The following is a 57,671-nucleotide window of genomic DNA, read 5'->3' as shown; positions in this document are numbered from 1 at the left end:
TTCACATAAAGGGGCAACGCTCGTGCGTCGAAAATTAAATTATCTTAATTACCGAATCTTTATTCCTTACTTGATTTTGGTAGTAGTTGGAATAATTTTGGTATATTCAGCTAGTTCTGATATTTTGTTAGTTAATGGTTTTAAGCCAGATGTTTATGGAATAAGACAGGCGATTTATGCTGCAGTGGCATTTTTGGGCTTTGGTATCCCGTTTTTTGCAGTAAAACTAAAAGTAATTAAAAATCCTAAATTTGTAGCAGGCTTTTTAATACTTTGTATTTTAATGCTGTTTTGGTTGGTAATACTGAAGTTTGCCCATGTTAGTTCTGCAGAAGTTAATGGTGCCGTTGGTTGGATTAACTTAGGTTTTATTAATTTGCAGCCACTGGAAGTAACTAAACTAGCTTTGGTTATTTATTTGGCTTATGTCTTAGACCGAAGAGACGGGAAGTTTGTCAAAGGTAAGATTAAAGCTAATCTTTCTCACCCAGCTATTCTATCTGCATTCTTAATGTGTTTAGTTATTGTTGAACCTGACTTTGGTGGTACGGCTATTTTGTTCATGATCACTTTAGTTATGTTCTCAGTATCTGGTGTGCCAACTAGATTGGCTTTGACTTGGCTAATAGGAATTGCAATTTTTGTCGGCTTAGTATTTATACTTGTAGTTACTTGGAATCCTGAATTCCTGCGAAAGAGCTATCAATTCCAACGATTAATGTCATTTTTGCATCCCTTTGAGCTTGAACGAAAAGGTGGGGCTCAGTTAGTTAACTCCTACTATGCAATTCATAATGGTGGGTTGTTCGGTGTAGGACTAGGAAATAGTATGCAAAAGCGTGGTTACTTGCCAGAACCTTACACAGACTTTATTTTGTCAATTACTGCCGAAGAGGTCGGTGTTATAATGACTATTCTTTTAGTTGGCCTCTTATTTTACTTAATGTGGGAAATCATGGAAGTCGGTATTAACGCTAGTTCACAATTTGACGCTTTAATTTGCTTTGGTGTTGCCACGATTCTTTTTACAGAAGCTTTATTCAATATTGGTGCGGTATTGGGCTTATTGCCAATTACTGGTGTAACGCTGCCGTTTATTTCATATGGTGGTTCATCAATGATCGTTTTAACTGCCGCAATTGGTTTGGTTTTAAATGTTTCTGCAAACGAAAAAATGTTACAAGAAAAGGATGAAACGGTCGCATGAGTATAAATAAAGAAATCGAAGGTACGCATTTAATTAAACGCGTTGCATTGATTATTTATTTAAAATCGGTAAGTGATCAATACAAACTGCGTCGCTACGGTGATATAGTTTATTTTTCTAAAAAGATGAAATATTGCATGCTCTATGTTAACCGTAGAGAAGCTAAAGAAATGCAAAAGCAAATCTCAAATCTGGATTTTGTTACTTATGTAGAAATATCAGCTGAAGACGAAGTTAATTTAGACAGTGAATATATTGAAAAACAAATAACCGATATGGCTAAAGCTGCTGAAGAAAAGTTGCAGTTAGAGCAAGAAAAAAATGAGGATCAGATGCAATGAGAATTATTTCAGGAAAATATGCTAAGAGAAATTTATTTACTTTAAAAAGCAATCGTACTAGACCAACTAGCGATAAAGTAAAAGAATCCTTGTTTAACTCGTTAGGACAATTTTTTGATGGTGGTAATGTCCTTGATTTGTACGCTGGTAGTGGTGCATTAGGAATTGAAGCCGTCTCAAGAGGCTACGATCATGCTAGTTTAGTTGATATTAATCACGCAGCTTGTTCAATTATTAAAAAGAATGTTGCTCTTACTAAAGAAGAAAACCGCTTTGAAATTTATAATATGCGCAGTTCAGCTGCATTGAAATTATTTGCGGAAAATGGGCAAAGCTTTGATTTAGTATTTTTGGATCCACCTTATGCTAAAGAAAAAATTGCGAAAGATATGCAACAAATGAACAAGTTAGGCTTGTTAAATGATGGTGCAATTATCGTTGCAGAAACTGATGATCATACCGAATTGGGATCAATTGAAGGCTTTTCTTTAGTAAAGGAACACCATTTAGGCAAAACTATTGTGAGAATTTATCGAAAGGATAAATAATGACTATCGCACTTTTTCCAGGAAGTTTTGATCCAATTACTAATGGGCATGTGGAAACTGCTAAAAAAGCTGCACAAATCTTTGATAAGGTGTATGTAGTAGCGATGACGAATACGTCTAAACATTATTTGTTTACAGCAGAGCAGCGGGCTGATTTTATTAGGGATGCATTGAAAGATATTCCTAATATTGAGGTGCTAGAAAAGCCGGATATGATAACTGTTAATCTGGCTCATGAGTTACATGCTAAGGCAATAGTTCGTGGTGTACGCAATAGCGCAGACTTTCGCTACGAGCAAGAAATTGCAGGGATCAATAAAAGATTAGCTCCTGATATCAATACAATTTTATTATTTAGTAGTCCAGAAAATTCTTTTGTTGCTTCAAGTATGATCAAAGAATTGGCTCGTTTTAATGAAGATGTGCGTCAGTTTTTGCCAGAGAAAGCGGCTGAAGCATTAAGAAAGAAATTAAATCATGAACAATCAGAATAAATCACATAAATTACGCAATTGGCTTATTGCAATTATCGCAATAATAGCAGTTGCGTTTTTAGCCTTTTGGCCGACTGACTATTATATTGAGGCACCTGGTGAGGCAGTACCGGTAGGTCAGTTTATTAAATCTAAGAATAAAAAGCCAAATAACTTTTATTTGGTAACAGTAAGCGTCACAAATAGGCCTGCCTCGATATTGCAGTATTTGTGGAGTTACACCAGACCGTATAACGATCGTATTTCTAGCAAGGAACTGTTAGGTGGGCAAACCAGTGCACAGTATAATGAATTGCAAAATTGGTACATGGAAACAAGTCAGCAGAATGCAATTTATTATGCGGCAAAAAAGGCTGGTAAAAAGCATAGCTTTAAATATCTTGGCGTTTACGTCATGGAAGTGCAAAAAGGTTCTAGTTTTAGAAAGAAACTTCAAATAGGCGATACAGTTTTAGGCGCCAATGGTCATCGATTCCATTCAACTGAAGAAATGATGTCTTATTTGTGTAAACAAAAGATAGGCAGTCCTGTGAAGATTTCTGTCTTAAGGGGTAAGAAGAAGAAACAATTTACTGGCAAGATCGTTAAAGTAAAAGGCACTAATAAACCAGGTATTGGTATTCAACTGGTTGAACATGTGGAAGTTAAAACCAAACCAAAATTATCTATTAATGCTGGTGAAATTGGCGGACCTTCTGCCGGTTTGATGTTTACACTAGAAAGTTACGAAGTCTTTACTAAGCAAAATTTGAGTCATGGTCATAGGATTGCAGGTACAGGAACGATTTCACCAAATGGTAAGGTTGGTATTATCGGTGGTGTTGACAAAAAAGTAGTTGCGGCTAGCCGAGAGGGAGCAGAAGTCTTCTTTGCTCCAACTGATTCAACTGAGGTTAAGAAGAGTCAGACAAATTATGCAGTGGCTAAGCGAACGGCAAAAAGAATTCATACTAAGATGAAGATTGTTCCAGTCGGCAATTTTGATGATGCCCTCAACTATTTAAAAGCACATTATTAGAAAAAGATAAAAAATAAAAGTCCAGAAAAAATTCTGGGCTTTTTTTGCGTAATAAATAGTAGAGGTGAATTATATGAATTTTGAGAAAATAAAGGAATTTGCAATTGAAAAGAAAGTGTATTTGATTGCGGCAGGGATTATTTTGATGGGTTTCTTTTATTTCAAGAAAGGAGATAGTCAGGATAAAAATACTGAGGTAGAAAATACACAATTAATGCAAAAAAGCAGGTCTTCATCAAGTACCACGATGGAAAACACGGCGAGTAGTTCATCTGTGAGTGAATCAAAAACCGTAACTTGTGATATTTCGGGAGCTGTAAAGCATGAAGGCGTATATACGCTTAAAAATGGTGCAAGATTGCAGGAATTAATTGAAGCGGCTGGTGGCACGACTAGTAGGCTCAGTTAAAGGCAATTAATCGTGCAATTTTATTGAAGGATCAAGATAAAATTCATATTCCTTATAAAGGTGAGAAGGTAGAAAATGCCGCAACGACCGGGACGGGTACAGGAAGTCCGGCAAGTTCTACTAGCAGTGAATCAGGTTCATCAGAACAAGGCAGTGGTGAGAAAATCAATTTAAATACAGCGAATATAGCTGATCTACAAAAATTAACAGGAATTGGCGAAAAGAAGGCTGAGCAAATCATTGCCTATCGTGAACAAAAAGGATCATTTAAAAAGATTGAAGATTTAATGCAGGTATCTGGAATAGGAGAAAAGACCTTTGCAAGTCTTAAAGATCAATTGGCTGTTTAAAAATAATGCCGGTTTTTATTTGATTTTGGCATTGTTGTTGATTGCTCTATCTTTTTGGATATTTGTTGGTAATACTTTTCTTCAAAAAATTGTTTGTAGTTTGTTTAGTCTATATTTTCTAATTTTATTGGTTGAAAAATATAGCGCTAATACTCAAATTATTGTATTGATTTTGGTGTTATTTAGTTTAGTCGCATTTTTAAATAAAAAGACAATTAATTTTGAATTGAATGAGCAAAGCAAAATTAAAATTTATCCTGATCAGGTTCATATTAAAGATGATTTTTTATCAGGAACTGGACATTTTGAAGGCGGAGATATCTTGATCGCTGGAAAGGTTTCTGATGAACAAAAAAAGATATTAAAAATAGGTCAGCCCATTATAATGAACCAAATTGAAGGTAAATGTGAACCGATTGAATCAGCAACAAATATCGGTGAATTTAATTATCAAAATTATTATGCTACTAAAAAAATTTTTCAGAGAATTAAATTTACCAATATACAACTGGCGCCTGTTCAGCCTGATTTGGTTGGAAAACTCCACCAATTGCGTTATAGCCTGCAAAAATATTTCAAAAAGATGCCACAATTATTGAACTTTTTTGCGAGTGAACTAATTTTAGGTGAAAACAATGCCCAGGAAAATCAAGAAATATTGAATAATTATCGTGATTTAGGCGTAATCCATTTATTAAGTATTTCGGGTTTGCACGTTGGCATCTACGTGTTAATCATTAGCACCATCTGTTATAGCTTAAAAATGACGGATGAAGAGACGTTTTTATTTTGTGTATTGATTCTACTACTCGGCATCTTTTTAAGTAGTGGGCAGGCCGGATTTGTACGTGCTAGTTTAACTTATTTTTTAGGCAAAATTTGTAAATGTAAAGGTTATCATATTGCACAGGTTGATTTGCTAGGACTGACCTGCGTTATTCATATGCTATTTGTGCCACGATTATTCATGGGTGCAGGTGCACTTTTAAGTTACATTTTGGCTTTAGGATTGCAGCTAACTGATTCTTTTAATGAACTAAAGCAGTCAATTTTGCTCAATTTATTATTGACGCCACCTTTACTTTTGTTCTTTTATCAGATTAATTTCTTAACGGTTTTATTTAATATGCTGGTTGTACCATATTTTAACTGGGTAGTAATGCCGTTAGCATTTATCAATGTGTTAACATTTGGTTTTACAAAGCAACTGGCACCACTTTTTGAAAAAATACTGGAATTCGGAGAACAACTTATTGGCAGGCTGTCCCAAACGCAATTTGGCCTGATTAACTTTGGTCAGATTAATTGGTGGCAATGCTTGCTTTTACTTGTCGTGTCAATCGGTTTAATTGTTGCTTTAAGAGAAAAGCCGGAGTGGCAGTTTAACTTTAAAAAGATTAGCGCAACTTTAATTATGCTATATACTGTTTTCTTTAGCATGATTCATTTTCCGTTGCGAGGGCAAGTAACCTTTATTGACGTTGGACAAGGCGATAGCATTTTGGTTACTACTCCTTTTCCGCGCAAAGCTTACCTCATTGATACAGGAGGCAAGCTTAATTTTAGTGGTAAAAAAGTTACACCTCAGATTAATCGAATCACGATACCGTTTTTAAAAAGCCAAGGAATTAATACTCTAGATGGTGTGTTTGTCTCTCACCAAGATGCGGATCACGTGGGAGATTTAGGCCCGCTGTTAGAGCAAGTTAAAGTTAAAAAGTTGTTTATGGCTCAGGGATTAATTAAAAATCCATCTTTTCAAAAAAGACTGGATGGACGGATTAAGCATACAAAGTTGGTAGAATTATTAGCAGGAATGCAGGTAAAAGAGCCTCAAATTACCTTCAATGTGGTTTATCCTTACCAACCAGGTGAAGGGAAAAATGAAGATTCATTAAGTTTGTTTTTCAGATTGGCAAATAAAAATTGGCTTTTTACAGGAGATTTAGGGCAAGAAGGAGAGAATGAAATAATGCAAAAGACTGCTTTAAATATTGATTATTTTAAGCTAGGACATCATGGCAGTAAAACTTCTTCAAAGCCAGAATTCTTGCAAGCTATTCATCCTAAGCGAGTTTTTATTTCAGCTGGACGCAATAATCGTTTTGGTCATCCGCATCAAGAAACTTTGACAACACTAACCAATCAACAAATACCGTGGGTTTCAACCCAAGACTGTGGTATGATTAGCTGGTATTATGGTGGAATGAAAGAACCAGAATTTAATTACTTTTTGAAGCGGGGTAAAAAATGACCTTACTTTCCTTATTTAAAAATACAAACAATAATAATCCGCACACTTTAATTTGGAGTGAGGACGATTTTGTCAATGACTATCTCGCTAAATCCTATGCCAAAGAAGAAAAGTTTAAGGATCTTGAGCATGTAATTGTTGACTGTGAGACTGATGGGCTAGATGAATTGATTGCCAGTTTGACCGAGTCTAGTTTGTTTAGTGAGCAAAAATTGATTATGGTCAAAAATCCATTCTTTTTGACAGCTAAAGTGCCTAAAAAGTATCAAAAGCAGATTAATGATTTAGTGAAGATATTTGAAAATTTGGCAGATTTAGAAGATGTAATCGTGATTGTGGCTTCATATGATAAGCTTGATCGACGCAAAAAGCTTACTAAAACTGTACTGAAACAATTCAACGTTGTTGAACCTAAGATTCGTTCTTATGAAGTTGGTGCAATTACTAAGGCTCTTATTAAAGCAGAGGGTTATACCATTACACAATCAGCTTTACAGCTTTTAATTGAACGAAGCGACCAAGTGATGGATACCGTTTTAAGCAATTATCAAAAGCTGAAGATGGCGGCAACAGATAATAAGATTACAGAAAAATCCGTCATGCAAAATGTCGATTTGTCGCTTGCACAAAATATTTTTGCAATTTTGGAATCTGCTCTAAATCGAAACTATCAAGAAGCGGTAGATCGATTGGAAAACCAATTAAGGGAGGGCACTTCTCCAATTCAGTTGTTAGCTGTTTTTGAAAATCAGCTAGAATTATTACTAGTAGTTAAAATCCTAGCTCAAAGAGGTCGCAGTGAGCCGCAGATAGTTAAAGATCTTGGTGTTCACCCATATCGAGTAAAATTAGCCTTAAAAAATAGGGTAAAGATCAGTAAACTTGAACAATTGTTGCGGGATGCAATTGAACTAGAATTTAATTATAAAAATGGTACTTATCATGAAGATAATTTCCTAAAACTATTTGTTTTGAATGTATAAAACAAAAAAAGAGAGAAGAACATAATTATGATCTTCTCTCTTTTTTGATTAGTAATAAGTATTAATTACTTGTTTGCTAATTTGTTTAAACGGCTCTTATCACGAGCAGCCTTGTTCTTGTGGATTAAGCCTTTTGAAGCAGCCTTGTCCAAAGCACGAACAGCTTCTAAATGCAATTTGGAGACGTCTTCTTTACTATCAGTTTCGACAGCGTTCTTAAACTTCTTAACAGCAGTTCTTAATTTGCTTAATTCAGAAGCGTTACGTTCTCTAGCAGCGTTTTGCGTCTTAACACGTTTAATAGCTGATTTGATTTGTGGCATGAAATTCACCTCCAATGATTTAGAAATTTACTTCATACATTATACTTAAGAAGCATCTTAGATGCAAGGCAATTTATGCTTGCTTTTTGAAAAAATAATGTGTATCATAATTTTTGTGAACCATTAACGCTGTCTATTTGCTCACGCCGACGATAAACGTTGTTAATGGCAATTATTTATATGAAAGGTGAAATTTTTATGGCAATTTCAAAGACCGAAAAAGACAACATTATTAAAGAATACGCAACTCACGAAGGTGACACTGGTTCTGTTGAAGTACAAGTTGCTCTCTTAACTGCAGACATCAACAACTTGACTGAACACATGAAGAACCACAAGCACGACCACCACTCATACGTTGGTTTGCTTAAGAAGATTGGTCACCGTCGTAACTTACTTCGTTACTTAGAAAATAACGACATTAACCGTTACCGTGAATTGATCAAGAAGTTAGGTCTTCGTCGTTAATTTTAACGATAAAAAGAACAAGTCAGCCATTTGGCTGGCTTTTTTTGTGTCCTTGTTTATGCTAAAATTAAAACAGATTATTTTTACGTTGTGATCAATTGATCCATAAGAAAATTGAATATTTAAATAGAAAAGGAAATATAATGGCTAATCAACTTAAGATTATGATCTTGAGCGGTGTGCGTGAACAGGGGAAAGACATGTTTGCCGTTCAAGTTAATGATGAAATTTTTGTCCTTGATGCCGGATTGAAGTATCCTGATAGTTCTTTATTTGGTATCGATGTTGTTATTCCTGATATGGATTTCTTTGAACAATATGGAGATCGAGTAGCAGGTATTTTTATTACCCATGGACATGCTGACTCAATTGGTGCTTTGCCTTACATCTTGAGAAAGTATGATATTCCAGTATTTGGTTCACAATTAAGTATTGAACTTGCTAAGATTGAAGTTCAACGTGAGAACAAGCATCGGAAGAATAGTTTGTTCCATGTAATCGATGTTGATACTGAGATCGACTTTAAGAATGCAAGTATCTCTTTCTTCCATACTACGCACTCAATTCCAGATTCACTTGGTATCGATGTTCATACTCCAGAAGGTGAAATCGTTTATACTGGTGACTTTAAATTCGATCCAACTGCAGCTAAGAATTACCATACAGATATGGATCGCTTGGCAGAAATTGAACATAGGGGCGTACTAGCACTTTTAAGTGATTCTTCTAATGCAGAAGCTTCATTCCCTAATGCTTCTGAACAAGATATTGGTAAGCTTGTTACTAACGTATTTAGAAATGCAAAGGGTAGAATTATCGTTGCTGCCAAAGCCTCAAACTTGAACCGTGTTCAAGAAGTTTTAAACGCTGCTAAAGCAACAGGCAAGCGAGTGTTGCTTACTGGTCGTGATTTAGCTAAGATTGTAAGAACTTCTATGAAGTTAGGCTATTTAGACGTACCAGATGGCCTTTTGATGCGTGTTAAAGATTTGAGGACTATTCCTGACAACAAGACCGTTATTTTGGAAACCGGTCGAATGGGTGAGCCTTTGAATTCATTGCAAAAGATGGCTAAGAAACGTCACAGCATGATTACTATTCACAAGGGTGATTTGGTCTTTATTGCGACTACACCATCTCACTCTGTTGAAACAATGGTAGCTGAAACTAGTGACTTAGTTTATAAGGCGGGCGGTACTGTCATTCAACTTGGCCGCAACATTCACACCAGTGGTCACGCTACTGGACGTGATATTCAATTATTGATTGATACTTTGAAGCCTAAGTTCTTAATCCCAGTAATTGGTGAATATCGTTTACTTGAAATCGTACGCGATTTGGCTGTTAAGGCTGGTATGAATCCAAAGAACGTTTATATTACCAAAAATGGTGATTGCTTGGACTATGACTTTAAGAAGAAACGTTTTTATCTTTCTGATCCTGTTCCAGGCGAAGATACTATGATTGATGGTTCAGGTGTTGGTGACGTTGGTAACATCGTTTTGCGTGATCGTGAAGTATTATCCGATGATGGTATCTTCATTGCAGTTGTAACTATTGACCGTAAGAAGAAAAAGATTATTGCTGAACCTAAAGTTACTAGCCGTGGCTTTGTTTACATTAAGGCTAACCGTCAGTTGATGAATGATTCAATTGAAGTAATCAAGAAGGCAATCAACAATAACTTTGAACATAAGAAATTTGATTGGACTGAATTAAAGCAAGATATTCGTGGAGACTTGGAGAAGTTCTTATATAAGAGAACTAACCGTCGTCCAGTAATTTTGCCAGTTGTCATGGAAGTAAATCAAAATCGTCATCGTGCAATGCAAAAGCGCAATGAAAAGACGCAAAATGACAACAAGTCAAATAATACGAAGAAGTCTAACTTAAAACGTCAAGCAAATAATAAAAAGAAAGAAAATATTAAAAGCAAGGAAAAATAAGAATTATGACATCAATTAGTCAAAAGAACTTATTGAAGCTTGCTGAAGAAAATAAGCGTAAAGGTGATATTGAAGCTGCTATTCAAAATCTAGAGGAAGCACTTCGAGGAGAGCACTCTATAGATGTAATTTTGCAGCTGTGTGAACTGTATTGCGCTAATAAACAAGAAGATCAGGCATATGCTTTAATTAAAGAAGAGCCTGATCTTTTTTCTGATCAGCGAGTTTATCAAACCTATTGTAAAGTTTTACAAAAGAATAATTTTTTAATAGAAGCTTTGCAGCTTAAACATATTACAGGATTTGAGTTACCAGTTAAGGTAGAGCCAGTTTCTGAGGAAAAACAGCAAAGCATTATGCAAGAATTTAAGCAGAAAAAGCAAGTTAACCAGGCTGATTTTGAAAGCTTGCATAAATTAAACCTGATTAATTTTAAGGCTTTTACTCAAAGCGTATTACTAGATCCAACACCAGATTTTGCATTACGTTTAGCACTTTGTGAGGATTTGGTGCGTTTAGGATTAAAAGATAAATTTAAGATTTGGGTAATAGATAACTTAGAAGATTTTGTTCCTGCAGATACACCTTTGCTAGAAAAAGAACCAGCATATCTCGAAATAATTGCGGCTGTTGGTTCACGTTTTGCACATAATCCTAGTCAACTACCATTAATGATTGGAGAAACTAATTTAGTTGTTGGTAGTTTATACCCTGAAATAAAAAAATATGTTGATGAATCCGATAGCTTTGCTAGTGACTTGGTATCTTTTTTACAAACTAAAGACGGTCGCAGCCACCAAAAATTGTTTGAAAAGATTTATCAGCATTTACCTAAATAAAAATAAGCCAAAAAGGTTTACTTTTTCCAACTATTTAGTATAATTAGCAAAGGATATTTTCGTTAGGCAAGTTCGCTTAAGCTTTTTTACTAGGCATTTGCCGAAGAAAGTAGTACAATATTCAACAGAGAATTATCCGTTAGCTTATCTCAACGGACTTCTTGCAAATTTACAGGAGGGTCATTTTAATGGCAGAAAAAGAACATTACGTTAGAACTAAGCCACACGTAAACATTGGTACTATCGGTCACGTTGACCACGGTAAGACCACTTTAACTGCGGCTATTACTACTGTTTTAGCTGACAAAGGTTTAGCTAAGGCTGAAGATTACTCACAAATCGATGCTGCACCAGAAGAAAAGGAACGTGGTATCACTATTAACACCGCCCACGTAGAATACGAAACTGAAAATCGTCACTACGCTCACATGGACGCTCCAGGCCACGCCGACTACATCAAGAACATGATTACCGGTGCTGCACAAATGGATGGTGCTATCTTAGTTGTTGCTGCAACTGATGGTCCTATGCCACAAACTCGTGAACACATTTTGCTTGCTCGTCAAGTTGGTGTTAACTACATCGTAGTATTCTTGAACAAGTGCGATTTGGTTGACGACCCAGAATTGATTGACTTGGTTGAAATGGAAGTTCGTGACTTGTTAACTGAATACGATTACCCTGGTGACGATATTCCAGTTGTTCGTGGTTCAGCTTTGAAAGCTTTACAAGGCGACAAGGAAGCTCAAGAACAAATCTTGAAGTTGATGGACGTCGTTGATGAATACATTCCAACTCCAGAACGTCAAACTGACAAGCCATTCTTAATGCCAGTTGAAGACGTATTCACTATCACTGGTCGTGGTACTGTTGCTTCAGGTCGTATCGACCGTGGTACTGTTAAGATCGGTGACGAAGTTGAAATTGTTGGTTTGGTAGACAAGGTTCTTAAGTCAGTTGTTACTGGTTTGGAAATGTTCCACAAGACTTTGGACTTAGGTGAAGCCGGCGATAACGTTGGTGTATTGCTTCGTGGTATCGACCGTGACCAAGTTGTTCGTGGTCAAGTATTGGCTGCTCCAGGCTCAATCCAAACCCACAAGAAGTTTAAGGGTCAAGTTTATGTTTTGAAGAAGGACGAAGGTGGTCGTCACACCCCATTCTTCTCAGACTACCGTCCACAATTCTACTTCCACACCACTGATATTACTGGTGAAATTGAATTGCCAGAAGGTACTGAAATGGTTATGCCTGGTGATAACACTGAATTCACTGTTACCTTGATTAAGCCAGCTGCCATCGAAAAGGGTACTAAGTTCACCATCCGTGAAGGTGGTCGTACCGTTGGTGCCGGTCAGGTTACTGAAATCCTTGACTAATTTCTAACGATATAGTAAAAAAGATGCACTTCTTCACTGGAGCGCATCTTTTTTTCTTTTAGATATTTGTTTTTTGTGCGAGTTTAAGGTAAGATAACTTAGTATGCAAGAAGCAAACTCAAACTTGACATTGGAGGTATTTTATTAATGTCTGTAAAATGGGAAAAGACCGGTAAAACAACCGGTGAACTTACTTTTGATATTTCACAAGATGAAATTAAATTAGGTTTAGACCAAGCATTTAGAAGAGTAAAGAAAAACTTGCGTGTTCCTGGCTTTAGAAAAGGCCACGTTTCTCGTGTAATTTTTGATCAATACTACGGTGAAGAAGCATTATATGAGGATGCTTTAAACATCGTATTACCAAATGCATATTCTGCTGCTGTTAAGGAAGCAGGTATTGCTGCAGTTGGCCAACCACAAATTACTCCTGTATCAATGGACAAGGGTAAGGACTGGACTATGAAGCTACTGTTACTGTAGAGCCAGAAGTTAAGTTAGGTGACTACAAGGGTATCGAAGTTCCTAAGCAAAACACTCGTGTTTACCAAAAGGACGTTGATGCTGAACTTGACAAGCGTCGTGAACAAAATGCTGAACTTGTTCTTAAGAAGGGTAAGGCAGAAAAAAGCGATACTGTAACCATCGACTACAAGGGTACTATCGACGGTAAGGAATTTGAAGGCGGCTCAGCTGAAAACTACTCACTTGAATTAGGTTCAGGTGCATTTATCCCAGGCTTTGAAGATCAACTTATTGGTCACGAAGCAGGTGACGACGTTGATGTTGTTGTAACTTTCCCTAAGGATTACGGCGCAAAGGATTTAGCTGGTAAAGAAGCTCACTTTGCAACTAAGATCCACGAAGTTAAGTCAAAGCAACTTCCTAAGTTAGATGATGAATTTGCTAAGGATGTTGATGACTCAGTAGATACTCTTGACGAATTAAAGGACAAGATTAAGAAGGACTTGAAGGCACAAAAGGAAGAAGCTGCTAAGGATGCTATCCAAGAAGCTGCTATCGAAGGTGCTGTAAATAATGCTACTGTTGACGAAATTCCTGATGCAATGATTCAAGAAGATGTTGACACCCAATTGAACCAATACTTGGGCAACATGCAACGTCAAGGTATCGATCCTCAAACTTACTACAAGTTGACTAACACTAACGAACAACAATTACGTTCACAATTTGCTAAGAACGCTGCTGAAAGAGTTAAGACTAACTTAGTTCTTGAAGCTGTTGTTGATGCAGAAGGTCTTAAGGCAACTAAGGACGAAATTGACAAGGAAATCAAGGATCTTGCTGCTGAATACAATATGGATGAAAAGACTGTACGTAACACCTTAACTGATGATATGTTAAGCCACGACATCACTGTACGTAAGGCTATGGATCTTATTACTGATAATGCTAAGCAAGTTGCTAAGGCAAAGCTTGAAACAAAAGATTCAGACGATAAGAAGGAAGACAAGTAATATAATTTGTTGCTGATTCCTCAAAAAAGGCGGCTTTAGGCCGCTTTTTTGATTTATAAGCCTAATATTTATCAATCTTAGTTAAAGTATGATAATCTAATTTTTGGTAGATATAGGAGGAAAAAGTTAATGGCAAATCAGTTTACAGAACAAGAAGAGATTAAATGCGCTTTTTGTGGTAAAACTCAAGATCAAGTCAAAAAAATGATCGCCGGTAATGGCGTTTATATTTGTAATGAATGTGTTGACTTGGCTAAAAAAATTATTGACGATGAATTACGAGCAGATTCTCTTAAAACAGCTCGTGAATTACCTAAACCAGTTGAAATTAAAAAACAACTTGATCAATATGTAATCGGTCAAGATCGTGCTAAAAAAGTTTTGTCCGTTGCTGTATATAATCACTACAAGAGAATTAGTCAAATGGATGTTGATTCATCCACTGAATTGCAAAAGTCCAACATTGCTATGATTGGGCCTACCGGTTCAGGTAAAACATATTTGGCACAAACTCTTGCTAGAATTTTAAATGTACCTTTTGCAATTGCCGATGCAACTACTTTAACTGAAGCAGGTTATGTTGGCGAAGACGTAGAAAACATTTTGCTTAAGTTATTGCAAAATGCAGACTATGATATTGAACGTGCTCAACGTGGCATTATTTACATCGACGAAATTGATAAAATTTCTAAGAAGTCAGAAAATGTTTCAATTACTCGTGATGTATCAGGTGAGGGTGTACAACAATCTCTTTTGAAGATTTTGGAAGGTACTATTGCATCCGTTCCACCACAAGGTGGTCGTAAGCACCCACAACAAGAAATGATCAAGATGGATACTACTAACATTTTATTTATTGTTGGTGGTGCCTTTGATGGAATTGAACAAATCGTAAAGAATCGTCTTGGTAAAAAGACGATTGGTTTTGGTGCTGAAAACGAAGCTGATAAAGTTGATGCAGATGACTGGACTCGCCATTTGACTACAGCTGATTTAGTTAAGTTTGGTATGATTCCAGAATTCATCGGTAGAATTCCAATCATTACTACTTTAGACAAGCTTAACAGTGAAGACTTAGTAAGAGTATTGACTGAGCCTAAGAATGCCTTAGTAAAACAATACAAGAAGCTTCTTTCACTTGATGATGTTGATCTTAAATTTACTGATGGTGCTTTAAAGGCAATTGCCGACTTGGCTATTCAAAGAAACATGGGTGCCCGTGGTTTGAGAACAATTATTGAAAACTCAATCATGGATATCATGTATGAAACTCCAAGTGAAGACGACATTGTATCAGTTGAAGTTACTAAAGATGTAATAACCAAACATGCTAAGCCACGTGTTGTTCGTAAAGATTCAAACGACGTTGAAAAATCCCAGGTAAGTGCTAATGATAATTAAAAGCAGCAGTTATGCAATCAGTGCTGTAAAAGAGAGTCAGTATCCTAAAGATAATTTACCTGAGATCGCATTAGCAGGCCGCTCAAACGTAGGAAAATCTAGTTTGATCAATACCCTGCTCAAGCGTAAAAACTTAGCTAGAACGTCATCACAGCCTGGTAAGACTCAAACTCTTAACTTCTATCTAGTAAATGATGAATTTTACTTAGTGGATGTTCCAGGATATGGCTATGCTAAAGTTTCGCAAAAAAGACGACAAGAATTTGGCGAAATGATTCAAGACTATTTGGAAACAAGACCTAATTTAAAGGGTTTAATTATCCTAATTGATAGCCGCCATCAACCAACAAAGGATGATATTGCCATGTATGAATATGCGCAATATTTAAATATTCCTATTCTGGTTGTCTGCACGAAGATGGATAAAATTAAAAAGAGCCAAACTAATAAAGTGATGTCGGGACTAAAAAAGCATTTGGATCTTAGTTATGATCACGTTACAGTTTTGACTTTTAGTTCAGTCACTAAGTTGCATGTAGCCGAATTAGGAGACTGGATTGAAGATAAGATTAATCAATAAAAGCGTTGCATAAAAAGCAACGCTTTTTTTGTATCATGAGACAAAAATTAGAATGAATACGCTTAAAAATAACAATGATAGAATAGGGAGGTAAACAGAAAGTAGAGGTTTTGTTTTGGATGATGAAAATACTCAAACGAAAAAGACAATAACGACTATGAGCCTTGTCTTGATGATTATCACGACAGTTTATGGCTTTGGTAATGTATCTGTTTCGTACCGGCAAATGACTTATGCTGGAATTATTTGGTTTATTTTAGCTGGGATTTGTTTCTTCTTCCCAGCTGGATTGATGATGTCGGAATATGGTTCTGCCTTTCATGATGCCAAAGGTGGTATTTATTCTTGGTTAGCTGGTTCAATTGGCGAAAAATGGGCCTTTATTGGTACTTTCGTTTGGCTTGCTAACTGGGTACTTTGGTTAGTTTCAAGCGCTTCTAGACTGTGGATTTCAATTTCTGCGCTTATTTTTGGTAAAGATATCACGCAAAGTTGGGATTTCTTTGGTCTACATGGTACAGAGTTAATTGGTGTTTTAGCTATTTTATTCATGATTGTATCCACTTATCTTTCTTCAAGAGGGATGACGGGAATTAAAATCATGTCTTCTATTGGTGGCTGGTTCATGATCGGAATGAATTTGGTATTCATTCTATCTAGTTTAATAGTAATTATCATGAATCATGGTCAATTGGCACAACCAATCAATGGTTTGCAAAGCTTTATTGTTTCACCAAATAAGGATTTCCAAACGCCAATCACAATTATTTCATTTGTCGTATATGCTGTCTTTGCATATGGTGGTATGGAAACCGTTGGTGGTGTGATCGATAGTATGAAGCACCCTGAAAAAGACTTCCCTAAGGGGTTGATTATTGGTAGTTTGTTTACCATTATTTCATATGTTTTGATGATCTTTATGACTGGTTTTTCAGTCAACTATCAAAAAGATATCGTTGAAACAGGAGCCAATACCGGTAATATCACTTACGTGGTTTATGGAACCTTGGGTAAAGCGTTTGGCTATGCTTTAAATCTTGATCCTCATACCAGTTTAATGATCGGTAAAATTTTTACTAGAGCCATTGCTTTATCTGGCTTGATGGGAATGATGGGTGCATTCTTTGTTTTACTTTACTCACCAGTTAAGTCATTTATTATGGGTTCTGACCCAAGACTCTGGCCCAAGGCCGCTACTAAGTTAAATAAGCATGGTATTCCTGCTAATGCAATGTGGGCACAAACTATCTTTGTATGTCTATTAATTGCGGTTGTTTCATTTGGTGGTAGTGCAGCAACCAGCTTTTATCAGATTCTGACTGATATGGGCAATGTCGCAGCTACTGCACCATATATTTTCTTGATTGGTGCATTTCCATTCTTCCTTAAGAAGGATTATCCACGTAAATTTAGAGTATTTACCAATTACCAATGGACTGTAGCTTTGGTTGTCTTTGTTGAAATCATTGTCTGCACCGGTATTATCTTTACGGTTTTGCAGCCAGTTCTTGAAGGCAGATATGCGACAGCCTTCTGGACAGGCTTTGGTCCTATTTTCTTTGGTTTAGTAGCTTATATTTTCTACCGAGTTTCTAAAAAGAAGCATGGATTGAAAGATCTGGATTAATAGTAAAGTTTAAAAACTAAACAAAAATAAAAAAGCTTGCGCAAGCAAGCTTTTTTATGCCAGAGTGGCAATATCATTGAATTTAGGTAAGTTGTCTACGAAATGCTCGTAGGCTTGTTGTTCGTTAGTTTCTGAAATTTGCACATTAGCAAAATTGCCATTTTGTAGATCACCTTCAGAAATATTAATTTGATGAGTAAATGTTGCATTACCTGTCAATTCAATCCAATAGTCGTTATCGTCGTAATGGACCTTAGTTTTGACCATGCCACCAGGGTTGAAGACATCAATTTGTGAATCAGTATCAACCATTTCAGGATGAGTTAACCAAAGGGCTAATGAAGTAGCCGACATACCGGTACCACATGCATTGGTAAAGCCAACGCCTCTTTCATAGGTACGAACAAACAGTTTGTTTTTGTCTAAAATTTGGGCAAAGTTAACATTAACGCCATCAGTGAAATAAGGATTTTCACTATTTAATCTTTTACCGACGATTCCCAAAATTGGGCTAGAAATTTGTTCTTGGTTAACAAAACTAATTAGGTGAGGGTTAGGTACGGCAATAGAAGTAAAGCGCAGACCAGGATAAAGTTCCGGTACAAAATTATCAATTATGCGGTCATGTCCTAAATTAGTGAAGGGCAAGGCCTCTTTGTTAAATCTGACTGGCGAGATTTCAACTGAATAAGCTGGTACGTCTTTAGCAAAGTCATTTTCTTTATGAACACGCAAGCTAGCATTCATTGTATCGACTAAGAAGTGATCTTGTTGGTATTTTTCACTCAAATAACGAGCCACGGTTCTAAGACCATTACCACACATTGAAGCTTCGCTACCGTCTTCGTTGATAACTCGCATCTGTGCTAAAGCGCCTTTACGGACGGGTTTATTAATAGCTAAGACGCCGTCTGCACCATTTAAAATACCAGTTTGAGCATTGGTGATTTTTTTAGTAAAGTCTCTTAATTCTTCGTCAGTTAGTGGCTTATCTAATTCGGTTTGGTCTAGAATAAAGAAATGATTTTGAGAGCCGTGTACTTTTAATAACTTAACCATGTTGCACCTTCTTAATTAAAAAATTGCTGATAAATAATTTTGACTGCTTCGTCGGCTTTTTCTTTCTTAGTCCCAATCATCATTGAGATTTGGGATGCACCTTGATTGATCATGCGTGGAGAAATTCCTTGTTCATCTAAAGAGTCTAGAATTTGACGGCTTACGCCATGCGTTTTTTTCATCCCTTCGCCGACAATCATGATGATAGCATAATCGTCAATCCATTCGAGTTGATCAGGATTGATCGTTGCTTGAATTTCGTTGCAAATTTGATCGATTAATTGATCATTTAGAAAATCATTATTGAAAATAATTGTAATATCGTCAATACCGGATGGCATGTGTTCGTAAGGAACATTATGTCTGTATAAAATTTGCAAAATTCGAAGAGTGAAACCAGCCTCTTTGTTAAGCAAGTATTTGTGTAAATATAAGGCAGAAAAGTGTTTTTGACTAGTTACGCCTGTAATGGTGTTATCTGGCTCAAAATTCTTTTCTGGTACAATCATCGTTCCTGGATTTTCAGGTTCATGCGTATTTTTAACATTAATCGGAATTTGCCCATGAATTGCCGGGATTAAAGCTTCGTCATGAAAAACTGAGAAACCAGCATAAGATAATTCACGCATTTCACGGTAGGTCATTTTTCTAATTGATTCTGGATGATCTACGATGTTAGGATTTGCGGCGAAAATTCCATTAACATCAGTAAAGTTTTCATATAAATCAGCGTGAAAGCCACGAGCTAAAATTGCTCCTGTAATATCAGAACCACCACGTGAAAATGTAGCAATATGACCTGATGGAGTAATTCCGAAAAAGCCAGGGAAAATAATGCGTTCATCTTTGGCAATTTTAACTTGGTCAAGATTTAAATAGCTTTCTGGATTAACCAAAGCATCATTTGGCTTACCGGTTACGATCAAACCAGCTTCGGTTGGATCTAAAAATCTGCTCTTGATACCTTTATGTTGCAAGATAAGGGCAATTAAGCGAGCGTTCAGTCGTTCGCCGTGCGCTTTAAATGCGGCCATTAAATAGTCGGAATTAGGATATTTCTGCTTAGGCAGAGCAATTAAAATGTCTTTGATTATTTGTAAATCTTGGTCACTTAAGCCAAAGTAATAACCGATTTCTTGATAACGAGCAAAAATTTTAGTAACTATTTCATTTGTCTCTTCGCTATTTAAAACTTGATTCGCGTATTTGATTAAAAGATCGGTGACTTTAATATCATTACTTTCTCTTTTACCTGGTGCGGAAACGACAATTACTTGTCTTTGAGGGTCACTTAAAATAATATTTAATGCTTGTTCAACACTAGAGCCACTTGCTAAAGAACTGCCTCCAAATTTTACGACTTTCATAAGATTAACTCCTTAGTAATGATTTTCAGAAATCATTAATTTGAAATAATAAAGCTAGACTAAATTCAGTTGAATTTTAACATTATTTTTTAATCATGCAACTAAAAGGCAATAATATCAAGTGCAAAAATGATGTGCATAATAATGTAAATATAAATTAAATTAATTTTTTATAATAAAACTGTTGACTATATTTTCATAAAACTGTAGACTACAGTTAAATCATAGAGGTGCAGCTGACAAGAGTAGCAATTACGAGTTAGGCATAACGAAGACTAACTGTGAAAGGGGAGGTTGCCGAAGTTTATTCATGCCAAAGAATTAAGCTGGGTCGCAGTTGAATAAGTTGCGAACTGTCGCGAATAAATCGCGGAGCGCTATCGACCATAAGATTAAGCAAAAACTAATCCATTGTTTGTTTGGCGCAGACAATGGATTTTTTGATTAGCGTTTCGGCAAAATAAGAATGGAGCAGAAACATGAATCCTCAAATTTTAGCAAATCAAATTAATGAAAAAGGTCATTTAACTATTGGTGGTGTTGATACAGTTGATTTAGCCAAAGAGTACGGCACACCACTAGTGGTTTATGATGTTGAACAGATTCGCAATCAAATTAGAGCTTTTAAAAAAGTATTTGAAGAAGAAAAAGTTGCTTATGCAGTTAGTTACGCTAGCAAAGCCTTTGCTTGTATTGCGATGTATCAAGTAGCTAATGAAGAGGGAGCTTACACTGATGTCGTTTCAGCAGGAGAACTTTATACAGCATTAAAGGCACACTTTCCAACAGAACGTATCAGTTTTCACGGTAACAACAAAACATTATTTGAAATCGAAATGGCCGTTAAGAATCACGTAGGCAAAATTATTATTGATAATTTCCATGAAATTAAATTGCTTGATAAGGTGCTGCGTGAACAAAATGCAAAAATCAATGTGATGTTGAGAATTACGCCAGGTATTTCAGCCCATACCCATGAATATGATCAAACCGGACAAGTTGATAGTAAGTTTGGTTTTGATCTTGAATCCGGTCAAGCTGATTTGGCGCTAGAACAAGTTTTAGCTAATTCGAGAATGAATATGGTTGGTATCCATGCTCACATCGGTTCACAAATCTTTGAACTAAATGGTTTTGAAATGGCTGCTAAGAAATTGATGGAAGTAGCCGAAAATTGGCGCAGTCGTTATGGTTATACAGCTAAAGTAATCAATGTAGGCGGTGGCTTCGGAATTAAATATACTTCTGAAGATAACCCACTAAAGCCTGAAGAATTTGTTAAGGCAATAGTTGAAACAATTAAGCGAGAAGCTAAGGAAGCTGCTTTTCCGGTACCAGAAATTGATATCGAGCCAGGACGTTCAATTGTAGGCCCCGCTGGTTATAACTTATATACAACAGGTAGCCGCAAGGTTGTTCCAGGATATCGTCCATATGTCACTGTTGACGGCGGCATGGGAGATAACATTCGCCCAGCTTTATATGATGCCAAATATGAAACAGTTTTGGCTACTGATCCTAAAGCACCACTTACCGAACATGTCAGAATTGCTGGTAAGTATTGTGAAAGTGGCGATATCTTAGCGGAAGATCAAGCATTACCGGCAACGAAGTCAGGTTCACTTTTAGCAATGCTTGATACAGGAGCATATGGCTATTCGATGGCTTCAAATTATAACCGTAATCCTCGTCCAGCGGTTGTCTTTGTGGAAAATGGTAAAGCTAAACTAGTCATTAAGAGAGAAAGCTTAGAGGATTTAGTCCACCTAGATCAATCATATGAAGGTTAATAGAAACAAATAATATAGGAAGGTAAAGTTATGGCAGAATTAGACGCAAAAAGCATTATTGAATACATCGGTAATGCACCAAAGAAGACTCCAGTAAAAGTTTTCATTAAAGGGCAAATCGATCAACTTAATTTTCCAAAAGAAATTGAGAATTTTACTGAAAAAAGTTTCGGCGTAATTTTTGGTGACTGGAAATACGTTGAACCATTCCTTAAAGAAAATAAAGCCTTAATTACTGATTACCACATTGAAAATGATGCCAGAAATTCAGCTGTTCCATTAGTTGACTTGAAGAAATTCGATGCTCGAATTGAACCAGGTGCGATTATTCGCGATCGCGTAGCCATTGGTAAAAATGCCGTTATCATGATGGGTGCCATTATCAATATCGGTGCAGAAATTGGTGATGATACCATGATCGACATGGGAACAGTCTTAGGCGGTCGTGCAATCGTAGGCAAGCATTGTCACATCGGTGCGGGTAGTGTTTTAGCCGGTGTTATCGAACCAGCTTCAGCAAAACCTGTTGTGATTGAAGATAATGTGGTTATGGGTGCCACTGCCGTAGTAATCGAGGGTGTTCATGTTGGTGAAGGTGCTGTAATTGCGGCTGGTGCTGTAGTTACCAAAGATGTTGCTCCGCACACCATGGTTGCTGGTGTTCCTGCGAGAGTAATTAAGAAAGTTGACGAAAAGACCGAAAGCAAGACAGGTCTTGAGGATGATCTAAGAAAGATTTAAAATGGCAGTTTTAATTGAAGACGAACTAATTAAGATAAGAAGACATTTACATGAGATTCCTGAACTTGCACTTCAAGAAAAAGAAACGCATGCATATTTATTAGAAGTAATTCAAGATTTTAAGCAAGATTATTTAACAATTAAAACGCCAGCGAGCTTGCCTACTGCAATTTTGGTTTTAGTCAAAGGTTCGGATCCAAAAAGGACGATCGGTTATCGAACAGATATTGATGCTTTACCAGTGACTGAAAAAACAAATTTGCCATTTTCTTCAAAAAATGCAGGTGTAATGCATGCGTGTGGTCATGATATTCATATGAGTGTGGCCATCGGATTGCTTAGCTATTTTAGTGAATATCAACCAAAAGATAATTTGTTGTTCTTCTTTCAACCCGCTGAAGAAAGTGAGAGTGGCGGCAAACAAGCTTATGAAAAAGGAATCTTTCAAGGTGAATTTAAACCGGATGAATTCTATGGTTTGCACGATAATCCAGCTTTACCGGCTGGCAGCATTGGCTGCAGAATGGGTACCTTGTTTGCTGGAACGACAGAGATCAATATCGATCTTTATGGTAAAGACGGACACGCCGCTTTCCCACAAAATGCAAATGATACAGTTGTGGCTGCAGCTAATTTAATCATGCAGATCCAAACAATTATTTCACGTAGTATTGATCCAATTCAAAGTGGGGTAATTACCTTAGGTAAAGTTGAGGCCGGTACGATTAGAAACGTGATTGCAGGTCACACAAGAATTGAAGGAACTCTGCGTGGTTTAACGCAAGAAATGATTTTGCATATTGATCAAAGATTGAAAGACCTTTGTGAGGGGATTGCCCGTAGCTACAATATGCAAGTTAAATTGAACTTGAATCAGGGTGGCTACTGGCCAGTTGAGAATGATCCAAAATTAACGAAAAACTTTATTTCTTATATGAAAGAAAATAAAGATGTTAATTATATTGAAACTGAACCAAAAATGACCGGAGAAGATTTCGGTTTATTGCTTGCCAAGTTTCCAGGAACCATGTTTTGGTTAGGAGTAGGTGATCCTGATTCTGAGCTTCATTCAGCTACGCTTAATCCAAATGAAAAGAGCATTCAGCGCGGCGTTGATGCAATTAAGGGATTTTTAATTAGTAGAATGGAGAGATAAGATGGCTACATTAATTGATTCTGATTTATTAACGGCGATTGCAACGCCTTTTAATGAAAATAATGAAATTGATTTTGATGTTTTAGAAAAGTTAGTTAACCGTTTAATCAATTTGGGATGCAACGGCTTTGTTGTAGGAGGAACAACAGGTGAAACTCCTACACTCAGTCATGATGAGAAAATTTCTTTATATAAGCATTTTGGTCAAATTGTTAATGGTCGTGTACCTGTAATCGCTGGTACAGGAAGCAATAACACTGCAGAGACAATTAAGTTTACCAATGAAGTAGCAAAAATTGATGGTATTGATTATGCCTTGGTAGTTGTTCCACCTTACAATAAGCCAAATCAACGCAGCATGATCGCTCACTTTACTGCAGTAAATGAAAAGACACAAATTCCAGTTATAATTTACAACATTCCAGGTAGAACTGGCGTCAAGATGGAAAAAGAAACCATCGTTCAATTGTCGCACTTGAAGAATATTAAAGGAATTAAGCAATGTGCCTCTTTGGAAGAATTAGAGTATATCATTGAAAATAAAGATGATGACTTCCAAGTCTTTACAGGTGAAGATACGCAAGCTTTAACAGCACGTCTTCTTGGAGCTAACGGTGTTATTTCAGTCGCAAGTCATATTTATACTAAAGAAATGCGTCAAATGTATAACTCATTATATGAAGGCAATTATCCAAAGACTGCCAAGATCCAACGCTGGTTAACACCAAAGATGCAAGCATTATTTATGTATCCATCTCCTTCACCAGTTAAGGCAGTGCTTAATGCACAAGGCTTTAATATGGCGACTGCCGCTTGCCACTAGTAAGTCTAAATGATGAAGAAAAGACGAATTTGGCTAAGCATTTAGGTTTAGCTGATAATGCATTGATGCACAAGTTGCCACTTGATTTAGGAAAGGAATTGGAAGATGACTAAAAAAGTGTTAGTTGCTGGTTTTACTGGTGCAATGGGACAAAAAGCCGTTAATCTAGTAAACAATTTAGATAATTTTGAGCTAGTTGCAGGGATGTCACCTACAGCTACAGACGATCCAGAAAAGTATCATTTACCAGCAGGAGCTAAGATCTATAAGAATTTAGCTGAAATTCCTGATCGAGCAGCAGACATTTGGATTGACTTCACCACACCCAAAGCAGTCTATGGCAATGTGAGGTTTGCTTTGGAACACCATATTTCTCCAGTAGTTGGTACCACTGGGATGAGCGATGAACAAGAAGCTGAATTAATCAAAATTTCGCAAAAAGAAAAAGTCGGAGGATTGATTGCACCAAACTTTGGTATGTCAGCTGTACTTTTAATGAAATTTGCTAAAGAAGCTGCTAAATATTTCCCTGATGCAGAAATTATTGAAATGCACCACGCAGATAAGAAAGATGCTCCATCTGGTACTGCTTTAGCTACTGCTAAGATGATTGCAGAAAACAGGCCAGAACATGAAACTGCACCAGATGAAGTGGAAACTTTGAAAAATGTTCGTGGTGGCGATTATCAAGGAATTAAGATTCACTCAGTTCGTTTGCCAGGCTATATTGCTCATGAGCAAGTTTTGTTCGGTGGACCTGGTGAGGCATTAACTATCAGACAAGACTCTTTTGACCGTGAAAGCTTTATGGGTGGTGTCAAAGTAGCCTTAGAAAAGGTCGATCAACTCGATGAGTTGGTAGTTGGATTAGAAAATATTTTATAAAGGAGAAAACCTATGCCAGAATTAGCTAATGATTTAGGATTAAGCAAAAAGATCACTGATGTAAAAGCTTCAGGAATTAGAATCTTTGATAACAAAGTTTCAGCTATTCCTGGCATTATCAAATTGACTTTGGGTGAACCAGATATGAATACTCCTGAGCACGTTAAGCAAGCGGCTATTAAGAGTATCGCAGATAATGATTCACACTATGCTCCACAAAAGGGAAAGCTTGAATTAAGAAAAGCTATCAGTAAATATTTGAAAAAGATTACTGGAATTGAATATGATCCAGAAACAGAAATCGTAGTAACAGTTGGTGCAACTGAAGCAATTAACGCTACCTTGTTTGCTATTACTAATCCTGGTGACAAGGTTGCAATTCCTACGCCAGTCTTTTCTCTATATTGGCCCGTGGCTACACTTGCTGATGCCGATTATGTTTTGATGAATACTGCAGAAGATGGTTTTAAGTTAACACCTAAGAAGTTAGAAGAAACTATCAAAGAAAATCCAACAATTAAAGCAGTAATTTTGAATTATCCAACTAACCCAACAGGTGTTGAATATAGCGAAGATGAAATTAAAGCTTTGGCTAAGGTAATTAAAGATAATCATCTGTACGTAATTACCGATGAAATTTACAGTACTTTGACTTACGGTGTAAAACACTTTTCAATTGCCAGCTTAATTCCAGAAAGAGCAATTTATATCTCTGGTTTATCTAAATCACATGCGATGACTGGTTATCGTTTAGGCTATGTTGCCGGACCGGCAAAAATTATGGCAGAAATTGGTAAAGTTCATGGCCTTATGGTCACGACTACGACGGATTCATCACAAGCTGCCGCAATTGAAGCACTTGAACACGGACTTGATGACCCTGAGAAATATAGGGAAGTTTATGAAAAGCGTCGTGACTATGTTTTAAAGGAATTAGCCGAGATGGGGATGCAAGCAGTTAAGCCAGAAGGTGCATTTTATATCTTTGCTAAAATTCCAGCTAAGTATGGCAAAGACGATATGAAATTTGCCTTGGATTTAGCTTTTAAAGAAAAAGTGGGTATCACTCCAGGTAGTGCATTTGGTCCTGGTGGTGAAGGTCATATTAGATTATCTTATGCATCAAGTGATGAAAACTTGCATGAAGCAATGAAGCGAATGAAGAAATTTTTACAAGAGGACGAATAATGGTTAAGGAATATAATGTCGCAATTTTAGGTGCTACTGGTGCTGTTGGTAGAAGAATGATTGATCAATTAGCAAAGTCAACCATTCCTGTAAAAAGCGTTAAGTTACTAGCTTCTAGTCGTTCAGCAGGCACAGTTTTAAAATTTAGAGATCAAGACTTAACAGTTGAAGAAACTACGCCAGATTCTTTTGACGGTATCGATTTAGTTTTATCTTCAGCAGGTGGTTCTGTTTCAAAGAAGTTCTTGCCAGAAGCTGTTAAAAGAGGTGCAGTTTGTGTCGACAACACCAGTGCTTTCAGAATGGAAGAGGATGTGCCACTAGTTGTACCAGAAGTTAATCCTGATGCATTGAAGAATCACCACGGTATCATTGCCAATCCAAATTGTTCTACTATTCAAATGGTCATGGCCCTTGAACCAATCAGAAGAAAGTTTGGTTTAAAACAAATTATTGTTTCAACTTATCAAGCTGCTTCTGGTGCAGGTCAAGCCGCAATTAATGAATTAAAGAAGGAAGCTCAAGATTACTTAGATGGAAAAGATATGCAAGCAGATGCCAAAATTTTGCCAACTAAGGGTGATAAGAAACATTATCCATTAGCGTTTAACTTATTGCCGCAAATCGATGTCTTGGAAGATAGTGGTTACTCACACGAAGAATGGAAGATGATCCACGAAACTAAGAAGATTATGTTAGGTGACATAAATGCTAAGGATATTAAAGTAACTGCAACTTGTGTTAGAGTGCCAGTTCCAATTGCTCACGGTGAAAGTGTTTACTTCACTGTTGAAGATGAAAGTGCAACAGCACAAGACATTATGGATGCTGTAGCTAACTTCCCAGGCGACGTTTTGCAAGATGATATTAAACATCAAATTTATCCTCAACCAATCAATGCAGAGGGCAGGCGTGAAACTTTTGTAGGCCGTATCCGTCCAGATTATGAAAACAAGGGCGCATTCAATATGTGGGTCGTAGCTGATAACTTGCTTAAGGGTGCAGCTTGGAACACTGTTGAAAATGCGGAATACTTAGTTAAGATGAACTTGATTTAATCAAATTACTGAAAAAAGCACTTAGGTGCTTTTTTTCTTTGTGGTAAAATAATCCAGGACTGAAGTTGAAGAGGGCACTTATTTTGAAACATAAGGAACAATTCTGGTTATTTTTGACCGCATTATTGATTGTCTTTTGCGGTTTATTTAGTGCGCAATCGGTAAAAGCAGCTTATAGTAATAAGCAATTGCGTAGCTATGCTCAGAAAACAATGAAGAAAAATCATTTACGTGGCTCAATCGTAATCGTAAAAAACGGTCATCGTCAGACAGTTAATATGGGGTACGGTTATTACAAGCGTCATTTAAAAAATGGTAGCAGCAAACTAGTTTATCCAGTGGGATCATTGCAAAAGATGGTTACTGCAGCCATGATCACGCAACTTATTTATAAAGGTAAGCTTTCACAAAATACCAAGATTTCTCGTTGGTATCCATTATTAAAGAATTCTTCTAAGATTACAGTAGGTCAATTGATGACTCATACTTCAGGCATTAATGTGAGCGGTACAGAATCAAATCACGGCATTAGATTCTCTGAAAATGGGGCAATTAATTGGACTGTCGCTAGAGCAAATTTGTCAGGTAATACCGGATTGAACAATTTTAACTACAATAATGCTAATTATGTTTTATTAGCAGGAATTATTTGTAAGGTTACCGGTAAATCATATGCAGCTAATTTGAAGAGTAGAATTGTTAAACCATTGCATTTGCGTCATACCTATATTTATAGTAGTATTCCACGTTCAAAAACAGATGCTATTTCCTATTTGTATCGTCATGGCAAGAATTATCGCAGTGCTGCATATGCCAATGCTAATGTGGTATCTCAGCTGCCTGGTGCTGGTAATATGTTCTCTACTGCAGGCGACTATTATAAGATTCAACAAGGGATGTACAACGGCAAGATTTTATCAGCCAATCAATTCAGTTATATGTCACATTTAAATTCGAAGGTAAATACTTATTCAGGCGGTTTTTACCTTAAAAATGCTGGTAAATTGAAACTTGCATATGGTAATTTTGGTAGCACACACTTTGTAAACTGGATGCAGCTGACTAAGGACAATAAGAACGGCATTGTGATGTTCTTAAACCAACCATATTACAGCAAGAATCATATTAAGAGTGTAGGCTATGGCATTTTAAAGCGAATTAAATCCGGTACATTTATTAAAAGATAGCAAGCAAAAAGCTCAGTTCAATTGAAACTGAGCTTTTTTGATTATTTTTTAAATTGATTCTTTACATATTCTGCGTAAAGTGGAGTAGATTTGACTAAATCTTCATGCTTTCCTGATCCAGAGACGGTACCATGGTCGATGAAATAGATTGTATCAGCATCAACGATTGTACTTAAACGGTGGGCAATAACTAAAGTTGTTCTATCTTTCATCAAACTGCTTAAAGCCTTTTGCACCATTGCCTCAGATTCTGAATCGAGACTAGCCGTTGCTTCATCAAGCATTAAGATTTTTGGATTGCGTAAGAAGGCACGAGCGATTGCAATGCGCTGTCTTTGACCGCCGGAAAGCTTAATTCCGCGTTCACCGATTTGCGTATCTAGTTGATCATCCATTTCTTGAACAAAGTTTTTGGCGTAGGCCATTTCTAGCGCATGCCATAATTCATCATCACTTACTTCGCGCTCTAAACCATAAAGCAAGTTTTCACGAATTGTACCTGGCATTACGGCAGAGTTTTGACCAACTAAACCAATTTGTTTGCGCCAATTTTCTAGACTAATTTGATCAATATTTTGTCCGCCAATAGTAATTTCACCAGTAGTTGGTTTGTAAAAACGTTCGATTAATGAAAAGATGGTTGATTTGCCACCACCGGAAGGGCCAGCAAAGGCAACGACCGTATTAGGTTTAGCTTGAACGTTGATGTCATGCAGAATTTGTTTACCATCTTCGTAGGAAAAGTTGACGTGTTCTAATTTAAGTTCTTTGTTGGTGATGTCTACATTTTGCTCATCTTGGGCAATTTCTTCTGGTTCATTGAGCATTTCATTAATGCGCTGAGTTGATCCACTTGTCTTGGATAATTCATTAAAGAATTGACTAATGATGATTACCGGACTCATGATTTGGAAAAGGTACATTAAAAATGAGACTAAAGCACCCATTGTAAGAGAACCGTTCATTACGCGGATGGCACCATAACCAAGAATGCCTAAGAAAAGAAGCATCATCATCATATTAATAATCGGCTGGGTTAAAGAATTAATGAATGCTTCTTTTACACCAATATTGTAGAGGCTAGAAATCCGATTGCTTCCAACATTTAATTCTTTTGGTTCACCATTAGAGGACTTAACTAATCTGATTTCGCTTAAAACGCTGGTGGATTCACTTGAAAAGTTAGCTAATTCGTCTTGGCGTCTGCGACCGATTTTACGTGATTGTTGCATAATTGGGAGAAGCGCTACGACTACTAGTGGAACGGCGATAAACATAATTAAGGTCATTTGCCAATCCATCGCCATCATAATTACTAATGCACCGAAAAATTGGAGTAGGGAAGTGACGGCATTAGGTAAAGTGTTGGCCAGCAGATTTTTAACTTGAGACGTATCATTGACTAGACGTGAACTAATCTCACCTGTCTTGGTATTATCAAAATATTTTACCGGCAAATGAAGCAGTTTTTGCCAAAGCGTTTTTCTCAGCTTAGCAACTACGTCTTCACCAAAAATGCCAAGAATTAAGCCGGAAAGAGCACCAACGATTAAGCCGCCGATAAAAATGATGCCAGTAATAACCACGAGATTAGTGCTGATGTGTTTGAAATTATTGATTAATCTTTGTGCAAGCTGTGGCACAAAAAGGCTGGCTCCGGTTGAGATAAAGCCAAGGATTATCCCGACAATGAGCTGCCAATATTTAGGATGAATCTGATTAATCAGACTGAAGAAGTCTTTAAAGCTAAAATTATTTTGTTTTCTATCCATAACAATCTCCTAGTCAAATGGGTGATGTAATAGACCACCAAATGGCATTTCACGACTGTGACGCATCATTTTTTTGAAATCTTTACTGCCCATTTTGTTACGCATGTTGAGTATCCGCTCGTGAAATTCATCAAAACGTGCTTCATCTTCGGGACTAGCAATAGTTTTAATTTGTTGATCACAGGCATTACACAAGCGATCGATATAACTTGTAAATTGCTTTAATTCCTCATCAGAAAACTCGTCAAGTACATCTAGACAATCATGTTGTACAGGCTTTATTTCTTTACCTTTTTCAGTAAGACTAATTAGCATGACACGCCGATCTTTAGGGGATGGGGTACGTACGATGTAGCCTTCTTTTTCTAACTTTTGCAGTGTTTCATTTAAGGATTGCTGTCTGATGCCTAAAATATAACTTAAATCCTTAGCTGTTATCTTGGATTTGAGTCTAAGCATCGCCAGAATTCGTCCTTGACCACGGCTAGTGTCTTGCAAAGGACTGATATTTTTGTGAGATAGCATGTGAAATTTTCTAATGGAATAGAGTAATTCCATAAATTTCTCGTTAAATTCTCTTTTTTCTTGATCCATATTTAACCCCTGTATTTATATCAGGTACCTGTTAATAATTTATGCAATGATTATACAGGTACCTGTTTTATTTTGTCAATGTTAATTATTTAAAAAATACTATGCTAAATAATTAAAATATGGTAAATTGATACAAAATTAAATTGGAGTTGAGAGAATGGAATCATTACTGCACATTGATCCCAACGTCTTCTTTCCTTGTTTTTTGGCTTTTTTTCGTTTGTTTTGAGAACCAGTTTAAGAAAATTTCTTGGAAGTGGTATGTAGTGGACTTATCAGCAACTATCATATTGGCTTTGCTTTTTCTTTTAGTAGGCCTGAAACGGTATCTTATTTGGATTTTGACTTTCTCACAGATACTGATTTGGGCTGTTACTTATGTTCTTATGGCTAAAAAGATAAATAAAACTGTAGCCTTTTTCTTAGCTTTATTTATAGGATTTATCTGGGCTTTATCTTTAGCTAGTTTAGTAGGGGTTATTTATAATATTTGATCAATAAAAAAAGAAGAGTTGTTAAACTCTTCTTTTTGTCTATCTATGACTTTTTGGCATCTTAGGCCGTTGGCTGAATAACTCACCAATCAACTTAAAGAAGCCGTACGCAATTAACAAAATACCAATTACAATAATTGATCTTCGATCAAATGCTCTTGGATTTACAATGACGATAATACCTAATGCAAAGGCAATGATCGCTTCAATACCTACAATGATTTTACGAAAAATTCCGGCTACTCGACGCAAGATGATGCTCCTAAGTCTAATGTATGAATAGATGATCAAAAATAGTCCTAGGAAGTAGTGGGCTAAAAAGATTAAAAGTCGATTATTAGAAATCAGCGCTGTCGATAGTGCAAATACAACTAAGTAGGAGATAATAAAGAAATTTTTCTGCCTATCTTTTAACTTAGATTTAGCAGTATCTAGTATTTGGTGCACGCTAAAGGCGATTCCCGCAAAGGCAACTAACGCACCAAACGCACGAACTGCGTATTGCGGCAAAGCTAAACTGATAATTCCTAGGATAACCAATATCCAGCCAACAATCGTATCTGTAGAAAACAACGTTTTAATGATTTGGCGACTTTTAATTGTTTGCCAAATCGATGAGAATAGTGAACCAAAAACGAATCTTGTTCTTCTGGATGAATCGGTTAGCGAAATCAGTATCGCACCGAATCCGCCAAAACCGTTGTTGGCTAATTCGTTAATTTTAGTAGCACCACCAGCACCTAAAGCAGAGAAAAGATCGTTGGTTAATGATTCACGTTCTTTCAAAGTGGCATTACCAATCCATTGATTAATCAGTTGGTTATAAACACGTGACTGAGGATTACGGTGTCTTTTAGTATCAAAATTAGAACCGATAACTTGCCAGCTGTAGGCATCATGCTGACTCAAGTTCTTTCTTGTACTATTAACTATCGTAGGATTGATGCCTTCTGGCTCAAACAAACGACCAATAACACTGAATTCCGGCACAAAACGACGTAATGTGTTTTGCAGATACTTTCTTGGAAGTTGTGCACCAACTTCTTCAGCGATACCAGGTGAGTCAAAAGTGTAGATTCGTTTGATTCGCTTACGCAATTTAGGCTCAATATTGATTGCAGCATATTCGGCTAAGTTACCACCCTTTGAGTGGCCACATAAATAGTAGTCTTCATTGTCAGCGTTCAAAATCCTTTCTAGCAATTTAACGGCTTGCTTTTGTGCAATCGTAACTTTAAAACTAATTTCAAAGTCTTCTTTCCAACCGATTAATGAATCATCGGTTCCACGGAAAGCGATGAAATTGGTACCGCCAGTCAGTGAAATTTTAATAGCACTGAACTGTGTGTGTTCAGTTAAGGTGCTGACAAAATAGGATAATTCGGCATCCTTAAATCTGTCGGCCTCAGCATTAATCTAAATAGATCTTGATATTGCTTAGCATCATTGTGTTCATGATCCGCCGCAAAGTATATTTTAGCTGCTTTTTCTAGAGTAATTGTTCTACTACCGCTATCAACGATATCCGGTAATTCTATGTATGAAAAAATTGATAGGACAAGGGCATCAATATCATTAAAAGGTGATGTACTAAAATCAACGTCGCCCCGCCATTTTAAGTATGTAAGAATATTATTGTCTGGATACATTTCTTTCATCTTCAATTGGAAAAATAATTTCTATATCAATTTTAACTTAACTGTTTAAAGATAGTGTAATAAAAAAGGTGGAAGAGGATTCTTACTACCTGTAAATGGGTCATAAAATAATGATATACCTAATTGTAACTTTTTTCTTTTATATCCTTTACAAAAATGCTTTCATAGATTTATGGAAGCATTTTTTGTTTGGAAAAGAGGATACCAAGTATGTGGAAAGATGGAATTTATTTATCTCAAGCTAGAGGAATGGCAGGTTTTGTCAAAACAGAATTAGAAATAAGTAATAATAAAATAACTTCAGTCAATCTTGACCTGTCTACTGAAACACCACAGTATGCTCAAAAGGCAAAATCTAAACTAGAAAACGAGGTATTGGCTAAGCAATCAGCAGATGTCGATGCAGTTAGTGGAGCTACATTTACCTCAAATGGGGTTAAAGAAGCAGTAAAAGATGCTCTGAAAAAAGCAGAAAAATAACAATATTATATTTTTAAATAGAATAAGTAGTGGTAGAATAAGTTTGTAATTTTTGTAGTTATCATTTGGAGGAAAAATGAAAAAGACAATCAAGGGTGTTATTATCACTAGTGCTCTTCTTGCAGGCTTATTTGTAGGAGCAGCACATGGCCAAGAAGTTAGTGCCAAAAGTTTTGGTAAAGCTGTAACTAAGATCGCTGGTAATGGAAACTATGCTATCTACCACAATGTTTCTAAAGGCGGTCCTAGCGGTAAGTTTACTTCTACCAAGTACTTCAAGCATGGTCAAATTCAATCTAAGGAATATGTTTCAACTAAGAAGGGTAACTTCTGGAACATTATCGTTGATGGTCGTAAAGTTGGTTGGGTTAGCGAAAAATTCTTTGCTAAAAACCAAATTTCTCTTGCTGGTAGCGTATCTGTAGTTAAGAACTCAGACTACTCATTCCCAACTAGAGATGCAATCAACTATGCTACTGACAGCCAAGGTACTGCTGTAAACCCAAGCAAGGTTAATGTATCTAAGGCTTACGTAAGTACTAATGATACAACTGTAAATTACAGCTATGGCAAGGCAAAGGCATCCCTTCACATCGACGTACGTGATGGCGATGGTGAAATGGGTCAACCTGATAAAGATGCTAAGTCAGGCTTTAAGTCAGTAACTACCTGGAATGGTGGCTCAAAGAGCTCATCAAGAAACTGGAATGCTGCTCACCACTACACTTCAGAAACTAGCAGTAACACTTTCAAGAGCAATGGTTTAACTTTAAGAACTAGATTATTCCAACCTCGTTTTGTCAGCTTAAGCTATGGTCAAGCAGGGGATGCAATGGGTCAAGTGGGTGTTATTCCTGAAGGTATCACTGTAAATAGCGGTGTATTTACCACTTCAATGTTCACTAGCAGCAATGATCAACATGGTCACCTTGTTTCATACAACTTGAACGCTATCAAGAGTAAATATGCTGCTCAAAACTTGACTACTATGGGTTGGTCAACCTTTAAGTCATATGCTAACAACATTAAGGTTAGTCCTTACATTAAGTTGGGTCATGGTCAATCACTTGGCTCATCATCAAACTACATTTATGTTTTAGCTAATGATAATAACTACACGAATGGTCCTCGTTCAGAAGAAGTTCTTCAAATCCGTAAGAGCGATATGAAGATCAACAAGATCTGGACTGTTAGAATTTCTGACGACCGTTACATTCACAATGCAACCTTCGTTGGCGATAACACCATGTATGCATTATTCCACAACGGTGGTTACAACAACTACGAATACTGGAGATTAACTAGAGACGGTGACAGTTGGAAGGCTAAAGAAGTTGGTGCAACTAAGTAGATTCGTTTCTAACTCACCAGTACAAGGCTTTGCTTACGATGGTAGCAACTTCTACATCGGCTTTAACGACAACATCTTTAAGGTTGGCGAAGATGGTACTGCTAAGAAGCACTACAAGTTCAACGTTAGAAGAGAAATTGAAGGTATGTCGGCTACCGGTTCAAACCTCTACGTTCAATTTGCACAACGTGCCGAATTAACTCAAGGTCGTATTTAAATAAATCAGATTTAATAGACAAAAAAATACAAGGAATGTACAAAATTTGCATTCCTTGTATTTTTTATGTTTTTTATTTTACTTAGTTCTTTCAAGAATTTCGTCCATTCTCTTAAAGAACAAATCTTTATTAGCCTTAGTAACCAAAGTTACTTCACGACCCTTAGGATCACGAACAAAGCTGCCGGCACCGAGTCCATCAGTGATTACTCTGGCATGAGCTGTTTCTGTTTTAACAACTTCGGGATAAAGGGCACTAACAGTAGTTAAAACATCCCATAAGTATAATTCAGCTGCTGGGATAGAAACGATCAAACTGTATCCTTGTCCCACTAAATCCATTGCAGGGTATTTACGCAAACTTGCCCAATGTTGTCTTAATTCATCATTTAAAGGCAACTCTTCAGTGCTTTCTAGACCTACCATTTGAATCTTAATGTTTGAATCAAAGACGCGCTTAACAGCATAAGGATCCCAGAAAGCATTCCATTCCTGACTGCCATCTGCGTTGATCATAGCAACATTTCCATGACCATCAAGTGAACCACCCATCCAGTAGAGCATCTTTATGTTTTTCTCAATCTCTGGATCTGCATCAAGAGCGCGAGCTAGGTCAGTTAAAGGACCAGTCATAACTAAGGTTACAGGTTCTTTGGCATTCTTAATTTTTTCTACCATATCAAGGTGAGCAGGTAACTCGGCTTGTTTAGTATCGATGTGACCTTTTTCATTTAAAATTGGCAAATAATTAAATGAGTAAGTAGCCATACGCCATTCATGAGGGAATTGGTTAACTGCTCTAGAATTAGAACGAGCTACAGCGAGTTTATCGCCACGCAAATTAAATAAATCAGTCATTTTACGACAAGCTTCTACAGAAGGATCGATATAGCCATCAGCGTCAATTGCACCAACGCCTAATAATTTAATGTCAGGAGCTTGTAATAGTAATAAATAAGAAACTAAATCGTCAATGTTACCATCGTGATTAAAATAAATAGTCTTCATATATTCTACCTTTCTAACTATATATCTTTATTTTAGCAAGAGATTAGAGAAAATGATCACTCAAATAGCTCTTTTTTCGATAGTCGTTAGGCATCATGTGGTATTGCTTTTTAAATTTGGTATAAAAAGAGTTTAGATTACGAATGCCAACTAAGTTGCAGATTTCTGCGATGGAGTAGTCGCTTGAAGCTAATAAGTATTTAGCTTGTTCCATTCTTTTTCTGGTTCGCAATTCAATAAAGGTTTGGCCGGAGATCTTTTTAATTAAACTGCTCAAATACTGTTTAGTATAACCATAGCGATTCGCAAGCTGATCTAAAGAAATTGTCTGATAATGACTAGAAATTTCGGTCAGTAGGTCAACTAATATTTTTTGATGATTATCGTAGATTGTTTTTTCAATCATTGGGTAATTGCGGATGATTTTGGCTAATAAAATGTTAAAAAATTGTCGATAATGACACCGCTATAACTGTAGCCAGAAAAATATTAATTAATAATATCATCCATCGTGCCATTGATGTCATCATTTTTAGGAAAAAAGATGAATTTTTGTACATTATGGTTTTTCATAGAAATATTGAAGAGATACTGGTAAATAAAACTATCTTTTTTATGGGTTTCGTCTAAGAATTGAAAAGAAATATTCCTATTATTAAAAATAAAATTAATCATCAAATCGTCTTTGTTAAGTTTGACGATACTGTGATGACAACAAATATCCATCGTTAAGACATTGCCTTCTTTTAAATGGATCGGTTCACCCTCTACCAACTCATAGCGTTCACCTTTTAGCATGTAGTTGATTCTACAAATTGATGATTGTGAAGAGGATATGGGGCAAAACGATTGTGCTTGCTTAGGTAAATAGAATGGTGACTTAAAAGATGTTTGTTAGCAATTAGCTTATCGGCAGTTTGAATTAGCGTATAAGGTGAAGTTCTTTGACTTTGAAGACATTAATGAAGCAAACCAAGCTTCAGTTTCAGGTAAAGTTATCATGCCAGTTTTGATTATCGATAAGAATTACAAACCTGGTGAATAAAATAGTTAAAAAGAGATAAATATCCATTTAAAAGGCCCTTAATTGGGTCTTTTTTAGTACAATGATTTTATGAATATTGAAGACTTAAAAAAGAATTTTGAAAAGAGAGCAAACGAAGATAATGCAATTCAGATGGCTAAATATTTGCGCAATCAATTTGTCTTTTATGGGTTGAAATCACCTGTGCGTAGGGATGCATATCACCAAATTTTAAAAGATGAAAAAAAGAAAAAGCAAATCGATTGGGATTTACTTGATCAAGCGTGGAATGATAAGCATCGTGAAATGCAATATTTTGTTTGTGATTATTTGCTTGCAATGGAGAAATATGTCAGCTATGATGATTTATTTAAAATAGAGCATTACGTTCGAACTAAGCAGTGGTGGGACACAATTGATAGTTTAATGAAGCTCTATGGTTATGTAGGATTAAAGGATCAACGAGTAGATCAATTAATGCTTGATTGGTCAAAGGATCCTGACAAGTGGGTAAGACGAGTTGCGATTGAACATCAATTGCTTAGAAAAGATAAGATGAATACTGCTTTACTTAGTCAAATCCTTGAAAATAATCTTGAAAGTGACGAATTTTTCATTAATAAAGCAATTGGTTGAGCACTAAGAGATTATTCTAAAACTAATCCAGAATGGGTAAGTGACTTTATTGATGAAAATTATAATCATTTGGCCAAGTTAAGTATTACGGAAGGTAGTAAATATTTAAAAACAAACGATCTTTAGAAAAGACCGTTTGTTTTTTTGCTTTTGATATTCGTTTAAGAATGTTTGTGGTTAAGTTTACTTAAAAATAGAGAAACAATTAATACTAAGATAACTGCTCCTACAATAGATGGAATAATCGCCATTCCAGCTACTTGTGGTCCCCAGTTACCAAGTAATAATTCGCCAAGTGATGAACCGATCAGACCAGCTAAAATATTAGCAATCCATCCCATTGATTTGCCCTTACCGGTAATAGCACCAGCAATTAAACCAATCACACCACCAACAATTAATGCCCATAGCCAATGTAACATTTCAGGTCACCTCAGTCCTTTTCTTGTATGTCTTTTTTAACTTTAGCGGCTTTGTCCTTAAGCTTGCCTTTAGCTTGTTGGGCTTTGCCTTCGGCTTTACGAAGTTTGTCGTCAGTAATTTTACCTTCAACTTCTTTGGCCTTGCCGATAATCTTGTCTTTTAGGCCACTTTTTGCTTTAGTCATCATATAAGTCCTTTCTATACAATTAATTAAATTGACAAGTATATTATACATTTTTAGTGACACTGTGTCAAAGTATTAAAAGATGACTTAAGAAATAGTTTATAAACCAGCACTTTTAATGCACAATAAGTAACTAGCTATAACTGAGCCTTTTTACCAAAATAAAAGAGTTAGAGTAAAATCTAACTCTTTGTGTATTCGTGATAGACTTTTAGTCTAAATCTTTACCGTTTGATTCAATGACCTTCTTGTACCAGAAGAATGAATCCTTGCGTGAACGCTTCAAAGTACCTTCACCAGCGTCGTTCTTATCAACGTAGATGAAGCCGTAACGTTTGTCCATTTGACCGGTACCAGCGGAAACAAGGTCGATGCATCCCCATGGAAGGTAGCCCATTAAGTCAACACCATCAAGTTCAACGGCCTTTTCCATTTCTGAAATGTGGTTTCTCAAGTAATCGATTCTGTAATCGTCATGGATTGAACCGTCTTTTTCAACCTTGTCGTAAGCACCAAGACCATTTTCAACGATGAACAATGGCTTGTGGTAGCGATCTTGTAATTGGTTCAAAGCAATTCTAAGACCTTCAGGGTCAATTTCCCAGCCCCAGTCACTGCGCTTTAAAGTAGGGTTCTTAGCAACTGCTTTAGCTAAATCAGTTAAATCATCAGGCTTTACTTTTTCGCTTGAAACAGTAGTGGTTTGGTAGTATGAAAAGCCTACGTAATCAACAGTACCTTCCTTTAACACGATTCTGTCTTCATCGGTAATGTCAGGACGGTAGCCATTTCTTTCAATGTAAGCTTCAACAGCTTTTGGATATTCACCAAATACGTGAACGTCTGAGAACCAGTCACGACGTTGTTCCCACTTGTCGGCAAGCAATACATCGTCACTTGATGGAGTAAGTGGACGAACAGGTGAGTAGTTGATCATACAACCGATCTTGAAGTTAGGGTTAATCTTGTGGCCAATCTTGACTGCTAATGCGGAAGCAACAAGTTCATAGTGACCAGCTTGGTACATAGCAGCTTCTTTATCTTTGTCAGTCATACCATCTTTAAATAAGATACCTGAGTTGGTAGCCATTAAGAAGTCATTGTTAAAGGCTGATTGGTTATCAATTTCGTTGAAAGTCATCCAGTACTTAACCTTGTTCTTGTAACGTTTGAAGCAAACTTCAGCGAAACGAACGAAGAAATCGATAACTTTACGATTAGTAAAACCACCGTAATTCTTAGCTAAGTTGAATGGCATTTCGAAATGGGAGAGGGTAATTACAGGTTCAATGCCGTATTCATGACAGGTATCAAATAAATCGTCATAGAACTTTAAACCTTCTTCATTTGGTTCTTTTTCATCACCATTAGGGAAAATTCTAGTCCAAGCAATGGAAGTTCTGAAGCCTTAAAGCCCATTTCAGCCATCAACTTGATATCTTCCTTATAGTGGTGGTAGAAATCAATTGCTGAGTGGTTAGGGTAGTTCTTGCCAGGAAGTACGCCATCGGTGATTTCACGTGGCTTAGTTGCAGAACCGACAGTCATAACATCGGCAACAGAAGTACCTTTGCCGCCTTCTTTCCAAGCACCTTCAAGTTGGTGAGCGGCTACAGCACCGCCCCATAAAAAGTTCTTTGGCATTTTTGCTGAATACATTAATAAATTCCTCTCTTTCTTGTATGTAACTGGAAACGTTTACAACGCAATTTTTACATACTTACTTATTAAAATCAAGTGTTTTAGTCACCGTTAACGGTTAAGGCCCCGCGGTCGTACCGATTACGAGTTTCTGATAATTCGAATGGTCGGCCATCTTCTAAGAATGCTTTTTGATGAATGCAGAGAACAGGGTCATCGCGCAAGCAATCTAAATATTTCATATCATAGGCATCGGATTTCTCAGCGGTGATAACTCGATTATCTTTGCCGATTTTAAGGCCAAGGTCATTTTGAATGTACGAATAAACAGATTTATGCAAGATATCTAGCGTAATGCCAGGGATGCGTTTTACTGGCATTACTGTGTACTCAAGTTTAGCAGGCTTTCCGTTTAAAACACGCTGACGAATAATATCGTAGACATCATCGTTTTTGTCTAAGTTTAAAGCTTTGCGTTCATCAGCACTTGGCTTTCTGATGTTGAAGGCAATGACATGGCTGATTAAATGAAAAGCAGCACTGTTAACGTGTCTGGTAAAACCATTATGTTCATTTACACCAGAGTTTAAGAAAATATCCGGAATAGATTTGGTAGTAATAAATGTTCCGTGCCCCTTAACGGTCTTGATTAATTTTTTATCTTGTAAAATCTTAAGTGCGTGCACAATCGTCACTCGACTAGTATCGTATTTTTTAGCAAGCTCAAATTGTTCGGGTAATTGCTTGGTATATTTTTTCTCGATAATGTCTTTTTCTATATCACTCGCGATTTCTTGATAGCGGCTCACAATTGTGTCTCCTTTCTATTGTAAAGAAATATATTACATATATATTCTAACAGGTTTTTCTTATAATATGAAAGCGGTTTCCATAAAACGCTGATTTTTTTGTAAGCAATTTCATATGTAAAGTGGTATGCTTTACATGTAGCATATATGTATTTGAAAATGCTTACAAATGATGCATAATATTATTTGGCAAGAGCAAAAAGTATATATTTATGCTCGAAAGCGATTATATAAGTGTTAAAAATTTTTTAGCGCATGTATAATTTTTTATTTACAAACCAATGAAAGCGTTTTATAATAATTGGTGTAGATCAATATAAAACTAATTAAACTATAAAACGTAATAATTAGGAGGAAATATTATTATGGCTGAACAAACTATCATGTTAAACTGTGCTGCTGGTATGAGTACATCACTTTTAGTAACTAAGATGCAAGCTGCTGCTAAAGAAGAAGGCATTGACGCAGAAATCTTTGCATGTCCTGCTTCAGAAGCTGACGAAAAGATGGAACAACAACAAATTGACTGTGTTCTTCTTGGACCTCAAGTAAGTTACATGAAGGCTGACTTTGAAAACAAAGTTAAAGGCAAGGGTAAAGACGGCAAGGACATTCCTTTGGACGTTATTAACATGCAAGACTACGGCATGATGAACGGTAAGAACGTTTTGGCTCAAGCTGAAAAATTAATTAAGGGCTAATTTTAATTAATCAATAAAAAGGAGAGACTGATTATATGGCAGAAGAAAAGCAAACTCCAGAGCAAAAAGAACAAGAAACTTTGATGGCTGCTATGGGCCTTATTGCTAACGGGGGAAACGCAAAAAGCTTAGCATTTGAAGCAATTCGTCTTGCAAAGAAGGGCGATATTGACGGAGCACGCGAGAAACTTAAGGAAAGTGACAAGTCACTTCTTGAAGCACATAACTCACAAACTAATATGCTTACTAAAGAAGCTCAAGGTGACCACATGCACGTTACTTTGCTTGTAGTTCACTCACAAGACCACTTAATGAACGCAATCACCTTTAGAGATTTGGCTGGAGAAATGGTTGATCTTTATGAAAAGCTATATAAGTCTGGTTCTCTTAAAAAAGAAGATTAAGTAATCGCTGAAAAAATAACCTCTGCTTTTTGGCAGAGGCTATTTTTTATACCAAAGAATGTTAGACTAACAATATCGGAGAATTGATTGGAGAGAAAAATGAATAAAGAAGAAGTCGAAAAGACAAAAATTGAAGTGGCTTGTAAAAAACATCAAGATAGTATCAAGTACATGTATTTCAGTCGCTATTTAATGATTAGGTATGTAGTGACTATCTTTTTCTTTACTAACTTGATGTGGCTAATTATCAGTGCTTCATATGGTAGCGTAGTGGGCATGATTTTAGCTCTAGCAATGGGAATTTATTCAGCGGTTGCTAGTTTTGAACAATTATCTAAGATGCATAATCGTAAAAGAGATATTCCGATTACTAGGATTTATCTCTATGTGCAGATGGCATTCAATGTTGTTTTAGCTGTTTTAATATTTACACCTGTTTGCAAAACAATTTTTCCATTTGCAATTAATAATGATGTGCAATACTTCTTATTAGCATTATTACTAGTTGGAATTTTATTGGTTGCTTTATGTGAATACCGCATTCGTCAAATTATAAAAAATAAAGATCGCTATTATCGTGTGATTGAGACCTTTAAAAAGCATCAGCAATAGCTTATACGAAAAAATTTATGAAATATCATAAGTTTTTTTATAATGCTCTAAACTGCGTCAGAACGGCAAAAGTCTATATTTAATGGTCAAAAAGTATACCGTATGTTAGCAAAAAACGTTTACATATGAAATCGCTTTCGATATAATGAACTTGTTCAGATTTAATGAGTGTTTCAGAATATTGGGGGGAAAGAAATATGGCTGATTCAAACTCTGCACCTTTCAAAGATAGAATGGCTGCGGCTGCTGGTAAGTTTGCAGGCTCTCGCTTTGTTAGAGCTATCATGGACGCTGGTTATAGCGTTATTTCATTTTCAATTATCGGGGCAATCTTCTTAATTTTGACTATTTTGCCTCAAGCATTTCCAATTCCTGGATTTGCTGCATTTTATGCTAATACCTTGGGTCGTTTTACTAACTTGTTCCAAGTTGTTTACAACTCAACTATGGGTATTTTAGCTTTGGTATTTGCCGGTACTTTTGCATATTCATACACGAATATCTACCGTCAAGAAGAAAAGCTGGACCTAGTTCCAATGAACGCTTTATTGATGTTTTTAATGGCTTTCTTCATCACTGTACCAGAACTTGTTTGGAAGAATGGTTCAATTCAATTCGTAACTATTCTTACCAAGGCTAAGATGGTTGCTGGTGGTTACGAAGCTTCAACTGGTGGTATCACTAGAATTGCTTCTGTAGGTATCTTCACCGGTTTGGTAGTTGCTTGGCTAACGGTTCAAATTTACCGTTACACTGTAAAGCACAACTGGAGAATTAAGATGCCAGCATCTGTTCCAGCTGGTGTTTCAAACTCATTCAGTGCTTTGATTCCAGGCTTCTGTGTTGCTGTAGTAGTTGCTGTTATTGAATTGATTTTGGTAACTATGGGAACTGATATTTTCCAAGTTCTTTACATTCCATTCTCATTCATTAGTAACATTGCTGATACTTGGTGGGGCTTCCTCATCATTATCTTCTTGATCCACTTCTTATGGTGGTTCGGTATCCATGGTGCCACAATTATGAGTTCATTCTATACTCCAATTGTTTTGGCTAACATGGCTGCTAACGTAAAGGGTGCTTCACACTTCTTCGCTGGTGACCCAATGAACTCATTCGTAATCATTGGTGGTTCTGGTGCTACCTTGGGTATGGCTATTTGGTTAGCCTTTGGCTCACGTTCAGCCCAATTGAAGGAAATTGGTAAGGTTGAATTGGTTCCAGCCATCTTCAACATTAACGAACCACTTTTGTTCGGTTTGCCAATCGTTTATAACATTAACTTGTTAGTTCCATTCATTTGTGCTCCACTTGCTTCAGGTATTGTTGGTTACATTGCCGTAACTTCACACCTTGTTCCTAAGATCATTGTGCAACAACCTTGGCCAACACCAATTGGTTTGAGTGGTTTCATTGCCACTGCTAGTTGGCAAGGTGCCGTGCTTTCAGTTGTTTGTGCTATTGTCGCATTTGTTATTTGGTTCCCATTCATTAAGCACTACGACAATGTCCTTCTTAAGAAGGAACAAGCAGATGCTGCTAAGAACTAAGAGAGAAAATATAATTAATTATTAAACTTTGAACTAGAAAAAGCCGCAACTCGATTGAGTTACGGCTTTTTTGATGCTGAGAGAACGATTCTAAGCAGCCATATTGGCATAAACGTTGTCAGCCATTCGTTTTAATTCCTTATTGGCGCCCATTTTAAGTTGCCAGTTATAGAACATGGTTTGCAGTTTACCATGCTTGTCGCGTTCGAAGTGAAGCATTTCTTCACTAAAGGTGATCTTAACGCCTTGGTCATTGTCTTCAGTTACATACTTAATAATGATATCAAAACGGTCGGAAACAAAGTGGGCAGCGTATACTTTGCCTCGTTCATATTCAGTGATCTTTACTTTAGCTCCTGATTGCTCATATTCGGTACCAGCTTGTAAAGTAACAGGCATATTATTATTACGAGCTTGTTTAATACTGGTAATCAATTGTTGGTCAAGGTAATCAAAGAAATCTTTAGCTTTAAAACTAAATTGTTTAGAAATAGTAATCAATAAATTTCCTTCTCTCTATGTCACTTATAGTTTAATCTTATCTTTTTATAAAAATAGAGTCTAGCTTTTTCGCCAGACTCTATTGTCTCTTTATGGTTAATCTAGATCTTCACCATTAGAAGCGATGACTTTCTTGTACCAATAGAATGAGTCTTTAGGGTAGCGTTTAAGAGAGCCATGACCACGGTCGTCACGATCAACATAGACAAAGCCATAACGTTTCTTCATTTCACCAGTACCATTTGATACTAAGTCAATTGCTGACCAAGTAGTGTAACCCATTAAATCTACGCCATCGATAGTAACTGCATCGTGCATTGATTTAATTTGATCACGTAAGTAGTTGATACGGTAATCATCATGTACTGAACCATCTTTTTCAAGTGTATCAGCTGAGCCAAGGCCATTTTCAACAACCCATAATGGCTTGTGGTAGCGGTCCCAGAGATCGTTTAGAGCGATTCTTAAGACATCTGGGTCAGTTGCCCAGCCCCAAGCATTACTCTCAAGATATGGGTTCTTAACGCCACCAGCAGTAACGTTACCAGATGCCTTAGCGTCAGCTTCATGTGTAGTTAAAACATTAGAAGTGTAACAAGAGAAGCTTAAGAAGTCAGCAGGGTATTTAGCAATTAGTTCATAATCTTCTGGAGTATCATCAAGTTTAATGCCGTCTCGTTCATATTGCTTGAGACGATAGTCAGGGTAGCGCCCGCCAGTTTGAACGTCGCTGAAGAAGAGCATTTCTTGTTTAGCCTCCATTACTTTGATTTGATCTTTAGGATCGCAGGTGTATGGGTAGTAAGCGGAGTAGGCCAGCATTTGTCCTACACGGTTGTTAGGGTCGATTTCATGAGCTAATTTAACTACTTTAGCACTTGCTATAAATTGGTTGTGTGCACCTTGAGCACGGTTTTGTTCGCTACCATCGATTAAGCCACCACCCATATATGGAGCCATATCCATGGCGTTAATTTCATTAAAGGTAAGCCAATATCTAACTTTACCCTTGTAATGATTCATTACAATATCTGAGTAATGAACGAAGGCATCAATTAAGTGACGATCTTTCCAACCACCGAAGCGAGTAATCAAGGAAAGGGGAGTTTCATAGTGAGAAAGAGTAACTAATGGTTCGATCCCATATTTAGCACATTCATCGAAAACTTTGTCATAGAATGCTAATCCTTCTTCATTAGGCTTTTCATCATCACCATTTGGCAAAATTCTTGACCAGTTCATTGAAAGTCTGAATACGTCAAAGCCCATTTCTGCCATTAATTTGATATCTTCTCTGTAATGGTGGTAAAAGTCGGTTCCTTGGTGACTAGGGTAATAGTAACCATCAAGCATAGTTGGTACTGCACCATCTGGTAATTTGAAGTCTTGACCCCAGACAAGTGGAGTAGCACCAGTTTCTCCATTAAGCTTCTTCCAAGTAACCTTACGCGCTTCAGTTGCTGAACCGTTAGTTAAAACATCAACAGCGTTTAAACCTTTGCCGCCTTCATCGTAGCCGCCTTCGTATTGGTTAGCGGCAGTAGCACCGCCCCAAGTAAATTCTTTATTAAATGCCATATAAATACCTCTAAAATCTATTGTTGTCTAATAATACATAGTCACGAGTATCGTAACGATTGCGACTAGTTGAATATTCAATCGGTTGACCATTAGTTAGCCAAATAATCTGTTCAAGCTCTAGCATCGGATCATCATCTTTAGCACCTAGATACTTTTTATCGTATTTGTTAGGTTTAGCAGCACGAATTTTACGATAAGCGTGACCAAATTTTAGTTTTAGCTTTTTATGAATGAAATCATAAATGGATGCGTGGAGAATTTTGTCATCTAAATCAGGAACTAATTTGATAGGCATATAAGTATGCTCAATGATAAATGGTTTATCATCATAAAGTCTTAAACGAACGATATTATAAACTGGTTCATTCTTTTTTAGTTCTAGATTCTTTTGCATTTGTTCATCGGGAAACTCTACAGAGAAGTGAAGAACCTGACTTTTGATATTCTTTTTTCCTAGCAGATTTCTTAAACCTGTAAAAGCACTAGCAGGAGAATCATGAGCTGATTTAATTGGAATATCCCCAGAAACGAAAGTACCTAGTCCAGATTGTTTGTAAACTATACCTTGTCTTTCCAAACCATCAAAAGCTTTTTTAACAGTTAATCTGCTGACGTTGAATTCTTCAGCAAAGGCCTCTTGATCGGGAAGGGGCTCTTGTCTACTATAAACGCCATTTTCTATTCTTTTCTTTAATTCACTTGCGACCTCTAAATATTTTGCCTTTGCCATGTTTTATCATCTGATTTCTAATTATATTTTATACTTATACATTCATTTTACAATAAAAATATATACTTTATCAAAAAAGAGATGTAATTTAACTATTTCTTTAATAGCTCAACAACATCTCTTTTAGTTTATATTACTTAAAGTCAGCTATACCTTTTTCAATGGCAGACTCACAATCATTGTCGATTGGAATTCTTAATACCATTTGGCCATCAACTTCAATTCCTTTAGGAATTTGAATGATACCTGGAAAATGGTAACCGTGATGAGCTTTAGTTTCATCATCTAAATAAACTGAAACCTGACCATCAGCGGCGACGCCGATTTTGTAGTGATGATTATCACGATCAAATTCATTTACAATTTTTACTTCGTCTGACATTTTTTGACCTTCAATTAAGAAATTTTTATAGTTAGTAGTTAGCTTTACTTAGCTTTTTTAGCTTGTTCACGTTTAAGAAGAACGTTATCGTACTTCTTAGCGAATGGCCAGTAGATTGCAGTTGAGATGAGTAAAGTACAGAATTGCCAAATGGCCATCTTCCAACCACCGATTAAGAAACCGGAGATAACAGCTGGAGTAGTCCATGGAGCTGCGAAACCGTTAAGTGGTGGAACAATGCCAGTCTTAATTACTAAGTAAGTTGAAGCAGCAACTACTAATGGAGTTAAGAAGAATGGAACAGCAAGGAATGGGTTCATAACGATTGGCAAACCGAAGAGGAATGGTTCGTTAATGTTGAAGATACCTGGTACTAATTCCAATTTACCGATTGACTTCAATTGAGCTGATTTAGCAGCTACAAGAATGAAGATAATCAAACCAATAGTAATACCTGAACCAGTTAAGTTAATGAAGTTGTTGTAGAATTCGTTAGTAACAACGTGTGCACCTTGAGCAATGGTTAACTTACCAGCTTTGTATAATTGAGCGTTATCGAATGAGTTGGCTTGAAGCATAGGACCAGCAAGTGAACCAACGATCAAACCACCGTGGACACCGAAGAACCAGAAGAATGGAACAAGGAAACCAATAGCAAGAGCACCACCGAATGAGTCTGAAATACCTTGTAATGGAGTTTGGATTGTGTTGTAAGTCCATTGTAAGAAGTCAGTGTGTGCAAATAAGTTAAAGCAAGCGTAGGTGATCATAGTACCGATCAAGATGATACCTGCAGGAATCATAGCAGTAAATTGGTTTGAAACTGCAGGTGGAACTTGCTTAGGAAGTTTAATAGTCCAACCTTTTTTAACGATAGAACTGTAAATCCAACCAACAAGAAGACCAATGATGATTGCGGCGATCATACCGTCACCACCAAGCCAGGTGATGTTGAATACACCAGTTACAGGTTGTTCAATGTAGTTTTGAACCGCTTTTGGTAATTCACTAATTGCTGCGCTGAATGCTTTAGCGTTCATACCGTTAGGAATACCATTAGTTAAAGCAGTTTTAACTGGACTAGTAATTGATAAAGTTTGAAGCATTAAGAATGCGGCACATGAAGTAAGACCTGGTGCCAATGGTTCTAAGTTTTCATTCTTAACGTAAATGTAGGCAATACCAATTGATGCCCAAAGTGACATTACTGAGAATGTTGTAGTGTAAGCTTGGTTGAAAATTGCACCCCAACCAGAAGCATTAATTGCATTTGATACTGCCGGAATAGGAATATTTCCTAAAATTAAGAAAATAGAACCAATAATGATAAATGGTAAAGTATAAATCATACCATTTTGTAAGGCAGTAATAGCTTTAGTATTAACAAATTTCATTACAGGAGCAAAATTTTGCTGTTAACAAAATTGCCGAAACCAGATTGTTTTTGATCAGCCATTATAATTCATCTCCATTATCTTTAAGTATCTTTTGGAACCAATAGAATGATTTCTTAGGTACACGCTTTAAATCTTTTAAATCATGGTTTGATCTGTTAACGTAAACGGCGCCGTAACGTTTTTCCATATCTGCATGTGAACTTGGAATATCAATCAAGCCCCAGCCAAGATAGCCGAGAACTTTGGCACCGTCATCGAAAATAGCATCTTTCATAGCTTTAATATGATCACGGTGGTAAGCGATACGCTTATCATCTTCAATCATATGTTTACCGTCCCAAGTTTCCTTAAGACCAATACCATTTTCAATAGGGAAGATAGGAATGCGGTAGTGGTTGTACATGGTAGTAATCGCATTTCTAAATCCAAGTGGATCAATTGCCCAGCCCCAATCATTAGTTTTAACGTATTTGGATTCAACTCCACCTTCGTTAAGGTAACGGTTAGGAGCTTCACCAGCAGGAATCTTATCACTAGATAGAACCCATGATGAGTAATAAGAGAATGCCAAGAAGTCAGCTTTAGTTTTCTTCATGATTTCCTTATCTTCATCAGTGATGTCCATCTTAATGTTGTGATGCTTGGCGTATTGCATCACTTCTGGTGAGTAGCCATGACCTGTGTCAGCATCATAAATGTTGAAGTTTAAGAACTCTTGCACTTGTTTTGCTGCCCAGACATCTGCTGGCTTGCTTGTTGCTGGATAAATTTGTTGGTAAGCAAGCATACCACCGATTTTTACATCTGAGTAATTTTCGTGGATGTAGTTTGCTAACTGGATATGACACATCATCGTGTGGTGGAAGATAGTGTACATATCATCCAAGCTCTTGTCTCCCTTTTCATAACCTGAAATATTGAATACTTCATCTTGGAAGTAGAGGTTATGTTCATTGAAGACAATCCAATGTTTGACTCGATCACTAAAGTGATCGATCATCTTTTTACCCAAACGGACGAATGCATCAACCACATGTCTTGACATAAAGCCGTTGTATTTCTTGGCTAAATTGAGTGGCATGTCGAAGTGGTAAAGACAGATCATTGGTTCAATGCCACGCTTAAGCATTGCATTGATTAAACGGTCGTAGAAGTCAATACCCTTTTGGTTGAAGTTGCCGTCTCCGTCTGGACACACACGAGACCAAGATATTTGAATCCGGTACATGTTCATATGCATGTCCTTCATCAAATCCAGATCTTCGTCATATCTGTGATATTCGTCAATTGCTACATGCCAATCAGTAGTATTGTCAGTAGCTGGCCGAACATCGTAGACGGAAAGACCTTTGCCATCTTCATTCCAGGCACCTTCAGTTTGCATACTTGAAACTGAGTTGCCCCAGAAGAATGTTGATGGTAACTTGCGCTTTTCAGTCATATATTTCTTCTCTCCCTCTGTAAGCACTTTCATTTTTTACACTAATAAGTGTATCAAATTGAAATAAAAAATAAAGGTTTATCTAAATAAAAATATATACTTTTATTTAAAAGAAAAAGAAAAAGCCTATAACAATAGGCTTTAAAGGATGTAGATTTAATATAAAATAACATTTATAGAGTGATTATTTTGCATTTTGTTCGAAATCAGCAACAGCACCACGTAAGTTGGCATCACTCTTTAACTTACATAAAACGATATCTGGTTTCAACGTTACCAAATCTAAGCCATCTCTTAAACGATCAATTTCTTTGTTTAGGAGTGGAATCAATTCAGGATTGTTGGAAATCCCACCACCGAGAACGATCTTTTCTGGATCAAAACTGTGTTGAATGTTGTAGATGGCAACGGCTAAGGCGTGGATTAAAGTTTGACGTTCATCACTAGCTGCAGGATCATCTTTATCTGCTAACTCAAAAATAGTTTTGCCGTCGAGATGTTTACCAGTTCTTTTATTGTAACGGTTAGCCATTGCTACTGGGGAACCTAATTCACTTAAAGTATGAGCACCCATAATCATGTAGCCAAATTCTCCGCCAAAGAGATGAGCACCATGCCAAACTTTTTGATTAATAATTAGGGCACCACCGATACCTGTACCAATTACAAAGAAAGCCATGCTGTCACACCCTTTACCACTACCTTCGGCTAATTCGCCTAAGGCTGCAGAGTTAGCGTCATTTTCGATAGAAACTGGAAGGCCAAAACGTTTTTCTAATTCATCTACAATCTTGAAGTTGTGGATGTAAGGAATAGCACTAGATCCACCGATAATTCCTGTCTTTTTATTAACTGCACCAGGTGAGGAGATAGCTACTCCTTCGATCTTGGTATCTTTTTTGATTTTATCTACTTCATCAGTTAATAATTGATAGAAACCGTTCAAATCTTTTGGCGTATCGATTGCATGTTTATCTTGAAGCTGATTATCTTTCCAAGTTGCGATTTTAATAGTTGTACCACCAATATCAATTGCTGCTAAATTCATTTTGTTTGCTCCTTATTAAAAATATATATTTTTGTAACTTATCATAAATACTTTTGAAAGCGTTGTCAATGAACTGTCTAATGGTAAAATAAAGATGATTGAATATAGAGGAAAAACTCCAAGGAGAAAAAATATGGTAAACACAATTATAAAGAATAGAAGAGCTGTCAGAAAATTTACTGCAGATTTTGTATCAGATGATAAAATTAAAAATTTGATTGAAGCTTTTCAAACTTCACCATGTGGTATGCACCAACCGGACGTAATGAATTTGGTAGTTGTTAAGGATAAAGAATTAAGAGCTGAAATTGAAAAAGTAACAGGTAATTCTTGTTATGGCGCACCAGTTTTGTTCTTGATCAATACTAAGAAGGACAACATGTTTGGTGAACGTGACGCCTCTGCTGCAGCTAAAAATATTATGTTAGAAGCAACTGATATGGGTTTAGGCTCAGTTTATGTCATGGGCGGAGCTGTAAAATTGAATGATTTTGCTGATATTCAAAAAGAATTGGGTATTGCCCAAGACTTTGAAACAACAGTAATTGTTCCTGTAGGTAAAATTGCTGAAGAACCAGCTAAGGAAGACCGTACTAGTCGTTATCAAGTAACTATCTATTAAGGAATCGTTAATGAATAAAAGAATTTTACTTGGCTTATCTGCTATTATGCTGACTGCAACTTTAAGTGGGTGTAGTCAAGTTCATTTTGGTAGGGATACAGTAACTATTGGTTCAGTGAAAAAAGCTAAGCCAGAAGTTAAACATAAAACTACTAAAAATGAGTCAGCAGTATCTAGCAGCAGTAAAAAGTCAGTTAAGAAAACCACTAAAAAAGTTGAGAAGACTAAGGTTAAAGATGAGAATAAGAAAAAGTCTAAGCCGAAGACCAAGAAAGTAGTAAAAACTAATTGGAATGAAGCCAAAAATAAAAAACTGCAAGCCGCAGTAAATAAATGGAGTAGACCTTCAGGTCAAACTTATCGTTTTTATGATGGAATTCATCCTTTGAAGACTAAAAAAGGCGATACATATCCGCAAGCTTTCAAACAAGCAAGATTTGTTTTAAAGAAAAAACAAATTAAAATAGACTGGAGTCCTTTGGGCAAGAATAAGTATCAATATAATGTTGTGGCGATTGCTAATGATAATTTTAAGTCGTGGCATAACACTTACTTGTTCTGTTTAAAAAAGAATAAACCTGTGATTTTGCTTGATCAATCTAAAAAAGGTGCAGTGGTAGTAGTTAAAGCTGTTAAAGATACTACTTTGATTAAAGGCTTTGAAAAAGCTTATCAAAAATAAAGCATAAATCAGTTTAAGAGTAAAACAAAAAAAGCATGTAGAAATTAATCCTACATGCCTTTTGTTTTGAAATTGTACTCGGTTAATCGAAATTAATCGTGGTCAACATCGTCTGGGAAGAATGCAAGACGTTCGCCCTTGCCAAGTTCTTCTTCGATTTCAAGTAAGCGGTTGTACTTTTCAACACGTTCTGAACGAGCTGGAGCACCGGTCTTAAGTTGACCACCGTTTACAGCAACTGCCAAGTCAGCGATGAATGTGTCACCAGTTTCACCTGAACGGTGTGAAATCATAGTGTTGTAACCATTCTTACGTGACATACGGATAGTTTCAAGGGTTTCAGTAACAGTACCGATTTGGTTCAACTTGATTAATGAAGCGTTACCGGCACCTTCCTTGATAGCCTTCTTCAAAAGTGCTGGGTTAGTACAAATGAAGTCATCAAGAACGATTTGGATACGGTCTTTGTGTGATTCAGTGAACTTAACCATACCGTCAACATCGTTTTCGTCGTATGGGTCTTCCATTGACATTAATTCTGGGAATTCTTCCAAAAGCTTGTCGTAGTATGCAGCTAATTCTTCATCGTCAAGAACCTTGCCTTCAAGGTGGTACTTGCCGTCTTCTTTGTTGTAGAAGTATGAAGCAGCACAGTCACATGCAATACCGATATCTTCGCCTGGCTTGTAACCAGCCTTAACGATTGATTCGTGTAAAGCCTTCAAAGCTTCTTCTGAGTTCTTCATGTTAGGTGCGAAACCACCTTCGTCACCCAAGCCAGTTTCGTAACCCATGTCTTCAAGAACTTTCTTCAAAGTGTGGTATACGTTAACGATCTTTTCGAAACCATCACGGAATGAAGTCTTAGCAATTGGAGTGATCATGAATTCTTGGATGTCGATACCGTTGTCAGCGTGTTCACCACCGTTGATAACGTTGTGGAAAGTTTGTGGCATTTCAAGATCAATACCGCCAAGGTAACGGTAAAGAGGTTGTTGACTAGCCTTAGCTGCAGCAACAGCAGTAGCCATTGATACACCTAAGATAGCGTTAGCACCAAGACGACCCTTGTTTGGAGTACCGTCTAAGTCGATCATAGTTTGGTCAATCTTAGGTTGGTTAAATGGGTCCATACCCTTTAAAGCGTCGTTAATTTCAGTGTTAACATTGTTAACAGCCTTTGAAACGCCCTTACCGCCAAGACGTGAACCACCGTCACGTAATTCAACGGCTTCGTTTTCACCAGTTGAAGCACCTGATGGAACTTCAGCCTTACCTACGACACCGTTTGAAAGGGTAACGTGAACTTCAACAGTTGGGTTACCACGTGAGTCAAAAATTTCGAGTGCGTGTACATTTTCAATAACTGATTTGAGCATTATAAACCTCCTCAAAAATTATGGCATGTAACAAAAATTTTGCATGCCATACGGAACAATTTTTGCTCCGCTTACAACTCAAATTTTAGCCTAACTTTGTGATTGTGTAAACATATGAAAGCGGTTTACATTTTAAAAATTAATAAAGGCAGTAAAAAAGGCTATACTGTGGCGGTATAATACATGTATTAAAATATATGTTTTATAAATAAGGAATTTGAATATGGAAAAGTTTAAATTAATTGTTGATTCTAGCAGCAATATGGTAAATGATCCCACACGTAATGTAGAAGTAGTGCCATTAACTATTTCTTTTGGTGGTAAGGATTACATTGATGACCAGAATTTAAATATTCAAGAATTCTTATCTGATATGAATAAAAATCAGGTTGCTGGCAAAACTACTTGTCCTAGTATCCAAGCTTGGCTTGATGCTTTAGAAGGAACCGAAAAAGCTATCATCGTTACAATGACAAGTGGGATGAGCGGTACTTTTTCTTCAGCCTTACAGGCAAAAAATATGTATGAAGAAAAACATCCTTCAAGTCAGATTATTGTAGTCGACTCAAGAAGTGCCGGACCTGAACTTACCATCGTTTTGCATGGCATCGAAAAGATGATTCAAGGTGACATTCGTTTTGTTGATCTTGAAGAAGAAATTGCTGAATTCAGAATGCATACGCATTTGCTATTTATTTTACAATCACTGCATAATTTATCCTTAAACGGTCGTGTCTCACCAACTGTAGCTAAGATTGCTGGTCTTTTAAAAATTAATTTAATTGGTACAGCAAGTAAAGATGGTAAGCTTGAGCCGTTAACTAAAGCTAGAGGAATGAAAAAAGCAATGCGTGAACTGCTGAAATATATGAAAGATGATAATTATCATGGCGGCGAAGTCATAATTGATCATTGTGAAAATGAAAAGGATGCTGAAACTATTAAAGAAAAGCTTCAAGCTGAATACCCCGATGCTCAAATTACAATCAGGCCAATGCACGGCTTGTGCAGCTTTTATGCCGAAGAAGGTGGATTGATGATAGGTTTTAATGAGTAAATAAAAAAGGTCACATTGTAGTGACCTTTTTAAAATGCAAATAATAGTTGCTGTGAAATACTAAAGCAAGCAATTGCTAAACTAGTAGCGCCAATAATATCAGAAGGATAGTGTGCTTTTAAACTTAAACGAGAGATTATTACCGTAACCCATAAAGCAATAATGCTAATGACAAAGACTAAACCATAAGTTTTGGCAAATAGCTGCAGTAAGATCAAGCCCATCGTAGTTGCTCCAAGCACATGTCCACTTGGAAAACTATAGCCAGTTTCCATATTAGAATGCATAATTGGCCGCTTGCGTCTAATTAGCCTTTTCAAAATAATTCCTGAAATATCAGCAAATGCTAAAGTACCTAGTACCCAAAAAGCAGTTAATTCGCGCCCTTCATTTAACAAAAGTCCTGCTAATAAAACATCCCAAACTACCATTAACTTAGGATCATTGATGAAGGCAATGACTTGCCATTTATAACCATCATGTCTTTTGACTAATTGATGATGGAGCCAATGGTCAAATAAATTAAAACGACGTGAATTTTTGATGTTAAAAATAAGTAGCAATAAAGTTGAAATTGCTAGTAGCAATACAATATAACTATTCATTTAATTTTAGAATTCCTTATAAACTTAATCATTTATATTTTAACCAGAAAACCAAAAATAGCACCAATTTTTAGACAAAATTAATATTTAATTTTGATATTTAAAAGTAGGCTTATTGATCATATCAAAAACAATTAGATCATTAGCATCAAGATTTTCTTTATGCATATCAACCACCTTGATCTGCTTGTCGGTATATGTTGTGTAGTAAAAGATTCCCTTATCTAGGTTAGTGCCGTCAGAATAAATGGTATATTCAAAGGTATCAGGGGCTGTTTGATCTAAGCCTTTTTGTTGTTCAACAGAATGCAAAATATGGAAATATGTGTCGACATTTTCAACTTCATTATCACTTATTGGCGCATTAAATTTATTAAAAGTGGCTCTGACAAAGCGTGATTCAGAATCCATTCCGCCAGGTAAGTTACGTGAGCCAAGACCTCGGCTATAGTCGCTTAGTTCAATTTGACTTGAAAAGTTATTTTTAGGTGTGGCGGCAGATACATCAGCGTAGTTATTCAAGTTGAATAATTGTTTAGGAAATTGCGGATTATTGGTTAAACAGCCAATTGGATTGTCATAAATGTGCATCCCATCTTTATCAGTTTCAACTACAATGCTCTTGCCAGTTTTATCAGCGATTAACCAGTGGAGTGGGGAGGCTATCATTTTTTCAGAAAAGTTGATATCAGTAATGTTAATGGTAGACAATATTTTTTTAGCTTCCTTAATATTAGCAGCTTGTCCTAAAAGCCAAGGAATAAATTCAAATGAAGCAATATTATCTTTGCCTTCTTTTTCTTTATAGTAAGTTGCATTACCAGGATAATTCAGCCCGGCCATGCCTAAACCCATTTCATTAGCTGCGTCAAAGTATAAGGGATAGTCATTGTTATCTAGAGCAATACCAATAATTGCATAATGATGATCAATTGATGGCATCTTGCGAAACATGAAAGGATAATTACGCGGAGTGATTACGACTTGTTGTCCAAAAGTTATCTCTAAATCAAGATTGCGGCCAAAATAATGATCTTTTGGACTAAAAATGATTGATGTACACATATTACTCTCTTTTCTATTTATTTTGTTATATAACTGTTCTATAATACAGACGGCAATTAAATTACAGCATTTATTTTATTGCTGATTAAAGCATCTCATATTCAGTTTAACACATATAAATGGAAAAATAGCTTGATCAGAAGATTACTAAATTATGGGTTGAGGAAAAGTTATAAATACGCGTGGTGCTAGTTAAATCGTTCTAGGCAATATGCAATATTGTAAGCCAAAATTGCAACTTCAAGTCTCTCTTGAAAACCTGCTAAACTTCTAGCTCGATTGTTCTCAGCATTGTAGTAAGACAATAACGAAAAATCACTCTCGATGGTCCTTCTGAGTACCATTAAATAGTGCTTATTGTGCTTTTGAGCATTCTTCATATTTTTACGATATGGTGTCCAAAGCGTATAGCCCATTTGCTCGACGATTGCGAATTGGCTGACAGACTGGCACAGGAAAACTATCAATAATCAAAATGTCGCCTGACAGATCTACTTCCTCATTAAGGCCATGTCGAATTAAATAGATCAATGGCAAAAGCATGTGTGCTCTGCGATTAAAGCGAGAGTGAGATAAATTAACAAGCTTTTCACAAAATCTTCTTTGAGATTCAACGCCCAATAAAGCCTGCCAAATAAGCAAGGCCAGAATAGAACTGTCAGATATTTTACATCGATTGATATTCCGTCTTTGCTTTAATGCATCTGGGGTATAAAGTTTGTAC

The 57,671-nt window shown here is 36.6% G+C and carries 50 protein-coding genes, 11 pseudogenes and 1 riboswitch; of the genes and pseudogenes, 36 read left to right on the top strand and 25 right to left on the bottom strand.

Annotated features, from left to right (window positions below; all coding sequences use genetic code 11):
* The first annotated feature begins 22 nt into the window (after window positions 1–22).
* From JCM1039_RS01515 to holA, 8 genes and pseudogenes are all read left to right on the top strand, one after another.
* Window positions 23–1,207 (top strand): FtsW/RodA/SpoVE family cell cycle protein, encoded by a 1,185-nt coding sequence (locus JCM1039_RS01515; protein ID WP_025014363.1) that lies wholly within the window; start codon window positions 23–25, stop codon window positions 1,205–1,207.
* Window positions 1,204–1,548: a YlbG family protein gene (locus tag JCM1039_RS01510; protein ID WP_025014362.1), complete on the top strand. Its 345-nt coding sequence runs from the start codon at window positions 1,204–1,206 to the stop codon at window positions 1,546–1,548. The genes JCM1039_RS01515 and JCM1039_RS01510 overlap by 4 nt, the downstream gene beginning before the upstream one ends.
* Window positions 1,545–2,096: a 16S rRNA (guanine(966)-N(2))-methyltransferase RsmD gene (gene rsmD / locus JCM1039_RS01505; RefSeq protein WP_025014361.1), complete on the top strand. Its 552-nt coding sequence runs from the start codon at window positions 1,545–1,547 to the stop codon at window positions 2,094–2,096. The genes JCM1039_RS01510 and rsmD overlap by 4 nt, the downstream gene beginning before the upstream one ends.
* Window positions 2,096–2,590 carry a pantetheine-phosphate adenylyltransferase gene (coaD, locus tag JCM1039_RS01500; RefSeq protein WP_025014360.1) on the top strand — a complete coding sequence of 165 codons (495 nt, stop codon included), beginning with the start codon at window positions 2,096–2,098 and terminating at the stop codon, window positions 2,588–2,590. The genes rsmD and coaD overlap by 1 nt, the downstream gene beginning before the upstream one ends.
* Window positions 2,574–3,608, top strand: coding sequence for a SepM family pheromone-processing serine protease (locus JCM1039_RS01495; RefSeq protein WP_025014359.1), 1,035 nt, complete (start codon window positions 2,574–2,576; stop codon window positions 3,606–3,608). The genes coaD and JCM1039_RS01495 overlap by 17 nt, the downstream gene beginning before the upstream one ends.
* Before the next feature lie 73 nt (window positions 3,609–3,681).
* Window positions 3,682–4,367: pseudogene (locus JCM1039_RS10235) on the top strand (ComEA family DNA-binding protein).
* A complete protein-coding gene (locus tag JCM1039_RS01485; protein WP_025014358.1) occupies window positions 4,336–6,621 on the top strand; it encodes a DNA internalization-related competence protein ComEC/Rec2 in 2,286 nt (761 codons plus the stop codon). Before JCM1039_RS10235 ends, JCM1039_RS01485 begins: the two are co-directional and overlap by 32 nt.
* Window positions 6,618–7,604: a DNA polymerase III subunit delta gene (holA, locus tag JCM1039_RS01480; protein ID WP_025014357.1), complete on the top strand. Its 987-nt coding sequence runs from the start codon at window positions 6,618–6,620 to the stop codon at window positions 7,602–7,604. Before JCM1039_RS01485 ends, holA begins: the two co-directional genes overlap by 4 nt.
* Before the next feature lie 65 nt (window positions 7,605–7,669).
* Here holA and rpsT read toward each other — a convergent pair whose 3' ends face one another.
* A complete protein-coding gene (gene rpsT, locus JCM1039_RS01475; RefSeq protein WP_025014356.1) occupies window positions 7,670–7,927 on the bottom strand; it encodes a 30S ribosomal protein S20 in 258 nt (85 codons plus the stop codon).
* Window positions 7,928–8,125: 198 nt separating this feature from the next.
* On the opposite strand from rpsT, the gene rpsO reads away from it, so the two are divergent.
* The 8 genes and pseudogenes from rpsO (at window position 8,126) to yjeM (ending at window position 17,645) form a co-directional block, all read left to right on the top strand.
* Window positions 8,126–8,395, top strand: a complete 270-nt coding sequence (gene rpsO, locus JCM1039_RS01470; RefSeq protein WP_025014355.1) for a 30S ribosomal protein S15 — start codon at window positions 8,126–8,128, stop codon at window positions 8,393–8,395.
* A gap of 143 nt (window positions 8,396–8,538) precedes the next feature.
* The gene (locus JCM1039_RS01465) at window positions 8,539–10,341 is read left to right on the top strand and encodes a ribonuclease J (RefSeq protein WP_025014354.1); all 1,803 of its coding nucleotides are present in this window, start codon (window positions 8,539–8,541) and stop codon (window positions 10,339–10,341) included.
* Between the two features lie 5 nt (window positions 10,342–10,346).
* Window positions 10,347–11,180: a tetratricopeptide repeat protein gene (locus JCM1039_RS01460; RefSeq protein ID WP_025014353.1), complete on the top strand. Its 834-nt coding sequence runs from the start codon at window positions 10,347–10,349 to the stop codon at window positions 11,178–11,180.
* Between the two features lie 188 nt (window positions 11,181–11,368).
* Window positions 11,369–12,559 (top strand): elongation factor Tu, encoded by a 1,191-nt coding sequence (gene tuf / locus JCM1039_RS01455; protein WP_025014352.1) that lies wholly within the window; start codon window positions 11,369–11,371, stop codon window positions 12,557–12,559.
* A 147-nt stretch (window positions 12,560–12,706) separates the two neighbouring features.
* Window positions 12,707–14,037, top strand: a pseudogene (tig, locus tag JCM1039_RS10230) (trigger factor).
* A 129-nt stretch (window positions 14,038–14,166) separates the two neighbouring features.
* Window positions 14,167–15,438: an ATP-dependent Clp protease ATP-binding subunit ClpX gene (clpX, locus tag JCM1039_RS01445; RefSeq protein ID WP_025014351.1), complete on the top strand. Its 1,272-nt coding sequence runs from the start codon at window positions 14,167–14,169 to the stop codon at window positions 15,436–15,438.
* The gene (yihA, locus tag JCM1039_RS01440) at window positions 15,428–16,018 is read left to right on the top strand and encodes a ribosome biogenesis GTP-binding protein YihA/YsxC (protein WP_025014350.1); all 591 of its coding nucleotides are present in this window, start codon (window positions 15,428–15,430) and stop codon (window positions 16,016–16,018) included. The genes clpX and yihA overlap by 11 nt, the downstream gene beginning before the upstream one ends.
* Window positions 16,019–16,133: 115 nt before the next feature.
* Window positions 16,134–17,645, top strand: coding sequence for a glutamate/gamma-aminobutyrate family transporter YjeM (gene yjeM, locus JCM1039_RS01435; protein WP_025014349.1), 1,512 nt, complete (start codon window positions 16,134–16,136; stop codon window positions 17,643–17,645).
* Between the two features lie 54 nt (window positions 17,646–17,699).
* On the opposite strand, the gene dapF is transcribed toward yjeM, so the two are convergent.
* Both dapF and JCM1039_RS01425 read right to left on the bottom strand, forming a co-directional pair.
* Window positions 17,700–18,704, bottom strand: a complete 1,005-nt coding sequence (gene dapF, locus JCM1039_RS01430; RefSeq protein WP_025014348.1) for a diaminopimelate epimerase — start codon at window positions 18,702–18,704, stop codon at window positions 17,700–17,702.
* Window positions 18,705–18,715: 11 nt separating this feature from the next.
* Window positions 18,716–20,071: an aspartate kinase gene (locus JCM1039_RS01425; RefSeq protein WP_025014347.1), complete on the bottom strand. Its 1,356-nt coding sequence runs from the start codon at window positions 20,069–20,071 to the stop codon at window positions 18,716–18,718.
* A gap of 217 nt (window positions 20,072–20,288) precedes the next feature.
* A riboswitch (Lysine riboswitch) is annotated at window positions 20,289–20,459 on the top strand.
* A gap of 91 nt (window positions 20,460–20,550) precedes the next feature.
* Here JCM1039_RS01425 and lysA point away from each other — a divergent pair.
* The 8 genes and pseudogenes from lysA to JCM1039_RS01385 all read left to right on the top strand — a co-directional run bounded on the left by lysA (window position 20,551) and on the right by JCM1039_RS01385 (window position 28,899).
* A complete protein-coding gene (lysA, locus tag JCM1039_RS01420; RefSeq protein ID WP_025014346.1) occupies window positions 20,551–21,861 on the top strand; it encodes a diaminopimelate decarboxylase in 1,311 nt (436 codons plus the stop codon).
* Window positions 21,862–21,891: 30 nt separating this feature from the next.
* Entirely contained in the window at window positions 21,892–22,602 is a 711-nt protein-coding gene (dapD, locus tag JCM1039_RS01415) for a 2,3,4,5-tetrahydropyridine-2,6-dicarboxylate N-acetyltransferase (RefSeq protein ID WP_025014345.1), read from the top strand.
* A gap of 1 nt (window position 22,603) precedes the next feature.
* A complete protein-coding gene (locus JCM1039_RS01410; RefSeq protein ID WP_025014344.1) occupies window positions 22,604–23,758 on the top strand; it encodes an N-acetyldiaminopimelate deacetylase in 1,155 nt (384 codons plus the stop codon).
* A gap of 1 nt (window position 23,759) precedes the next feature.
* Window positions 23,760–24,694: pseudogene (dapA, locus tag JCM1039_RS10225) on the top strand (4-hydroxy-tetrahydrodipicolinate synthase).
* Window positions 24,687–25,466 carry a 4-hydroxy-tetrahydrodipicolinate reductase gene (gene dapB / locus JCM1039_RS01400; protein WP_025014343.1) on the top strand — a complete coding sequence of 260 codons (780 nt, stop codon included), beginning with the start codon at window positions 24,687–24,689 and terminating at the stop codon, window positions 25,464–25,466. The pseudogene dapA and the gene dapB overlap by 8 nt, the downstream one beginning before the upstream one ends.
* Window positions 25,467–25,478: 12 nt before the next feature.
* Window positions 25,479–26,654, top strand: a complete 1,176-nt coding sequence (locus JCM1039_RS01395) for an aminotransferase class I/II-fold pyridoxal phosphate-dependent enzyme (RefSeq protein ID WP_025014342.1) — start codon at window positions 25,479–25,481, stop codon at window positions 26,652–26,654.
* Window positions 26,654–27,712, top strand: coding sequence for an aspartate-semialdehyde dehydrogenase (locus JCM1039_RS01390; protein ID WP_025014341.1), 1,059 nt, complete (start codon window positions 26,654–26,656; stop codon window positions 27,710–27,712). The genes JCM1039_RS01395 and JCM1039_RS01390 overlap by 1 nt, the downstream gene beginning before the upstream one ends.
* 113 nt (window positions 27,713–27,825) lie before the next feature.
* On the top strand, window positions 27,826–28,899 hold the full coding sequence (locus JCM1039_RS01385; protein ID WP_373852431.1) for a serine hydrolase domain-containing protein: 1,074 nt from the start codon (window positions 27,826–27,828) through the stop codon (window positions 28,897–28,899).
* A gap of 41 nt (window positions 28,900–28,940) precedes the next feature.
* On the opposite strand, the gene JCM1039_RS01380 is transcribed toward JCM1039_RS01385, so the two are convergent.
* Both JCM1039_RS01380 and JCM1039_RS01375 read right to left on the bottom strand, forming a co-directional pair.
* Window positions 28,941–30,671: an ABC transporter ATP-binding protein gene (locus JCM1039_RS01380; protein ID WP_025014339.1), complete on the bottom strand. Its 1,731-nt coding sequence runs from the start codon at window positions 30,669–30,671 to the stop codon at window positions 28,941–28,943.
* A gap of 9 nt (window positions 30,672–30,680) precedes the next feature.
* Entirely contained in the window at window positions 30,681–31,265 is a 585-nt protein-coding gene (locus tag JCM1039_RS01375; protein WP_025014338.1) for a MarR family winged helix-turn-helix transcriptional regulator, read from the bottom strand.
* Window positions 31,266–31,531: 266 nt separating this feature from the next.
* Here JCM1039_RS01375 and JCM1039_RS01370 point away from each other — a divergent pair, with 266 nt between their 5' ends.
* Entirely contained in the window at window positions 31,532–31,759 is a 228-nt protein-coding gene (locus JCM1039_RS01370) for a hypothetical protein (protein WP_155831081.1), read from the top strand.
* Window positions 31,760–31,798: 39 nt separating this feature from the next.
* Here JCM1039_RS01370 and JCM1039_RS10220 read toward each other — a convergent pair.
* A pseudogene (locus JCM1039_RS10220) lies at window positions 31,799–33,408 on the bottom strand (Mbeg1-like protein).
* A gap of 219 nt (window positions 33,409–33,627) precedes the next feature.
* Between JCM1039_RS10220 and JCM1039_RS01360 the strand changes: the two are divergent.
* Window positions 33,628–33,897, top strand: a complete 270-nt coding sequence (locus JCM1039_RS01360) for an FMN-binding protein (protein WP_025014336.1) — start codon at window positions 33,628–33,630, stop codon at window positions 33,895–33,897.
* A 76-nt stretch (window positions 33,898–33,973) separates the two neighbouring features.
* Window positions 33,974–35,465, top strand: a pseudogene (locus JCM1039_RS10215) (LBA0864 family S-layer associated protein).
* Between the two features lie 78 nt (window positions 35,466–35,543).
* Here the strand turns inward: JCM1039_RS10215 and JCM1039_RS01350 are convergent.
* The 3 genes from JCM1039_RS01350 to JCM1039_RS12120 all read right to left on the bottom strand — a co-directional run bounded on the left by JCM1039_RS01350 (window position 35,544) and on the right by JCM1039_RS12120 (window position 37,271).
* On the bottom strand, window positions 35,544–36,473 hold the full coding sequence (locus tag JCM1039_RS01350) for a nucleoside hydrolase (protein WP_025014335.1): 930 nt from the start codon (window positions 36,471–36,473) through the stop codon (window positions 35,544–35,546).
* Between the two features lie 43 nt (window positions 36,474–36,516).
* Window positions 36,517–36,879 (bottom strand): helix-turn-helix transcriptional regulator, encoded by a 363-nt coding sequence (locus JCM1039_RS12125; protein ID WP_025014334.1) that lies wholly within the window; start codon window positions 36,877–36,879, stop codon window positions 36,517–36,519.
* Window positions 36,880–36,962: 83 nt separating this feature from the next.
* Window positions 36,963–37,271 carry a cupin domain-containing protein gene (locus JCM1039_RS12120; RefSeq protein WP_236692625.1) on the bottom strand — a complete coding sequence of 103 codons (309 nt, stop codon included), beginning with the start codon at window positions 37,269–37,271 and terminating at the stop codon, window positions 36,963–36,965.
* A 139-nt stretch (window positions 37,272–37,410) separates the two neighbouring features.
* Here JCM1039_RS12120 and JCM1039_RS11830 point away from each other — a divergent pair.
* A pseudogene (locus JCM1039_RS11830) lies at window positions 37,411–37,518 on the top strand (NAD(P)-dependent alcohol dehydrogenase); the annotation flags it as partial.
* Window positions 37,519–37,587: 69 nt separating this feature from the next.
* A pseudogene (locus tag JCM1039_RS10205) lies at window positions 37,588–38,259 on the top strand (DNA alkylation repair protein).
* Window positions 38,260–38,294: 35 nt separating this feature from the next.
* Here JCM1039_RS10205 and JCM1039_RS01325 read toward each other — a convergent pair.
* The 4 genes and pseudogenes from JCM1039_RS01325 to JCM1039_RS01310 form a co-directional block, all read right to left on the bottom strand.
* A complete protein-coding gene (locus tag JCM1039_RS01325; RefSeq protein WP_025014333.1) occupies window positions 38,295–38,555 on the bottom strand; it encodes a GlsB/YeaQ/YmgE family stress response membrane protein in 261 nt (86 codons plus the stop codon).
* A gap of 11 nt (window positions 38,556–38,566) precedes the next feature.
* Window positions 38,567–38,740, bottom strand: coding sequence for a CsbD family protein (locus tag JCM1039_RS11825; protein WP_081775132.1), 174 nt, complete (start codon window positions 38,738–38,740; stop codon window positions 38,567–38,569).
* Between the two features lie 211 nt (window positions 38,741–38,951).
* Window positions 38,952–40,399, bottom strand: a pseudogene (locus JCM1039_RS10200) (6-phospho-beta-glucosidase).
* Between the two features lie 83 nt (window positions 40,400–40,482).
* Window positions 40,483–41,190: a GntR family transcriptional regulator gene (locus tag JCM1039_RS01310; RefSeq protein WP_025014332.1), complete on the bottom strand. Its 708-nt coding sequence runs from the start codon at window positions 41,188–41,190 to the stop codon at window positions 40,483–40,485.
* Between the two features lie 365 nt (window positions 41,191–41,555).
* On the opposite strand from JCM1039_RS01310, the gene JCM1039_RS01305 reads away from it, so the two are divergent.
* The 4 genes from JCM1039_RS01305 (at window position 41,556) to celB (ending at window position 44,457) form a co-directional block, all read left to right on the top strand.
* A complete protein-coding gene (locus JCM1039_RS01305) occupies window positions 41,556–41,891 on the top strand; it encodes a PTS sugar transporter subunit IIB (protein ID WP_025014331.1) in 336 nt (111 codons plus the stop codon).
* A 35-nt stretch (window positions 41,892–41,926) separates the two neighbouring features.
* On the top strand, window positions 41,927–42,295 hold the full coding sequence (locus JCM1039_RS01300; RefSeq protein WP_025014330.1) for a PTS lactose/cellobiose transporter subunit IIA: 369 nt from the start codon (window positions 41,927–41,929) through the stop codon (window positions 42,293–42,295).
* A 99-nt stretch (window positions 42,296–42,394) separates the two neighbouring features.
* Window positions 42,395–42,907 (top strand): hypothetical protein, encoded by a 513-nt coding sequence (locus JCM1039_RS01295; RefSeq protein WP_025014329.1) that lies wholly within the window; start codon window positions 42,395–42,397, stop codon window positions 42,905–42,907.
* A 197-nt stretch (window positions 42,908–43,104) separates the two neighbouring features.
* Window positions 43,105–44,457, top strand: coding sequence for a PTS cellobiose transporter subunit IIC (celB, locus tag JCM1039_RS01290; protein ID WP_025014328.1), 1,353 nt, complete (start codon window positions 43,105–43,107; stop codon window positions 44,455–44,457).
* A gap of 90 nt (window positions 44,458–44,547) precedes the next feature.
* On the opposite strand, the gene JCM1039_RS01285 is transcribed toward celB, so the two are convergent.
* The 7 genes and pseudogenes from JCM1039_RS01285 to JCM1039_RS01255 all read right to left on the bottom strand — a co-directional run bounded on the left by JCM1039_RS01285 (window position 44,548) and on the right by JCM1039_RS01255 (window position 51,537).
* A complete protein-coding gene (locus tag JCM1039_RS01285; RefSeq protein WP_025014327.1) occupies window positions 44,548–44,958 on the bottom strand; it encodes a DUF3284 domain-containing protein in 411 nt (136 codons plus the stop codon).
* A 96-nt stretch (window positions 44,959–45,054) separates the two neighbouring features.
* The gene (locus JCM1039_RS01280) at window positions 45,055–46,536 is read right to left on the bottom strand and encodes a glycoside hydrolase family 1 protein (protein ID WP_025014326.1); all 1,482 of its coding nucleotides are present in this window, start codon (window positions 46,534–46,536) and stop codon (window positions 45,055–45,057) included.
* 10 nt (window positions 46,537–46,546) lie between these two features.
* Window positions 46,547–47,269: a GntR family transcriptional regulator gene (locus tag JCM1039_RS01275; protein WP_025014325.1), complete on the bottom strand. Its 723-nt coding sequence runs from the start codon at window positions 47,267–47,269 to the stop codon at window positions 46,547–46,549.
* A gap of 133 nt (window positions 47,270–47,402) precedes the next feature.
* Window positions 47,403–47,651, bottom strand: coding sequence for a hypothetical protein (locus JCM1039_RS01270; protein ID WP_025014324.1), 249 nt, complete (start codon window positions 47,649–47,651; stop codon window positions 47,403–47,405).
* 44 nt (window positions 47,652–47,695) lie between these two features.
* A pseudogene (locus JCM1039_RS10195) lies at window positions 47,696–49,107 on the bottom strand (PTS sugar transporter subunit IIC).
* Complete coding sequence (locus JCM1039_RS01260; protein WP_025014323.1) at window positions 49,107–50,489, bottom strand: glycoside hydrolase family 1 protein; 1,383 nt, start codon at window positions 50,487–50,489, stop codon at window positions 49,107–49,109. The pseudogene JCM1039_RS10195 and the gene JCM1039_RS01260 overlap by 1 nt, the downstream one beginning before the upstream one ends.
* A 184-nt stretch (window positions 50,490–50,673) precedes the next feature.
* Window positions 50,674–51,537 (bottom strand): ROK family protein, encoded by an 864-nt coding sequence (locus tag JCM1039_RS01255; protein WP_025014322.1) that lies wholly within the window; start codon window positions 51,535–51,537, stop codon window positions 50,674–50,676.
* A gap of 133 nt (window positions 51,538–51,670) precedes the next feature.
* Between JCM1039_RS01255 and JCM1039_RS01250 the strand changes: the two genes are divergently transcribed.
* Together JCM1039_RS01250 and JCM1039_RS01245 are read left to right on the top strand one after the other, a co-directional pair.
* Entirely contained in the window at window positions 51,671–52,159 is a 489-nt protein-coding gene (locus tag JCM1039_RS01250) for a nitroreductase family protein (protein WP_025014321.1), read from the top strand.
* Window positions 52,160–52,169: 10 nt separating this feature from the next.
* Window positions 52,170–52,841, top strand: coding sequence for a DUF4767 domain-containing protein (locus JCM1039_RS01245; protein WP_025014320.1), 672 nt, complete (start codon window positions 52,170–52,172; stop codon window positions 52,839–52,841).
* Between the two features lie 92 nt (window positions 52,842–52,933).
* Here JCM1039_RS01245 and eno read toward each other — a convergent pair whose 3' ends face one another.
* Window positions 52,934–54,220: a phosphopyruvate hydratase gene (gene eno / locus JCM1039_RS01240; protein WP_025014319.1), complete on the bottom strand. Its 1,287-nt coding sequence runs from the start codon at window positions 54,218–54,220 to the stop codon at window positions 52,934–52,936.
* Window positions 54,221–54,443: 223 nt separating this feature from the next.
* Between eno and JCM1039_RS01235 the strand changes: the two genes are divergently transcribed.
* Window positions 54,444–55,277: a DegV family protein gene (locus tag JCM1039_RS01235; RefSeq protein ID WP_025014318.1), complete on the top strand. Its 834-nt coding sequence runs from the start codon at window positions 54,444–54,446 to the stop codon at window positions 55,275–55,277.
* Between the two features lie 29 nt (window positions 55,278–55,306).
* Here the strand turns inward: JCM1039_RS01235 and JCM1039_RS01230 are convergent, their stop codons facing one another.
* From JCM1039_RS01230 to JCM1039_RS12945, 4 genes and pseudogenes are all read right to left on the bottom strand, one after another.
* Window positions 55,307–55,882, bottom strand: a complete 576-nt coding sequence (locus tag JCM1039_RS01230) for a phosphatase PAP2 family protein (protein ID WP_025014317.1) — start codon at window positions 55,880–55,882, stop codon at window positions 55,307–55,309.
* 87 nt (window positions 55,883–55,969) lie between these two features.
* A complete protein-coding gene (bsh, locus tag JCM1039_RS01225) occupies window positions 55,970–56,947 on the bottom strand; it encodes a choloylglycine hydrolase (RefSeq protein WP_025014316.1) in 978 nt (325 codons plus the stop codon).
* 188 nt (window positions 56,948–57,135) lie between these two features.
* Window positions 57,136–57,363 (bottom strand): annotated as a pseudogene (locus tag JCM1039_RS12950) (transposase); the annotation flags it as partial.
* Between the two features lie 10 nt (window positions 57,364–57,373).
* A pseudogene (locus JCM1039_RS12945) lies at window positions 57,374–57,671 on the bottom strand (IS982 family transposase); the annotation flags it as partial.

This window comes from Lactobacillus kitasatonis DSM 16761 = JCM 1039 (assembly GCF_000615285.1).
Classification (GTDB): domain Bacteria; phylum Bacillota; class Bacilli; order Lactobacillales; family Lactobacillaceae; genus Lactobacillus; species Lactobacillus kitasatonis.
This window is presented reverse-complemented; position numbering and strand designations above follow the sequence as displayed.

Excerpts from the sequence above, each read along its gene's own strand:
- JCM1039_RS01510 (WP_025014362.1), top strand. The coding sequence starts at position 1,204 with ATGAGTATAAATAAAGAAATCGAAGGTACGCATTTAATTAAACGCGTT.
- rsmD (WP_025014361.1), top strand. The coding sequence starts at position 1,545 with ATGAGAATTATTTCAGGAAAATATGCTAAGAGAAATTTATTTACTTTA.
- coaD (WP_025014360.1), top strand. The coding sequence starts at position 2,096 with ATGACTATCGCACTTTTTCCAGGAAGTTTTGATCCAATTACTAATGGG.
- JCM1039_RS01495 (WP_025014359.1), top strand. The coding sequence starts at position 2,574 with ATGAACAATCAGAATAAATCACATAAATTACGCAATTGGCTTATTGCA.
- holA (WP_025014357.1), top strand. The coding sequence starts at position 6,618 with ATGACCTTACTTTCCTTATTTAAAAATACAAACAATAATAATCCGCAC.
- rpsT (WP_025014356.1), bottom strand. The coding sequence starts at position 7,927 with ATGCCACAAATCAAATCAGCTATTAAACGTGTTAAGACGCAAAACGCT.
- rpsO (WP_025014355.1), top strand. The coding sequence starts at position 8,126 with ATGGCAATTTCAAAGACCGAAAAAGACAACATTATTAAAGAATACGCA.
- JCM1039_RS01465 (WP_025014354.1), top strand. The coding sequence starts at position 8,539 with ATGGCTAATCAACTTAAGATTATGATCTTGAGCGGTGTGCGTGAACAG.
- JCM1039_RS01460 (WP_025014353.1), top strand. The coding sequence starts at position 10,347 with ATGACATCAATTAGTCAAAAGAACTTATTGAAGCTTGCTGAAGAAAAT.
- tuf (WP_025014352.1), top strand. The coding sequence starts at position 11,369 with ATGGCAGAAAAAGAACATTACGTTAGAACTAAGCCACACGTAAACATT.
- clpX (WP_025014351.1), top strand. The coding sequence starts at position 14,167 with ATGGCAAATCAGTTTACAGAACAAGAAGAGATTAAATGCGCTTTTTGT.
- yihA (WP_025014350.1), top strand. The coding sequence starts at position 15,428 with ATGATAATTAAAAGCAGCAGTTATGCAATCAGTGCTGTAAAAGAGAGT.
- dapF (WP_025014348.1), bottom strand. The coding sequence starts at position 18,704 with ATGGTTAAGTTATTAAAAGTACACGGCTCTCAAAATCATTTCTTTATT.
- JCM1039_RS01425 (WP_025014347.1), bottom strand. The coding sequence starts at position 20,071 with ATGAAAGTCGTAAAATTTGGAGGCAGTTCTTTAGCAAGTGGCTCTAGT.
- lysA (WP_025014346.1), top strand. The coding sequence starts at position 20,551 with ATGAATCCTCAAATTTTAGCAAATCAAATTAATGAAAAAGGTCATTTA.
- dapD (WP_025014345.1), top strand. The coding sequence starts at position 21,892 with ATGGCAGAATTAGACGCAAAAAGCATTATTGAATACATCGGTAATGCA.
- JCM1039_RS01410 (WP_025014344.1), top strand. The coding sequence starts at position 22,604 with ATGGCAGTTTTAATTGAAGACGAACTAATTAAGATAAGAAGACATTTA.
- dapB (WP_025014343.1), top strand. The coding sequence starts at position 24,687 with ATGACTAAAAAAGTGTTAGTTGCTGGTTTTACTGGTGCAATGGGACAA.
- JCM1039_RS01395 (WP_025014342.1), top strand. The coding sequence starts at position 25,479 with ATGCCAGAATTAGCTAATGATTTAGGATTAAGCAAAAAGATCACTGAT.
- JCM1039_RS01390 (WP_025014341.1), top strand. The coding sequence starts at position 26,654 with ATGGTTAAGGAATATAATGTCGCAATTTTAGGTGCTACTGGTGCTGTT.
- JCM1039_RS01380 (WP_025014339.1), bottom strand. The coding sequence starts at position 30,671 with ATGGATAGAAAACAAAATAATTTTAGCTTTAAAGACTTCTTCAGTCTG.
- JCM1039_RS01375 (WP_025014338.1), bottom strand. The coding sequence starts at position 31,265 with ATGGATCAAGAAAAAAGAGAATTTAACGAGAAATTTATGGAATTACTC.
- JCM1039_RS01360 (WP_025014336.1), top strand. The coding sequence starts at position 33,628 with ATGTGGAAAGATGGAATTTATTTATCTCAAGCTAGAGGAATGGCAGGT.
- JCM1039_RS01350 (WP_025014335.1), bottom strand. The coding sequence starts at position 36,473 with ATGAAGACTATTTATTTTAATCACGATGGTAACATTGACGATTTAGTT.
- JCM1039_RS12125 (WP_025014334.1), bottom strand. The coding sequence starts at position 36,879 with ATGATTGAAAAAACAATCTACGATAATCATCAAAAAATATTAGTTGAC.
- JCM1039_RS12120 (WP_236692625.1), bottom strand. The coding sequence starts at position 37,271 with ATGCTAAAAGGTGAACGCTATGAGTTGGTAGAGGGTGAACCGATCCAT.
- JCM1039_RS01325 (WP_025014333.1), bottom strand. The coding sequence starts at position 38,555 with ATGTTACATTGGCTATGGGCATTAATTGTTGGTGGTGTGATTGGTTTA.
- JCM1039_RS11825 (WP_081775132.1), bottom strand. The coding sequence starts at position 38,740 with ATGACTAAAGCAAAAAGTGGCCTAAAAGACAAGATTATCGGCAAGGCC.
- JCM1039_RS01305 (WP_025014331.1), top strand. The coding sequence starts at position 41,556 with ATGGCTGAACAAACTATCATGTTAAACTGTGCTGCTGGTATGAGTACA.
- JCM1039_RS01300 (WP_025014330.1), top strand. The coding sequence starts at position 41,927 with ATGGCAGAAGAAAAGCAAACTCCAGAGCAAAAAGAACAAGAAACTTTG.
- JCM1039_RS01295 (WP_025014329.1), top strand. The coding sequence starts at position 42,395 with ATGAATAAAGAAGAAGTCGAAAAGACAAAAATTGAAGTGGCTTGTAAA.
- celB (WP_025014328.1), top strand. The coding sequence starts at position 43,105 with ATGGCTGATTCAAACTCTGCACCTTTCAAAGATAGAATGGCTGCGGCT.
- JCM1039_RS01280 (WP_025014326.1), bottom strand. The coding sequence starts at position 46,536 with ATGGCATTTAATAAAGAATTTACTTGGGGCGGTGCTACTGCCGCTAAC.
- JCM1039_RS01275 (WP_025014325.1), bottom strand. The coding sequence starts at position 47,269 with ATGGCAAAGGCAAAATATTTAGAGGTCGCAAGTGAATTAAAGAAAAGA.
- JCM1039_RS01270 (WP_025014324.1), bottom strand. The coding sequence starts at position 47,651 with ATGTCAGACGAAGTAAAAATTGTAAATGAATTTGATCGTGATAATCAT.
- JCM1039_RS01260 (WP_025014323.1), bottom strand. The coding sequence starts at position 50,489 with ATGACTGAAAAGCGCAAGTTACCATCAACATTCTTCTGGGGCAACTCA.
- JCM1039_RS01255 (WP_025014322.1), bottom strand. The coding sequence starts at position 51,537 with ATGAATTTAGCAGCAATTGATATTGGTGGTACAACTATTAAAATCGCA.
- JCM1039_RS01250 (WP_025014321.1), top strand. The coding sequence starts at position 51,671 with ATGGTAAACACAATTATAAAGAATAGAAGAGCTGTCAGAAAATTTACT.
- JCM1039_RS01245 (WP_025014320.1), top strand. The coding sequence starts at position 52,170 with ATGAATAAAAGAATTTTACTTGGCTTATCTGCTATTATGCTGACTGCA.
- eno (WP_025014319.1), bottom strand. The coding sequence starts at position 54,220 with ATGCTCAAATCAGTTATTGAAAATGTACACGCACTCGAAATTTTTGAC.
- JCM1039_RS01235 (WP_025014318.1), top strand. The coding sequence starts at position 54,444 with ATGGAAAAGTTTAAATTAATTGTTGATTCTAGCAGCAATATGGTAAAT.
- JCM1039_RS01230 (WP_025014317.1), bottom strand. The coding sequence starts at position 55,882 with ATGAATAGTTATATTGTATTGCTACTAGCAATTTCAACTTTATTGCTA.
- bsh (WP_025014316.1), bottom strand. The coding sequence starts at position 56,947 with ATGTGTACATCAATCATTTTTAGTCCAAAAGATCATTATTTTGGCCGC.